General features: G+C 46.3%; 52 protein-coding genes, 7 tRNA genes, 3 rRNA genes and 3 pseudogenes (2 of these 65 running past the window's edge). 21 read left to right on the top strand and 44 right to left on the bottom strand.

Translation table 11 applies throughout. The features are described 5' to 3' along the window. From rpoB to ICN43_RS01435, 17 genes and pseudogenes are all read right to left on the bottom strand, one after another. Positions 1-1,063, bottom strand: the beginning of a protein-coding gene (gene rpoB, locus ICN43_RS01515) for a DNA-directed RNA polymerase subunit beta (protein ID WP_216196893.1). The gene continues 3,038 nt to the left of window position 1, outside the view; the window shows 1,063 of its 4,101 coding nt (coding positions 1-1,063); the start codon lies at positions 1,061-1,063; the stop codon falls past the left edge of the window. Between the two features lie 226 nt (positions 1,064-1,289). After that, complete coding sequence (rplL, locus tag ICN43_RS01510; RefSeq protein WP_173941805.1) at positions 1,290-1,664, bottom strand: 50S ribosomal protein L7/L12; 375 nt, start codon at positions 1,662-1,664, stop codon at positions 1,290-1,292. 156 nt (positions 1,665-1,820) lie between these two features. Then, positions 1,821-2,333: pseudogene (rplJ, locus tag ICN43_RS01505) on the bottom strand (50S ribosomal protein L10); the annotation flags it as partial. 235 nt (positions 2,334-2,568) lie between these two features. Further along, the gene (rplA, locus tag ICN43_RS01500) at positions 2,569-3,270 is read right to left on the bottom strand and encodes a 50S ribosomal protein L1 (protein ID WP_046329371.1); all 702 of its coding nucleotides are present in this window, start codon (positions 3,268-3,270) and stop codon (positions 2,569-2,571) included. A 2-nt stretch (positions 3,271-3,272) separates the two neighbouring features. Continuing rightward, the gene (gene rplK, locus ICN43_RS01495; protein ID WP_011901890.1) at positions 3,273-3,704 is read right to left on the bottom strand and encodes a 50S ribosomal protein L11; all 432 of its coding nucleotides are present in this window, start codon (positions 3,702-3,704) and stop codon (positions 3,273-3,275) included. A 155-nt stretch (positions 3,705-3,859) separates the two neighbouring features. Continuing rightward, a complete protein-coding gene (gene nusG, locus ICN43_RS01490) occupies positions 3,860-4,432 on the bottom strand; it encodes a transcription termination/antitermination protein NusG (protein ID WP_216136730.1) in 573 nt (190 codons plus the stop codon). A gap of 7 nt (positions 4,433-4,439) precedes the next feature. Then, entirely contained in the window at positions 4,440-4,817 is a 378-nt protein-coding gene (gene secE / locus ICN43_RS01485) for a preprotein translocase subunit SecE (protein ID WP_216196891.1), read from the bottom strand. Between the two features lie 20 nt (positions 4,818-4,837). Continuing rightward, a tRNA-Trp gene (locus tag ICN43_RS01480) sits at positions 4,838-4,913 on the bottom strand. A 12-nt stretch (positions 4,914-4,925) separates the two neighbouring features. Beyond that, positions 4,926-6,116: an elongation factor Tu gene (gene tuf / locus ICN43_RS01475; RefSeq protein WP_216196890.1), complete on the bottom strand. Its 1,191-nt coding sequence runs from the start codon at positions 6,114-6,116 to the stop codon at positions 4,926-4,928. A 66-nt stretch (positions 6,117-6,182) separates the two neighbouring features. Beyond that, positions 6,183-6,257, bottom strand: a tRNA-Thr gene (locus tag ICN43_RS01470). Between the two features lie 21 nt (positions 6,258-6,278). Next, positions 6,279-6,352: transfer RNA gene (locus ICN43_RS01465), tRNA-Gly, on the bottom strand. 5 nt (positions 6,353-6,357) lie between these two features. Then, positions 6,358-6,442, bottom strand: a tRNA-Tyr gene (locus ICN43_RS01460). Positions 6,443-6,554: 112 nt separating this feature from the next. After that, a 5S ribosomal RNA gene (rrf, locus tag ICN43_RS01455) occupies positions 6,555-6,668 on the bottom strand. A 108-nt stretch (positions 6,669-6,776) separates the two neighbouring features. Beyond that, a 23S ribosomal RNA gene (locus ICN43_RS01450) occupies positions 6,777-9,650 on the bottom strand. Between the two features lie 267 nt (positions 9,651-9,917). Further along, positions 9,918-9,993, bottom strand: a tRNA-Ala gene (locus ICN43_RS01445). A 30-nt stretch (positions 9,994-10,023) separates the two neighbouring features. Then, a tRNA-Ile gene (locus ICN43_RS01440) sits at positions 10,024-10,100 on the bottom strand. Between the two features lie 58 nt (positions 10,101-10,158). Further along, positions 10,159-11,691, bottom strand: a 16S ribosomal RNA gene (locus ICN43_RS01435). The 16S, 23S and 5S rRNA genes sit together here with 5 tRNA genes alongside, the layout of an rRNA operon. Positions 11,692-12,184: 493 nt before the next feature. Between ICN43_RS01435 and ICN43_RS01430 the strand changes: the two genes are divergently transcribed. Then, the gene (locus ICN43_RS01430) at positions 12,185-12,844 is read left to right on the top strand and encodes a GNAT family N-acetyltransferase (RefSeq protein ID WP_216196889.1); all 660 of its coding nucleotides are present in this window, start codon (positions 12,185-12,187) and stop codon (positions 12,842-12,844) included. Here the strand turns inward: ICN43_RS01430 and ICN43_RS01425 are convergent. The 3 genes from ICN43_RS01425 to ICN43_RS01415 all read right to left on the bottom strand — a co-directional run bounded on the left by ICN43_RS01425 (position 12,841) and on the right by ICN43_RS01415 (position 14,495). Beyond that, positions 12,841-13,095: a c-type cytochrome gene (locus ICN43_RS01425; protein ID WP_255533378.1), complete on the bottom strand. Its 255-nt coding sequence runs from the start codon at positions 13,093-13,095 to the stop codon at positions 12,841-12,843. The genes ICN43_RS01430 and ICN43_RS01425 overlap by 4 nt on opposite strands. A gap of 123 nt (positions 13,096-13,218) precedes the next feature. Continuing rightward, complete coding sequence (locus tag ICN43_RS01420; RefSeq protein ID WP_216196887.1) at positions 13,219-13,866, bottom strand: BON domain-containing protein; 648 nt, start codon at positions 13,864-13,866, stop codon at positions 13,219-13,221. A 26-nt stretch (positions 13,867-13,892) separates the two neighbouring features. Continuing rightward, positions 13,893-14,495 (bottom strand): phosphoheptose isomerase, encoded by a 603-nt coding sequence (locus ICN43_RS01415; protein WP_216199812.1) that lies wholly within the window; start codon positions 14,493-14,495, stop codon positions 13,893-13,895. Between the two features lie 106 nt (positions 14,496-14,601). Between ICN43_RS01415 and rsmI the strand changes: the two genes are divergently transcribed. Beyond that, the gene (rsmI, locus tag ICN43_RS01410) at positions 14,602-15,507 is read left to right on the top strand and encodes a 16S rRNA (cytidine(1402)-2'-O)-methyltransferase (RefSeq protein WP_216196886.1); all 906 of its coding nucleotides are present in this window, start codon (positions 14,602-14,604) and stop codon (positions 15,505-15,507) included. Between the two features lie 2 nt (positions 15,508-15,509). On the opposite strand, the gene ICN43_RS01405 is transcribed toward rsmI, so the two are convergent. Next, positions 15,510-15,737, bottom strand: coding sequence for a hypothetical protein (locus ICN43_RS01405; protein WP_255533377.1), 228 nt, complete (start codon positions 15,735-15,737; stop codon positions 15,510-15,512). A gap of 107 nt (positions 15,738-15,844) precedes the next feature. On the opposite strand from ICN43_RS01405, the gene ICN43_RS01400 reads away from it, so the two are divergent. The 3 genes from ICN43_RS01400 to ICN43_RS01390 all read left to right on the top strand — a co-directional run bounded on the left by ICN43_RS01400 (position 15,845) and on the right by ICN43_RS01390 (position 17,373). Further along, positions 15,845-15,920, top strand: a tRNA-Arg gene (locus tag ICN43_RS01400). 83 nt (positions 15,921-16,003) lie between these two features. Continuing rightward, positions 16,004-17,146: a fatty acid desaturase gene (locus tag ICN43_RS01395; protein WP_255533376.1), complete on the top strand. Its 1,143-nt coding sequence runs from the start codon at positions 16,004-16,006 to the stop codon at positions 17,144-17,146. 41 nt (positions 17,147-17,187) lie between these two features. Beyond that, positions 17,188-17,373, top strand: a complete 186-nt coding sequence (locus tag ICN43_RS01390; protein ID WP_041396810.1) for a hypothetical protein — start codon at positions 17,188-17,190, stop codon at positions 17,371-17,373. A 33-nt stretch (positions 17,374-17,406) separates the two neighbouring features. Here ICN43_RS01390 and ICN43_RS11135 read toward each other — a convergent pair. Then, positions 17,407-17,544, bottom strand: a pseudogene (locus tag ICN43_RS11135) (MBL fold metallo-hydrolase); the annotation flags it as partial. A gap of 25 nt (positions 17,545-17,569) precedes the next feature. Here ICN43_RS11135 and gcvH point away from each other — a divergent pair. Next, positions 17,570-17,962 (top strand): glycine cleavage system protein GcvH, encoded by a 393-nt coding sequence (gene gcvH, locus ICN43_RS01385; protein ID WP_216196885.1) that lies wholly within the window; start codon positions 17,570-17,572, stop codon positions 17,960-17,962. Here the strand turns inward: gcvH and priA are convergent. The 20 genes from priA to dnaA all read right to left on the bottom strand — a co-directional run bounded on the left by priA (position 17,959) and on the right by dnaA (position 39,180). Beyond that, complete coding sequence (priA, locus tag ICN43_RS01380; protein ID WP_216196884.1) at positions 17,959-20,091, bottom strand: primosomal protein N'; 2,133 nt, start codon at positions 20,089-20,091, stop codon at positions 17,959-17,961. The genes gcvH and priA overlap by 4 nt on opposite strands. A gap of 261 nt (positions 20,092-20,352) precedes the next feature. Further along, positions 20,353-21,465 carry a uroporphyrinogen decarboxylase gene (gene hemE, locus ICN43_RS01375; RefSeq protein ID WP_216196883.1) on the bottom strand — a complete coding sequence of 371 codons (1,113 nt, stop codon included), beginning with the start codon at positions 21,463-21,465 and terminating at the stop codon, positions 20,353-20,355. A 15-nt stretch (positions 21,466-21,480) separates the two neighbouring features. Then, a complete protein-coding gene (locus ICN43_RS01370) occupies positions 21,481-21,897 on the bottom strand; it encodes a F0F1 ATP synthase subunit epsilon (RefSeq protein ID WP_173959367.1) in 417 nt (138 codons plus the stop codon). Between the two features lie 21 nt (positions 21,898-21,918). Continuing rightward, the gene (gene atpD, locus ICN43_RS01365; RefSeq protein WP_216196882.1) at positions 21,919-23,319 is read right to left on the bottom strand and encodes a F0F1 ATP synthase subunit beta; all 1,401 of its coding nucleotides are present in this window, start codon (positions 23,317-23,319) and stop codon (positions 21,919-21,921) included. A gap of 55 nt (positions 23,320-23,374) precedes the next feature. After that, complete coding sequence (gene atpG, locus ICN43_RS01360) at positions 23,375-24,244, bottom strand: F0F1 ATP synthase subunit gamma (protein ID WP_216196881.1); 870 nt, start codon at positions 24,242-24,244, stop codon at positions 23,375-23,377. 17 nt (positions 24,245-24,261) lie between these two features. Further along, a complete protein-coding gene (gene atpA, locus ICN43_RS01355) occupies positions 24,262-25,803 on the bottom strand; it encodes a F0F1 ATP synthase subunit alpha (protein WP_216196880.1) in 1,542 nt (513 codons plus the stop codon). Between the two features lie 45 nt (positions 25,804-25,848). Next, entirely contained in the window at positions 25,849-26,385 is a 537-nt protein-coding gene (locus ICN43_RS01350; protein WP_216196879.1) for a F0F1 ATP synthase subunit delta, read from the bottom strand. 1 nt (position 26,386) lies between these two features. Beyond that, entirely contained in the window at positions 26,387-26,857 is a 471-nt protein-coding gene (locus tag ICN43_RS01345) for a F0F1 ATP synthase subunit B (RefSeq protein ID WP_216196878.1), read from the bottom strand. 63 nt (positions 26,858-26,920) lie between these two features. After that, positions 26,921-27,187 carry a F0F1 ATP synthase subunit C gene (gene atpE / locus ICN43_RS01340; RefSeq protein WP_012357116.1) on the bottom strand — a complete coding sequence of 89 codons (267 nt, stop codon included), beginning with the start codon at positions 27,185-27,187 and terminating at the stop codon, positions 26,921-26,923. A 39-nt stretch (positions 27,188-27,226) separates the two neighbouring features. Next, positions 27,227-28,102, bottom strand: coding sequence for a F0F1 ATP synthase subunit A (atpB, locus tag ICN43_RS01335; RefSeq protein WP_216196877.1), 876 nt, complete (start codon positions 28,100-28,102; stop codon positions 27,227-27,229). A 39-nt stretch (positions 28,103-28,141) separates the two neighbouring features. Then, entirely contained in the window at positions 28,142-28,636 is a 495-nt protein-coding gene (locus ICN43_RS01330; protein WP_216196876.1) for an ATP synthase subunit I, read from the bottom strand. Positions 28,637-28,704: 68 nt separating this feature from the next. Beyond that, the gene (locus ICN43_RS01325; protein WP_216196875.1) at positions 28,705-29,592 is read right to left on the bottom strand and encodes a ParB/RepB/Spo0J family partition protein; all 888 of its coding nucleotides are present in this window, start codon (positions 29,590-29,592) and stop codon (positions 28,705-28,707) included. A gap of 22 nt (positions 29,593-29,614) precedes the next feature. After that, entirely contained in the window at positions 29,615-30,385 is a 771-nt protein-coding gene (locus ICN43_RS01320) for a ParA family protein (RefSeq protein WP_216196874.1), read from the bottom strand. A 24-nt stretch (positions 30,386-30,409) separates the two neighbouring features. Beyond that, complete coding sequence (rsmG, locus tag ICN43_RS01315; RefSeq protein WP_216196873.1) at positions 30,410-31,072, bottom strand: 16S rRNA (guanine(527)-N(7))-methyltransferase RsmG; 663 nt, start codon at positions 31,070-31,072, stop codon at positions 30,410-30,412. Then, positions 31,065-32,990: a tRNA uridine-5-carboxymethylaminomethyl(34) synthesis enzyme MnmG gene (gene mnmG / locus ICN43_RS01310; protein WP_216196872.1), complete on the bottom strand. Its 1,926-nt coding sequence runs from the start codon at positions 32,988-32,990 to the stop codon at positions 31,065-31,067. The genes rsmG and mnmG overlap by 8 nt, the downstream gene beginning before the upstream one ends. A gap of 148 nt (positions 32,991-33,138) precedes the next feature. Further along, positions 33,139-33,357: a DUF3717 domain-containing protein gene (locus tag ICN43_RS01305; RefSeq protein ID WP_216196871.1), complete on the bottom strand. Its 219-nt coding sequence runs from the start codon at positions 33,355-33,357 to the stop codon at positions 33,139-33,141. Positions 33,358-33,365: 8 nt separating this feature from the next. Continuing rightward, a complete protein-coding gene (locus ICN43_RS01300) occupies positions 33,366-33,860 on the bottom strand; it encodes an SET domain-containing protein (RefSeq protein ID WP_216196870.1) in 495 nt (164 codons plus the stop codon). A 5-nt stretch (positions 33,861-33,865) separates the two neighbouring features. Further along, a complete protein-coding gene (gene gyrB, locus ICN43_RS01295; RefSeq protein ID WP_216196869.1) occupies positions 33,866-36,364 on the bottom strand; it encodes a DNA topoisomerase (ATP-hydrolyzing) subunit B in 2,499 nt (832 codons plus the stop codon). 11 nt (positions 36,365-36,375) lie between these two features. Further along, positions 36,376-37,491, bottom strand: a complete 1,116-nt coding sequence (gene dnaN / locus ICN43_RS01290; protein WP_216196868.1) for a DNA polymerase III subunit beta — start codon at positions 37,489-37,491, stop codon at positions 36,376-36,378. A 264-nt stretch (positions 37,492-37,755) separates the two neighbouring features. Beyond that, complete coding sequence (gene dnaA / locus ICN43_RS01285) at positions 37,756-39,180, bottom strand: chromosomal replication initiator protein DnaA (RefSeq protein ID WP_216196867.1); 1,425 nt, start codon at positions 39,178-39,180, stop codon at positions 37,756-37,758. A 221-nt stretch (positions 39,181-39,401) separates the two neighbouring features. Between dnaA and rpmH the strand changes: the two genes are divergently transcribed. From rpmH to mnmC, 7 genes and pseudogenes are all read left to right on the top strand, one after another. Next, the gene (gene rpmH / locus ICN43_RS01280; protein ID WP_011903922.1) at positions 39,402-39,536 is read left to right on the top strand and encodes a 50S ribosomal protein L34; all 135 of its coding nucleotides are present in this window, start codon (positions 39,402-39,404) and stop codon (positions 39,534-39,536) included. Between the two features lie 8 nt (positions 39,537-39,544). After that, complete coding sequence (locus ICN43_RS01275) at positions 39,545-39,862, top strand: ribonuclease P protein component (protein WP_216196866.1); 318 nt, start codon at positions 39,545-39,547, stop codon at positions 39,860-39,862. 1 nt (position 39,863) lies between these two features. Then, positions 39,864-40,100: a membrane protein insertion efficiency factor YidD gene (gene yidD / locus ICN43_RS01270; RefSeq protein WP_216196865.1), complete on the top strand. Its 237-nt coding sequence runs from the start codon at positions 39,864-39,866 to the stop codon at positions 40,098-40,100. Positions 40,101-40,110: 10 nt separating this feature from the next. Beyond that, the gene (gene yidC, locus ICN43_RS01265; RefSeq protein ID WP_216196864.1) at positions 40,111-41,823 is read left to right on the top strand and encodes a membrane protein insertase YidC; all 1,713 of its coding nucleotides are present in this window, start codon (positions 40,111-40,113) and stop codon (positions 41,821-41,823) included. A 36-nt stretch (positions 41,824-41,859) separates the two neighbouring features. Then, positions 41,860-43,236 (top strand): tRNA uridine-5-carboxymethylaminomethyl(34) synthesis GTPase MnmE, encoded by a 1,377-nt coding sequence (mnmE, locus tag ICN43_RS01260; protein ID WP_216199810.1) that lies wholly within the window; start codon positions 41,860-41,862, stop codon positions 43,234-43,236. A 91-nt stretch (positions 43,237-43,327) separates the two neighbouring features. After that, entirely contained in the window at positions 43,328-45,175 is a 1,848-nt protein-coding gene (locus ICN43_RS01255) for a phosphoenolpyruvate carboxykinase (GTP) (protein WP_216196863.1), read from the top strand. A gap of 47 nt (positions 45,176-45,222) precedes the next feature. Further along, positions 45,223-46,221 (top strand): annotated as a pseudogene (gene mnmC, locus ICN43_RS11130) (FAD-dependent 5-carboxymethylaminomethyl-2-thiouridine(34) oxidoreductase MnmC); the annotation flags it as partial. Between the two features lie 62 nt (positions 46,222-46,283). On the opposite strand, the gene ICN43_RS01250 reads toward mnmC, so the two are convergent. Both ICN43_RS01250 and dprA read right to left on the bottom strand, forming a co-directional pair. Further along, positions 46,284-48,935, bottom strand: a complete 2,652-nt coding sequence (locus tag ICN43_RS01250; protein WP_216196862.1) for a DNA topoisomerase III — start codon at positions 48,933-48,935, stop codon at positions 46,284-46,286. 185 nt (positions 48,936-49,120) lie between these two features. Further along, positions 49,121-49,831: a DNA-processing protein DprA gene (dprA, locus tag ICN43_RS01245; protein ID WP_216196861.1), complete on the bottom strand. Its 711-nt coding sequence runs from the start codon at positions 49,829-49,831 to the stop codon at positions 49,121-49,123. 71 nt (positions 49,832-49,902) lie between these two features. Here dprA and def point away from each other — a divergent pair, with 71 nt between their 5' ends. The 8 genes from def to ICN43_RS01205 form a co-directional block, all read left to right on the top strand. After that, the gene (def, locus tag ICN43_RS01240) at positions 49,903-50,418 is read left to right on the top strand and encodes a peptide deformylase (protein ID WP_216196860.1); all 516 of its coding nucleotides are present in this window, start codon (positions 49,903-49,905) and stop codon (positions 50,416-50,418) included. A 7-nt stretch (positions 50,419-50,425) separates the two neighbouring features. Beyond that, positions 50,426-51,448, top strand: a complete 1,023-nt coding sequence (gene fmt, locus ICN43_RS01235; RefSeq protein ID WP_216196859.1) for a methionyl-tRNA formyltransferase — start codon at positions 50,426-50,428, stop codon at positions 51,446-51,448. Continuing rightward, a complete protein-coding gene (gene htpX, locus ICN43_RS01230; RefSeq protein ID WP_216196858.1) occupies positions 51,441-52,307 on the top strand; it encodes a zinc metalloprotease HtpX in 867 nt (288 codons plus the stop codon). The genes fmt and htpX overlap by 8 nt, the downstream gene beginning before the upstream one ends. Position 52,308: 1 nt before the next feature. Next, positions 52,309-53,622, top strand: coding sequence for a 16S rRNA (cytosine(967)-C(5))-methyltransferase RsmB (rsmB, locus tag ICN43_RS01225; RefSeq protein ID WP_216196857.1), 1,314 nt, complete (start codon positions 52,309-52,311; stop codon positions 53,620-53,622). Then, entirely contained in the window at positions 53,619-54,200 is a 582-nt protein-coding gene (locus tag ICN43_RS01220) for a DUF4390 domain-containing protein (protein WP_255533374.1), read from the top strand. The genes rsmB and ICN43_RS01220 overlap by 4 nt, the downstream gene beginning before the upstream one ends. Continuing rightward, on the top strand, positions 54,197-56,500 hold the full coding sequence (locus ICN43_RS01215; protein ID WP_216196856.1) for an ATP-binding protein: 2,304 nt from the start codon (positions 54,197-54,199) through the stop codon (positions 56,498-56,500). Before ICN43_RS01220 ends, ICN43_RS01215 begins: the two co-directional genes overlap by 4 nt. A gap of 2 nt (positions 56,501-56,502) precedes the next feature. Further along, positions 56,503-57,183: a response regulator gene (locus ICN43_RS01210; protein WP_216196855.1), complete on the top strand. Its 681-nt coding sequence runs from the start codon at positions 56,503-56,505 to the stop codon at positions 57,181-57,183. Positions 57,184-57,248: 65 nt separating this feature from the next. Beyond that, positions 57,249-57,671: the 5' end (the start) of an OsmC domain/YcaO domain-containing protein gene (locus tag ICN43_RS01205; RefSeq protein ID WP_216196854.1), read on the top strand. It continues 1,782 nt past the right edge of the window; only the first 423 of its 2,205 coding nucleotides appear in the window; the start codon lies at positions 57,249-57,251; its stop codon lies beyond the right edge, outside the window.

Raw genomic sequence — 57,671 nt, 5'->3', positions numbered from 1 at the left:
ATGTCTGTGAAATGTACGCGCCAGAATCCAAATCATTGGTGTAGATGGTTTCCAATTGCTTGATGCCTGCATCGCGCAATGTAGCCAACAACTCTTCAGTGATTTCATCATTAGCGTAAGCCAAGATTTCACCAGAGTCTGGATCGATAATGTTGCGTGCAACTACACGGCCAACTAAGTAGTCATCTGGAACAACGATGTTTTTAGTTTTAGCTGCTTCGAGTTCACGAATATGTTTTGCATTGATACGCTTGTCTTTTTGAATGACAACAACGCCATTCTTATCAAGCACATCAAAGTTAGCCAACTGACCACGCAAACGCTCTGGAACAAATTCCATTGACGCGCCATTTGCGCTCAATGAGAAATGGTCAAAGTTAAAGAAGTTTGCAAGAATCTGTTCGTTGTTTAAGCCAATTGCTTTGAGCAAAATGGTGACAGGCATCTTACGACGACGGTCAACGCGGAAATACAGAATATCTTTTGGATCAAATTCAAAATCAAGCCATGAACCACGGTAAGGAATGATGCGTGCTGAGAACAGCAACTTACCTGAGCTATGTGTCTTGCCCTTATCGTGCTCGAAGAACACGCCTGGGGAACGGTGCAACTGAGAAACGATGACGCGCTCAGTGCCGTTGATCACAAAAGAGCCGTTATCTGTCATGAGTGGAATTTCACCCATGTAGACTTCGCTCTCTTTTACCTCTTTAACCTTAGTTGGTGCTTCGCGATCATAAATAATCAAACGAACTTTTGCACGCAAGGCTGAGTGGTATGTGTAACCACGTTGTTGACATTCTTTAACGTCAAACGGTGGCTGTGACAACTGGTATGACACGTATTCCATACGTGCGTAGCCATTGTTGGACACAATTGGGAATGCTGATGTAAAGGCAGCTTGAAGTCCCTCTGTAAGACGAGACATTGCTGGCTTTTCAGCCTGTAAAAATTTAGCGTAGGATTCCAGCTGCGTTGCGATCAGGTATGGAACCTGATGATTATTTACTCGCTTAGCAAAGCTTTTACGGACTCGCTTGCGTTCGGTGAAGCTGTAGTTCATTTCATCTCCGAATTCAGCGACTGTACAAAGATTTGGCGATTGGCCACTACCAATCACTGGCGGACAACACTAAATCGAAAGATTCAGTGTCCGACCAAACTTGCATTCTGCAGTCGTATCAGAAGGCAAACCCGATTTCAATCACAAATGAAATCGGGTTTGACCTCTAAAGATCAAACCCAACGTAACTAACGACTCCTTTTGGGAGGCGTTAGAAAAGTTTGTATTACTTGATTTCTGACTTAGCGCCTGCTTCGTCAAGCTTCTTCTTAGCTTCTTCAGCTGTCTTCTTATCAACAGCTTCTTTGATTGGCTTTGGTGCGCCATCAACTAAGTCTTTAGCCTCTTTTAAACCAAGACCAGTAATTTCGCGAACAGCTTTAATTACTGAAACTTTATTTGCGCCAGCTTCGAGCAAGTTAACAGTAAATTCTGTCTGCTCTTCAGCAGCAGCGCCGCCAGCTGCACCAGCAGGACCAGCAACAGCCATCGCTGCAGCCGAAACGCCAAACTTCTCTTCAAACGCCTTAACCAAGTCGTTCAAATCCATAACGGACATGCTACCTACTGCATCAATGATTTCTTCTTTAGTAATCGCCATTTTTAGCTCCTAATACTTAAATAGTTAATCTGTCGCTTATTCAGCGGCAGGGGTTTGCGGTGTTTCTGTTCCAGCTTCTGGGGCTGCAGGCTCAGCAGCTGCTTCTGGAGCGGCCGCTTCAGCAACTACTTCTGCTGGTGCTGCTGCTTCAACTACAGGTGCTGCAACTGGAGCAGGTGCTCCGGCTGATTTTTGCGCTGCTACTGCGCCCAATACGCGAGCCATCGCAGATACCGGTGCCAACATCACACCCAACAACTGAGATAACAACTCGTCGCGGCTTGGAATTGTTGCAAGGGCTTTTACGCCTGCAACGTCTAACAACTTGCCGTTATATAAGCCAGCAGTAATGACTAGCTTGTCTTGAGTTTTGGCAAAGTTCTGCAATACTTTTGCCGAAGCAATCGGATCAGCAGAGATGCCATAGATCAAGGGCCCAACCATCGAATCAGCAAGAGGCTCAAACTGTGTGCCTTGTGCAGCACGGCGTGCCAATGTGTTCTTCAAAACGCGAAGATATACACCTTGATCACGTGCGCTAGCACGTAGCTTTGTCAACTGCTCTACTGGAATACCACGGTATTCAGCGAGCACGACTGTTTGAGCTCCAGCCAATTGAGCGCCGACATCAGCAACAATCGCTTTTTTGTCTTGTACATTCAAAGGCACGGTTTAACTCCTTAAAAACCAACTGTTTCCAGTTGGGGTTACACACCAGCGTCTGATCATTTGTCACAAGAAATTCTTGTGAAATCTTTTCAGGGTCGCCATCTGCGCTGGCTATTACTTTCGTAACGATTAAGAATTAGTTCTGAATAAGCAATTAATTCACCAACGGTCTTTGATGTTCGACTCTCGCTCAAAGAGCGGGAATCGACCCAAAGTTCTTTTTGCTACAGGCTAATTACTGAGCAGCCTGTATCGATGCCTGGTCAACACGTACGCCTGCACCCATGGTGCTGCTTACGGCAACCTTCTTTAAATAAATGCCCTTAGATGCAGGTGGCTTAGCTTTGTTCAAAGCCTCAAGCAATGCTAGCAAGTTTGATTTCAAAGCAGCTGGCTCGAATGAACGACGGCCAATGCTTGCGTGCACGATACCGGCTTTGTCCACACGGAATTGCACTTGACCTGCTTTTGCATTCTTAACTGCAGTAGCAACGTCAGGAGTAACAGTTCCCACTTTTGGATTCGGCATCAAACCACGTGGGCCCAATACTTGACCTAAAGTACCAACAATCTTCATTGTGTCAGGGGATGCAATCAAAATATCAAAATCGATTTTGCCGCCTTTAATTTGATCGGCAAGGTCTTCCATGCCAACGATCTCAGCACCAGCAGCTTTAGCTTGTTCAGCTTTTTCGCCTTGTGCAAATACCGCTACACGAACATGCTTACCCGTACCGGCTGGGAGCACAACCGCGCCACGCACAACTTGGTCAGATTTCTTGGCATCAATACCCAACTGAACTGCTACGTCGATAGACTCATCGAACTTCGCAGTTGCACATTCTTTAACAAGATTCAATGCATCTTCTAATGCATAAAACTTGTTGCGGTCTACTTTAGATTCGATCGCTTTTAAACGCTTAGATAACTTAGTCATGATTAGAGACCTTCCACTGTGATGCCCATTGAGCGGGCGCTACCAGCGATTGTTCTTACAGCAGCATCCATATCGGCAGCTGTCAAATCTGGCATTTTTGCTTTAGCAATTTCTTCCGCTTGAGCACGGGTAATTTTTCCTACCTTATCGGTATGGGGGCGTGGTGATCCTTTTTCGATCTTTGCAGCCTTTTTAATCATGATGGTCGCTGGAGGCGTCTTCATGATGAAAGTGAAGCTCTTATCAGCAAACGCTGTAATCACGACTGGAATTGGAAGACCAGGTTCCATGCTCTGAGTTTGAGCATTAAACGCCTTACAGAATTCCATAATATTGAGACCGCGTTGACCCAATGCTGGACCTACGGGAGGCGATGGATTTGCTTTACCTGCAGGAATCTGCAGCTTGATAAAGCCAATGATCTTCTTTGCCATTGATTGCTCCTAAAAGCGCGTCTGACCCTACTAGGAAAGACCGCTGTTGAGTAAACGCTTCACTAGTTTTTGGCTTTCTAGATCCGCTCCTCGGTTATTGCTAACCACTTAAATCCACTACTTTTTTACAAACACCCAAAAAAAACTGGGTGCTTTTACATCTTTTCTACCTGACCGAACTCCAGCTCAACTGGTGTACCGCGGCCAAATATTGTAACAGAAACACGCAGTCTTGACTTCTCATAGTTCACTTCCTCAACGTTTCCGTTAAAGTCTGTAAACGGGCCTTCTTTAACACGAACCATCTCACCCACTTCAAAGAGAGTCTTCGGCTTCGGCTTATCAACGCCAGCCTGCATTTGATCCATGATTTTGGTCACTTCAGCCGTAGAAATTGGGCTTGGTCGATTTCTTACCCCGCCAACAAAACCAGTCACTTTTGGTGTATTTTTCACCAAATGCCAGCTCTCATCGGTCATTTCCATCTCGATTAATACATAGCCTGGGAAAAAACGGCGCTCAGATACTGATTTAGTACCAGACTTGATTTCTACAACCTCTTCGGAGGGAACCAAGATACGGCCAAATTTTTCAGGCATTCCAGAACGTGCAATACGCTCCTCAAGACCTCTTTTAACACTTTTTTCCATGCCTGAATAAGCATGAATCACGTACCAGCGCATGTTGCCAGTAGCTTGTGGATTTGAGACTAATTCAGCATCAATCATTTTTTACTCACTTCCAGCCCAAGAAGACTGAAAAAACTAGCCATTCAATTAATTTGTCTGCAATCCATAAAAACAAGGACATGATCAGAACAAAGCCAAATACGACTAGAGTCATTTGAGTCGTCTCTTTGCGAGTCGGCCAAACAACCTTTTTTACTTCATACCAAGAATCTTTTGCGTAAGCAATGAAACGACGTCCATCTGCCGACATTGCCACAATCAAAACTGCCAGAGCGATGCCGCCTAACAAAACAGCTAAACGAATCAATAAAGATTGATCTGCCAACGTATAGTAAAGAACTAACGCTGCAACGACGATTAAAGCGGCGAGTCCGGAGACCCAGCCACTCTTTTCTTCAGTATTACCTGCTGTATGTTGAGACATATTACTTTCAGTTCAAATCGTGGCAGGGGCGGAGGGCATCGAACCCCCAACCTTTGGTTTTGGAGACCAACGCTCTGCCAATTGAGCTACACCCCTTTATTAAAACTATTAAGCCAAAATCTTTGCAACCACGCCGGCGCCAACAGTACGGCCACCTTCACGGATCGCAAAACGTAAACCTTCTTCCATCGCAATCGGCGCGATGAGTTTGACGGTAATTGTGACGTTATCACCAGGCATCACCATTTCTTTATCTTTTGGCAACTCGATTGAACCAGTTACGTCCGTAGTACGGAAGTAAAACTGTGGACGATAGTTGTTAAAGAATGGAGTATGACGGCCACCTTCATCTTTACCCAAGATGTAAACCTCGGCTGTAAAGTGAGTATGTGGGGTGATTGAACCTGGCTTAGCCAATACTTGGCCGCGCTCAACTTCTTCACGCTTTGTACCGCGTAACAAGATACCAACGTTATCGCCTGCTTGACCTTGATCGAGCAATTTGCGGAACATTTCAACACCAGTACAAGTTGTCTTGAGTGTTGGCTTGATGCCAATAATTTCAATCTCTTCGCCAACTTTAACAATACCGCGCTCAATACGGCCTGTTACAACAGTACCGCGACCAGAGATAGAGAACACGTCCTCTACTGGCATTAAGAACGCACCGTCAACAGCACGCTCTGGAGTCGGGATGTATGAGTCAAGTGCATCAGCTAACTTCATGATGGCTTCTTTACCCAATGGGCCTTCGTCGCCTTCAAGTGCTAACTTAGCAGAACCTTGAACGATTGGTGTGTCATCGCCTGGGAAGTCGTACTTAGATAAAAGCTCACGAACTTCCATTTCTACGAGCTCTAACAACTCAGCGTCATCTACCATGTCGCACTTGTTCAAGAACACGATGATGTATGGAACACCCACTTGGCGTGCCAAGAGGATGTGCTCACGAGTTTGTGGCATTGGGCCGTCAGCTGCAGAGCAAACCAAAATTGCGCCGTCCATCTGAGCAGCACCAGTAATCATGTTCTTAACGTAGTCAGCATGTCCTGGGCAATCCACGTGTGCGTAGTGACGATTCGCTGTCTCATACTCAACGTGTGCTGTATTAATCGTAATACCACGTGCTTTTTCTTCGGGAGCAGCGTCGATCTGATCGTATGCTTTTGCTTCGCCACCGAATGCTTTAGAAAGCACGGTTGCAATTGCTGCTGTCAATGTGGTTTTACCGTGGTCAACGTGACCAATGGTGCCAACGTTTACGTGCGGTTTTGTCCGCTCAAACTTTTCTTTTGCCATTTTTTGTCTGCCTTTAGTTAACTCTTAAACCAACACACGAAATTAAAATTTTTACTTCATAAGCCATGGTGCCCATGGGCAGGATCGAACTGCCGACCTCTCCCTTACCAAGGGAGTGCTCTACCACTGAGCCACATGGGCAAATACAAATACCGTTAAAACTGGAGCGGGATAAGAGAATCGAACTCTTGACCGAAGATTGGAAATCTGCTGTTTTACCATTAAACTAATCCCGCACATCTGGTGGAGGGGGTAGGATTCGAACCTACGTAGGCATAGCCAACAGATTTACAGTCTGCCTCCTTTAGCCGCTCGGACACCCCTCCGCGAACCCAATATTCTGACTCCAAATGGAGTTTCTGTCAATCTCTTAAACCTCAAAACACTTTGCACAAGTAAAAACGCCCAGACCTAAGAGGGTCTGGGCGTCGCATTGGTGCCCGGCAGTTACCTACTTTCACACGGGTAATCCGCACTATCATCGGCGTAAAGTCGTTTCACTGTCCTGTTCGGGATGGGAAGGAGTGGTTCCAACTTGCTATGGTCACCGGGCGTAGAGGGTCGAGTTGTTGATAATTATCAGCAACTCTATTTGAGTAAGCATGTAATTAAGGATGCAGATTAAATCTGGCAAACATCCAACACAATAGTGCTGGTTATAGGATCAAGCCTAACGGGCAATTAGTATCAGTTAGCTTAACGCATTACTGCGCTTCCACACCTGACCTATCAACGTTGTGGTCTTCAACGACCCTTTATGTAGGTTAAACCTACGGGAGATCTCATCTTCAGGCAAGTTTCCCGCTTAGATGCTTTCAGCGGTTATCTCTTCCGTACATAGCTACCCTGCGATGCTTCTGGCGAAACAACAGGTACACCAGCGGTACGTCCACTCCGGTCCTCTCGTACTAGGAGCAGCCCCCGTCAAATCTCCAACGCCCATGGCAGATAGGGACCAAACTGTCTCACGACGTTTTAAACCCAGCTCACGTACCTCTTTAAATGGCGAACAGCCATACCCTTGGGACCGGCTACAGCCCCAGGATGAGATGAGCCGACATCGAGGTGCCAAACACCGCCGTCGATATGAACTCTTGGGCGGTATCAGCCTGTTATCCCCAGAGTACCTTTTATCCGTTGAGCGATGGCCCTTCCATACAGAACCACCGGATCACTATGACCTGCTTTCGCACCTGCTCGACTTGTCGGTCTCGCAGTTAAGCACGCTTTTGCCATTGCACTTTAGGTACGATGTCCGACCGTACCAAGCGTACCTTCGTACTCCTCCGTTACACTTTGGGAGGAGACCGCCCCAGTCAAACTGCCTACCATGCACTGTTCCCGACCCAGATAATGGGCCAAGGTTAGAACCTCAAACAAACCAGGGTGGTATTTCAAGGTTGGCTCCAGCGGAACTAGCATCCCGCTTTCAACGCCTCCCACCTATCCTACACAGACCGGTTCAAAGTCCAATGCAAAGCTACAGTAAAGGTTCATGGGGTCTTTCCGTCTAGCCACGGGTAGATTGCATCATCACAAACATTTCAACTTCGCTGAGTCTCAGGAGGAGACAGTGTGGCCATCGTTACGCCATTCGTGCAGGTCGGAACTTACCCGACAAGGAATTTCGCTACCTTAGGACCGTTATAGTTACGGCCGCCGTTTACTGGGACTTCAATCAAGAGCTTGCACCCCATCATTTAATCTTCCAGCACCGGGCAGGCGTCACACCCTATACGTCCACTTTCGTGTTTGCAGAGTGCTGTGTTTTTATTAAACAGTCGCAGCCACCTTTTTATTGCAACCCTTTCGTCCTCCCCTTGTACAGGGTCAAACTACCAGGGCGTACCTTATCCCGAAGTTACGGTACAAATTTGCCGAGTTCCTTCTCCTGAGTTCTCTCAAGCGCCTTAGAATACTCATCTCGCCCACCTGTGTCGGTTTGCGGTACGGTCTTGTTAGACTGAAGCTTAGAGGCTTTTCTTGGAACCACTTCCAATTGCTTCGCGAATAAATTCGCTCGTCTCACGCCCTTGAATTACGCTACCGGATTTACCTAATAGCCATCTCCAACGCAAGAACCGGGACTTCCAACACCCGGACAACTTTCCGCGATCCGTCCCCCCATCGCATCTAACAATGGTCAAGGAATATTAACCTTGTTCCCATCAGCTACGCATCTCTGCCTCGCCTTAGGGGCCGACTCACCCTGTTCCGATGAACGTTGAACAGGAAACCTTGGGCTTACGGCGAGGGGGCTTTTCACCCCCTTTATCGCTACTCATGTCAGCATTCGCACTTCTGATACCTCCAGCATCCTTTACAAGACACCTTCACAGGCTTACAGAACGCTCTCCTACCATCACATTGCTGTGATCCGCAGCTTCGGTTATATGCTTAGCCCCGTTACATCTTCCGCGCAGGACGACTCGATCAGTGAGCTATTACGCTTTCTTTAAAGGATGGCTGCTTCTAAGCCAACCTCCTGACTGTTTTAGCCTTCCCACTTCGTTTCCCACTTAGCATATATTAGGGACCTTAGCTGGCGGTCTGGGTTGTTTCCCTCTTGACACCGGACGTTAGCACCCGATGTCTGTCTCCCGTGCTTGCACTTGTAGGTATTCGGAGTTTGCTATGGCGCAGTAATCCGCAATGGACCCCACTACCATGACAGTGCTCTACCCCCTACAGTGATACACGAGGCACTACCTAAATAGTTTTCGGAGAGAACCAGCTATTTCCAGTTTTGTTTAGCCTTTCACCCCTATCCACAGCTCATCCCCTAACTTTTCAACGTTAGTGGGTTCGGTCCTCCAGTACGTGTTACCGCACCTTCAACCTGGCCATGGATAGATCAACTGGTTTCGGGTCTACACCCAGCAACTAGCGCCCTATTCGGACTCGCTTTCGCTACGCCTTCCCTATTCGGTTAAGCTTGCTACTGAATGTAAGTCGCTGACCCATTATACAAAAGGTACGCAGTCACCCCTTACGAGGCTCCTACTGTTTGTATGCACACAATTTCAGGATCTATTTCACTCCCCTCCCGGGGTTCTTTTCGCCTTTCCCTCACGGTACTTGTTCACTATCGGTCGATTACGAGTATTTAGCCTTGGAGGATGGTCCCCCCATATTCAGACAGGATTTCACGTGTCCCGCCCTACTTGTCTCTAGCCTAGTACCACCCAATAATTTTCACATACGGGACTATCACCCTTTATTGTCGGACTTTCCATTCCGTTCTGTTAATTACTGAGCTATCACTAGAAGGCTGTTCCCATTTCGCTCGCCACTACTCTGGGAATCTCGGTTGATGTCTTTTCCTCTTGCTACTTAGATGTTTCAGTTCACAAGGTTCGCTTCTCATACCCTATGTATTCAGGTATGGATACCACAAAAGTGGTGGGTTTCCCCATTCAGAAATCCCCGGATCAAAGCTTATTTACCAGCTCCCCGGGGCTTATCGCAGGTTATAACGTCTTTCGTCGCCTGTAATCGCCAAGGCATCCATCATGTGCACTTATTCACTTGATCCTATAACGAGCACCATTGCTAGTACCTGTTACAGGTTTACTTCTACTTCTGACATGTTTGCCGTAATCCAAACTGTAAGTACTTTGTTAAGAACTTGGTAAAACTCGTTTGTATTACTGATTGATGATTCAATCTTTACCCTTATTACATTGTCAAATGTTCTCTCAAAGAAACATTTGACACTTTGCTTACTCAAATTTTTAAAGAACAGCCATAAATGGCAAAAATAAACGATTAAATGTTCGCTTAGTTTTGACATTTAGATGATGGTGGAGGATGACGGGATCGAACCGACGACCCCCTGCTTGCAAAGCAGGTGCTCTCCCAGCTGAGCTAATCCCCCAACGTCCCACTAAGTCTTGTTTCTGGCTGGTGGTGGGTCTGGTAGGACTTGAACCTACGACCCCTGCGTTATCAACACAGTGCTCTAACCAGCTGAGCTACAGACCCGTGGCTTTTATTGTCAACCGATAAGTGTGGGCACTAGAGCTCCAGCATCTTTCTCTAGAAAGGAGGTGATCCAGCCGCACCTTCCGATACGGCTACCTTGTTACGACTTTACCCCAGTCATGAACCCTGCCGTGGCAGTCGCCCTCCTTGCGGTTAGGCTAACGGCTTCTGGCAAAACCCACTCCCATGGTATGACGGGCGGTGTGTACAAGACCCGGGAACGTATTCACCGCGACATTCTGATCCGCGATTACTAGCGATTCCAGCTTCACGTAGTCGAGTTGCAGACTACGATCCGGACTACGATGCATTTTCTGAGATTAGCTCCCCCTCGCGGGTTGGCAACCCTCTGTATGCACCATTGTATGACGTGTGAAGCCCTACCCATAAGGGCCATGAGGACTTGACGTCATCCCCACCTTCCTCCGGTTTGTCACCGGCAGTCTCTTTAGAGTGCTCTTGCGTAGCAACTAAAGACAAGGGTTGCGCTCGTTGCGGGACTTAACCCAACATCTCACGACACGAGCTGACGACAGCCATGCAGCACCTGTGTTCACTTTCCCTTACGGGCACCTAATGTATCTCTACTTCGTTAGTGACATGTCAAGGGTAGGTAAGGTTTTTCGCGTTGCATCGAATTAATCCACATCATCCACCGCTTGTGCGGGTCCCCGTCAATTCCTTTGAGTTTTAATCTTGCGACCGTACTCCCCAGGCGGCTGACTTCACGCGTTAGCTACGTTACTCAGGATGTAAATCCCGAACAACTAGTCAGCATCGTTTAGGGCGTGGACTACCAGGGTATCTAATCCTGTTTGCTCCCCACGCTTTCGTGCATGAGCGTCAGTGTTATCCCAGGGGGCTGCCTTCGCCATTGGTATTCCTCCACATATCTACGCATTTCACTGCTACACGTGGAATTCTACCCCCCTCTGACACACTCTAGCTATACAGTCACAGGCGCCATTCCCAGGTTAAGCCCGGGGATTTCACGCCTGTCTTGTATAACCGCCTGCGCACGCTTTACGCCCAGTAATTCCGATTAACGCTCGCACCCTACGTATTACCGCGGCTGCTGGCACGTAGTTAGCCGGTGCTTATTCTTCAGGTACCGTCATTCCCGGACTGTGTTAGAGCCGGTGTTTCTTCCCTGACAAAAGAGCTTTACAACCCGAAGGCCTTCTTCACTCACGCGGCATTGCTGGATCAGGGTTTCCCCCATTGTCCAAAATTCCCCACTGCTGCCTCCCGTAGGAGTCTGGGCCGTGTCTCAGTCCCAGTGTGGCTGATCGTCCTCTCAGACCAGCTACTGATCGTCGCCTTGGTGGGCTTTTACCCCACCAACAAGCTAATCAGGCATCGGCCGCTCTAATCGCGCGAGGTCTTTCGATCCCCCGCTTTCCCCCTCAGGGCGTATGCGGTATTAGCACAGCTTTCGCTGCGTTATCCCCCACGATAAGGTACGTTCCGATGTATTACTCACCCGTTCGCCACTCGCCACCAGGTGCAAGCACCCGTGCTGCCGTTCGACTTGCATGTGTAAGGCATGCCGCCAGCGTTCAATCTGAGCCAGGATCAAACTCTTCAGTTCAATTCCTGTGATCCTTGCGGATCGTCGCACTCATTCAAGAAATTGACTTGGTAATAAAACCAAATCTTTTTACTGTCTATGAGTACTATTTATTTACATCTGTCCCGAAGGACTTGATGCTTTCACTTAGTACCCACAATTATCGGTTGACTAATTTTTAAAGAGGGGCTGATTTGTTTCGTATTTCTAAAAACATCCAGCAGAGAGATGAGACTTTATCCTACTCATTTGGATCTGTCAACACCTTTCGTAGTCTTTTTCTATTAAAAACCGAGGTTTTTTCTTATCTTTGAAATAAATCGTATAAAAAACAGCAGGATAGGCATTAAAAAATATTTTATTTTTTTTGAAAATATACGATTTTCATGGGTGTAGCTGAAAAATAACTGTGTACTGGGGGTTGTTTTTCCTGCTTTGTCGCTTTTTTCTGCACCAAGCCATATGCCTAAGGGAAAACCCTGAATATTCTGATCATTTCTGCTAAGATGTTGCTATGCACAAAAAATTAGCAAACAGTCACTCGCCCAGCAAGCCATATGCAGCAAGCCCGGTTGTTCCTGTTCGCGAATTGCATGCCGGCCATAGGGCTGAGATATTGCATCACTTATTAATCCTAAATGAAGAAGATCGACGCTTGCGTTTTGGCACTCAAACACCTGATGAAGTAATTCATCACTATGTTGAGGGCTTAGATTTCAATAAAGATACGGTGTTTGGTAGCTTTAACTCCCAACTCAGCCTCGTTGGTATGGCGCATTTAGCGTATTTGCCCAAAACTAAAGGCCAGCCACAGGCTGCTGAGTTTGGGGTTTCTGTTCTTCCTGATGGGCGCGGACAGGGTATAGGCACCGCCTTATTGGCGCGCGCTTCTGTTCATTCACGCAATGCTCGTATCGAAACTTTGTTTGTGCATTGCCTGACAAACAATAGGGCCATGATGCATCTGGCTCAAAAAGCCGGAATGAAAGTTGAATATGCTTATGGTGATGCAGATGCTTACTTGAAGTTGCCACCTGCGAATCCAGGCACGATTGTTGAAGAAGCTGCCAATGAGCAATGGGCTGACTTTGACTATGCGCTAAAGGAAAATCTTAAACGATCGAATGATGCGTGGTCTTGGTTTTTAGGTAAGCCCATCATTCGCCCGACTTAATTTGCGCTAGGTGCTCCGCGCAAAATCCAGCTCGCCAATAGGGATACATCGGCATCATTTAATTTCGCATTTGCCGGCATTGGCACAACGCCCCAAGATCCCGAGCCGCCTTTAATAATTTTGTTTTTTAAAAATACTATTGCGCCAGGATCGTTCGCATATTTTTTCGCGACGGCCTGAAAGCCAGGGCCAACAATTTTTTTATCTACAGCGTGACATCCCATGCAAGCATTTTGTTTTGCAACTGTCATCGCTCTCGCGTCATACGTTGATGAATACACACTCAGCGAACACAATGAAAGGAGAGTGGCAAGCAAAAAAAGTTTCACGTCTGATCTGAAAAAATAATTTTGCTAATATGCCACCAAAACAACTTACTGAACCGGGGCTGAGTTAGGCTGAGACTCATCTGCCTTGCCTTGTTTTTCTAAACGTGTTTTTTCTGCGTCAGAAATAATATCGAAGTAGGCGTAAACGTCTTTCACGCCGCTAACATTGCTCGTTAATTTTTTAGCAATCGCCGCTTCATTCTGCGTCAGAATTCCCATCAAATACACACTACTACCTTCAGCAACAATCGCCATCGAATTAGATGGAAGCTTATCCGTGAAAATCATTTGGGTTTTAATTTTAGATTCAAGGTAAGCGTCATTCGCACGAGCTGTAAAGGTGCTGTTTGGTCCAATAACTAATTCATTAAAAACGGAGCGAGCGTTCTTCATCTCCTTCACGTAGGCACCGGCCTGGCCCTTAATATCGGCGTCTTTAACCTCACCCGTCAACAACACTTTTTGATTAAATGAAGTGATGTTGATATGCGCATCATCGCCATAACGCTTAGCCAATGCATTCCCAGCCTCCAGCTCTATTCCCTTATCGATTGCCTGTACAGCTGGTGAGCGACGATCAGCTAAAACACTTGTACCCGCAACAACGCCGCCAACAGCCAGAACCCCACAGCCCGATAAGAATGATGAAATCAAAATCGCAATAAATAATTTGATGGTGAGTGTATTTCTCATATATGACTTTCTGATTGGTGATGCTGTTAATCGAGCAATAGATGATCTACGCCATCACATAGGGCATGGAGTAAAACTAAATGTGTTTCTTGAATACGGGCAGTGCGAGTAGAGGGTGCACATAGGTGAATATCATCCGCATCCAATAGGTTTGCAATTTTTCCACCGCCATTACCCGTCAGGGCAATAATTTTTATACCCATCTTTTTTGCAGCCTCGATTGCCTTCACCACATTTTTTGAATTTCCTGAAGTAGAAATACCCATCAAGATGTCGCTTTTTTTTCCAAGACCGCGCACTTGCTTTGCAAAGATCTCATCATAGCTATAGTCGTTTCCTACCGCAGTCAAAATTGAAGTGTCGGTTGTCAATGCAATCGCGGCCAACTCTTGTCGCTCTCTCTCAAAGCGGCCAATTAGCTCGGCAGCAAAATGCTGCGCATCAGCAGCAGATCCGCCATTACCGCAAGCCATTACTTTTCCACCAGCACGCAAACAGTCTGTCATAGCGACTATGCCGCGAGCAACCTGTTCAGGAAGTATTTTTTCAGCCGCTTGCTTTACAGCAATGCTGTCTAAGAAATGTTGGGATGCGCGAGCGCGCAAACGTTCGAGGGTATCTTTATCCATCATATTATTATGCGCCAAAATTTAGCTAGGATGTCTGTGCTGCCCCTGAATACAAAAGGGACGTATGCTCTTACTTATTAATATCTCTTTTACAAAAGATTGCGCCATGGAATTAAGCTCCTTTGACTTTTTAAAACAGCAGGATCTGCCAGCCGGGGCTTTATATATGATTGCCACCCCCATTGGCAATTTGGGAGACATCACCTTGCGCGCGCTTCATGTGCTCAATTCAGTGGATGGCATTGCCTGTGAAGATACCAGGCATAGCGCGCCTCTGCTTCAACATTTCGGCATTCATAAGAAATGTGTCGCTCTGCATGAGCACAATGAGATCGCTGGCGCTCAAAATATTATTCAGCATCTCTCGCAAAACGAACGCTGGGCCTACATCTCAGACGCAGGTACACCCGGCGTTTCTGATCCAGGCGCAAGACTGGTAAATGCCGTTCAAAAATCAGGCTTTCGAGTGATTCCTATTCCTGGTGCTAGCGCAGTGTCATCGGCCATTTCTGCGAGCGGCTCAGTCATGCTGCCATCAGAAGGTCGATTTCAGTTTCTTGGCTTTTGGCCGAATAAAGCCAAAGAGCGTGGCGTACTCATCCAAGATATTCGAACTAGCTCAAAGGCGAGCATCTTTTTTGAATCGCCACATCAAATACGCGACACACTAATTACACTGAGCAAAGAGCTCGAGCCAGGCCGACAAGTGCTGGTTGGCAGGGAGCTCACCAAAAAATTTGAGCAGCTAGTTACTCTAACTGCTGCAGCTATTCCAGAGTGGCTTGAGAAGGCAGAGAGCCTTAGGGGTGAGTTTATTATTTTGGTAGCAGGTCGCCAGGCTAGCGTAGACGAGGTGCCAGAACATCCGGCTCTATTACTGTGGGCAAATGCATTAAGTCCTTATTTAGGCAGCAAAGAAATTGCCGCCGTACTCGCTCAAGCGCTTGGACTCAGCAAAAAAGAAGCTTACCAGGTGGCGTTAGATGCAAAAGCTAAGAGTGAAGGGCAATAAAACTATTTAGCGGCAGCGGCAGACTCAGCTGGTGCGCTAGCATCTTTGAAATTCAATTGCGCCACAGGCTTAATGAGTTGCTCGGCAGACGCTTCTGTATCTACTCGCTTGCCATTGTTTACAAACACCATCAACAAAAGAATGATGATGAGTGGTACAAAAAAGCTGGCAAACACCATGATGATCAATTGTTTGGGTGACTTAATTAGACTTCCGTGTGCTTCGCTCATAGTACTTTTATTGTTAGACGGGTTGTAAGGTTAAATTTGTCCCAATTATAACGAGACTGTATGGGATCTAGACACTTACAATAGCGTTGTTAGCAAATTCCTCACTAGCGCCCGTAGCTCAGTGGATAGAGTATTGGCCTCCGAAGCCAAGGGTCGCAGGTTCGATTCCTGCCGGGCGCACCAAAACAGAGGGGGTTTTTTGACCTACATCATGCGTAAATTCGTGAAAAAGGCTATCATTTGCACCTAACTTATTGATTTTTATCATGTCAAACCATTTAAATCCTGCACTCTCTGAGCCATCTATAGCTAATCCCTTAGCTCCTGATCTTCCATTGCCGCACCGAAAAGTAATTCGTAGCTGGTTGATCCCAATGGCTCAAGGACAAACCGTGAAAGCGATCGCACTTCTAGCATTTGATGCTGTTTTGTGGCTTGCCTGTATCGCTGGAACGATTTTTGTTGAAAGCATCCTCATCAAGATCATCTTGGGATTGGTTGCTGGTTTTGTTACTGGTCGCATCTTCATCTTAGGTCACGATGCTTGCCATCAAAGTTATACACCACATCGCGAACTAAATAAAGTATTGGGTCGCATAGCGTTTTTGCCGTCCCTGACCCCTTACAGCTTATGGGATGTAGGCCATAACGTAGTTCACCACGGCCAAACTAATCTAAAGGGCTTTGACTTTGTGTGGGCGCCGCTTTCAAAAGCGGAATTTGATGCTCTTCCTTCGTGGCGCAAGGGTTTAGAGCGCCTCTACCGTAGCGGCTGGGGTCCAGTTTTCTACTACCTTATTGAAATCTGGTGGAGACGCGAGTATTTCCCTAACGCCAAGAACAAGCCGGGTGATCGCCCGATTTTCTTAAAAGATAATTTACTGGTAACTGGTTTTGCCATCATCTGGATTAGCTGCCTTATTGCTGGCGCTTTGGCTACAGGCCAATCAATTTGGCTGGGGCTGATTACAGGCTTTGCCATTCCTTTCCTGTTCTGGAATGGAATGATCGGTTTTGTAGTCTATGTTCACCATACCCACCCAAAGGTTTCTTGGTATGACAAAAAATCTGAGTGGTTACGCGCCCAACCTTTCGTATCCACCACAGTGCATTTAACGTTTAACTGGATTTGGGGCTCTTTAATGCACCATATCATGGAGCATACAGCTCACCACGTGGATATGAGCGTCCCCCTTTATCGCCTCCAAGAGGCGCAAAATACCCTGGAAACTATCCTTCCCGAGCGTATTTTTGTCCAAAAGTTCTCTTGGGCCTGGTACTTTGATACCGCTCGCAAGTGCAAGCTGTATGACTTCGAAAACAAGGCCTGGCTTGATTTTGAGGGCAATAAAACGGCCGATTCGGTCAGGGTCGTTCTAAGCCCAGCCCCAGCGGGACAAAACGGGTAAAATAGATCCTCTGTACAAGATTTGGCTTACCCGGATTGCCCATGACTACCTCGACTCCAGCTGCTACCCAAGAAACCTCACAGAGCCTTAAGTTTTGCTCTTCGTGCAGTCGCGAAAAGCGCCTAGAAGGCGGCACTTGGATTCCAACAAGTAACCGCAAGCAACGTTGGATTTGTGCAAGCTGTTTATATAATCGCACACATCGTACCGGTTCAGCAAAAACTTAATCTTTCAATTTAGTTTTACCAATTCAGTTTTGATTAGCCCCCAATATAAGGGTTAGTTTGACGCTCCTTCCCAAATGTTGACGTTGGCCCATGACCCGGAGCAAAGTGGGCATCATCACCCAATAGCCATAATTTCGTTTTAATCGCATTAATTAAATCTGCGTGAATACCAAGAATATATCTCACAGGATAAACAATGAAAACTCAAGATACCTTTAAATTTGCAGAAACGCATGAGTGGGCTAGCATCGAAGATGATGGTCTGGCGTGGATTGGTATTAGCAATCATGCGCAAGAAGCTTTGGGTGATGTCATGTTTTTTCAAGCGCCGATAATTGGCCAGCAAGTGAAGCAGGGCGAAGCCATCGCTGCAATAGAGTCTGTTAAGGCCGCTAGTGATATTCATGCGCCTATTAGCGGTGAAATCGTCGCTATCAATGAAGCGATGGATTCCAGCCCTGAACTTGTAAATGAAAAGCCTTATGGGACATGGCTCTTTAAGATCAAACCTTCGTCATCAGAATCTTTAAGTACTAATCTTGCTGGTTTGATATCTCTTGCGGAATATGAAACTGGCCCTGGTGCTTAAATCGCAATAGGATCACGCTCTACTAACCAACGAATTCGAGATGTTTTGCTGATTCTTCCTGCTGAATCCTGGCGCAATTCTTGATCAATTATTTCAAGAGCCTCTTGTAGAGCCTTGCGACTACCTGATTCAATTAATAATTGGGCACGCTCTGAACCAGCAATCCTCATGACAGGCTTGGGTACGGGGTCATAAACCTTTAGTTCCTTTGTAATCATGCCCCTGCTTTTCATGCCCGCTTTCAGTTCATGTAAAAACTGAATTGCTTTATCTAAACTTTTACCTTCTGCGTGAATAAGCGCTTGGTAAGCGTAGGGTGGTAGTTTTGCCTCCTCTCGCTCACTAGCAGTAAATGCTAAAAAACCATCTACATCATGTCTTAACAAATACTGAAACACGGGTGACTCTGGGTACCGTGTCTCGATATAAATATCGCCGCCAGTTTCACCGCTAGCCCCAGACCTTCCTGCACGTCCAGCAACTTGAACTAACTGTGCAAACAATCTTTCAGCAGCTCTGAAGTCGGCTGAATAGAGTCTACTATCTGCATCCAACACTGCCACCAACCCGATGTTCTGATAGTCATGCCCCTTAGCAATCATTTGGGTACCAACAACTATATCTACATTGCCATCATGTATTTCCTGAAAGAGGACCTCAGCACCCTTGCTCTTTCGACTTGCGTCTGTATCTACGCGAAGCACTCTTGCTTGCGGCCACATTTCCTCGATGGCATCCTCTAACTTTTGCGTTCCATGGCCAAGTGTTTTTAAATCGGCGTTGCCGCAATCTGGGCAAAACTGTGGAATTGATTTCACCAAGCCACAGTGGTGACAACTTAATACCGACCTTTTCCCCAGCGCTCCCGCCTTATGCAGAACGGTATAAGTTGAGCATTGTGTGCACTTTGACAGCCAACTACATGCCGAGCAACTGAGAACAGGGGCATATCCGCGACGATTAATCAAAATTAAGCACTGTTTTTTTTCAGCCAAAGACCTAGTAATAGCATTTGCAAGCGTTTTGGTAATAAGGCTTTTTTCCTTAGGCGCACCTATATCACCTGGACTAAATTGATTTTGTGGATCACGCGTATTGATTAAGTGCACGCTGGGTAGGCTTGCGCCCTTGGCGCGCTGATCGAGCCGAATGTATTCATACCGGCCCGATTGAGCAGCCAGCCAGGTTTCTAATGACGGTGTTGCAGATGATAGAAGGATGGGAATTTTTTGATCATGCGCTCGCCATATTGCCAAATCTCTTGCGGAGTAACGTGTACCATCTTGTTGTTTATAGGATGGGTCATGCTCTTCGTCAACCACAATTGCTCGTAAATTTGGTATTGGCGTTAAAGCTGCCAACCTGGTCCCTAAAATAATTTGTGCTTTTCCAGTCATTGCTTCATACCAAGCAATACCTCTTTTCTTTTCACTAACGCCACTATGCAATACCGCCATCCTTTTATTTGGAAAATATGCTCTTATGCGCCTCTCCAATTGTGGCGTTAAATTAATTTCAGGGACCAACAAAAGTACTTGGGCACTTTCTTCATTGAGGATACTTGCCAGCCAATTGAGGAAGACGGCAGTCTTGCCGCTCCCTGTTTGACCCTGCAATAGGATTGCTCTGTATTGATTTTCTTTTTCACCGGCTGCCAATAAGTCTTGCAAGGCAATCTTTTGGTTGGGATTCAATTGATTTTGGGTGATCAGCCCTTCCACTACCGTATCAACTTTCTTTTTGATTTTCTTTTCGGCTGACACTAGTTTTTCTGGGATTTTTTCCCAGTTATCGGCCTTTTTCCACATCTGTGGGATTGCTGGCAAGATGGTCTCTCCAAGCGCATGGATGTAATACTGGCTTGCAAAATTCATCAATCGCAAGAGGGCAGGATCGAACTCTGGAAGAGGGGCAAGGCGCTCTACAGATTTAAGTTTTTGAACTTCATATTCAGAGTGGTCGCTCACTTTTATTACCAGCCCTATTTCTTTTGTTCTGGCAAATGACACCTCAACTACATTACCAATTTCCGGTAATTGACCCAATGTATCCACATTCCATAGGTAGTCAAAGCTCTGGGCAAGGGGCTTATCTATCACTACCTGAACAACTATGGGTTTAAGCGTCATTTACTTAGATTTTCCACCCCATCCTGTGGATAAGTCTGTGGATATCATTCTTTCTTTACTGTTTCTATGCAAATTTTATAGGGCTGTGGTCTTTTGTAGAAAATTAATATTTTATTTATTTTCTATATAAATCAATAATTTATATTGATTACTAAAGGTGAAAGTTCAGAATTCCCCCGAATCTCACTGTATTTATTATTTTGCACATTTCTGTGCATAACTTTTAGCGGATTATTGCCTAAAGTTAGCAATTACTCGTGCTTATTGGGCTGCCCGCAGGGCTTTTGACCTGGAGATTACAGTCTCGGAGAGTGCCGTAACGCTTTCGGGTGGAGTAAATTGATTGATACCATGACCCAAGTTAAAGACATGGCCATCAAGTGCATTTAAGCCTGACTTCAAAACTGGGGCGGCGGCTAAGTCATCCAAAAGCGCGGTAACCGCTGCTGCAATCTGCTTTGGCTCAGAGAACAAAATTAATGGGTCTAAATTTCCCTGCAGGGCTAAAGGCTTATTTATGTCCAAGAGCTGTTTGCGTGCATGACTTAAGCGAACGGTCCAATCAAGGGCAATGACATCTGCTCCAACTTGAGCCATATCATTTAACCAAATTCCGCCACCCTTAGTAAACATGATGATTGGGATCTTGCGGCCTTCGTGTTCACGCGGGAGTAGTGCAATCACTTTTTGCATTGCTGCCAAAGACATACGCTGATACCAGCCATCAGGAAGCAGTCCTCCCCAGGTATCAAAAATCATGAGTGCTTGCGCTCCAGCTTTAACCTGCTCAATCAAATAGGCTGCAACTGACTGCACATTAATTTCAAGAATATGCTCAAGCAAATCAGGACGACTAAACATCATAGTCTTGGCATGACGGAAATCGTCGGAACCCGAACCATCAATCATGTAGCAAGCTAATGTCCATGGGCTTCCAGAGAAACCAATTAAAGGAACGCGCTGCTTTCCATCCTGAATCAATGCTTTACGAATTTCAGATACAGCATCAAAAACATATTTGAGCTGATCCATGTCGGCAACACGTAACTTTTTAACAGCCTCTTCGGTGCGAAGGGGATGATCAAAGCTGGGGCCTTCGCCTGCAGTAAATTTCAAGCCCAGACCCATTGCATCAGGAATGGTCAGAATATCGGAGAACAAAATTGCTGCGTCTAATGGGTAACGGTCTAATGGTTGAAGCGTTACTTCAGTAGCATAGGCTGGATTTTTAGCAAGGCCGAGAAAGCTGCCGGCTTTTGCACGGGTGGCGTTGTACTCCGGTAAGTAGCGGCCAGCCTGACGCATCAGCCAGAGCGGCGTTTGATCAACCGCTTCGCCCAAACAGGCTTTTAAAAACCGATCATTTAATAGCAAGGGGGTAACCGAATCTTATTTTTTGCGGCGGAAACGTGCAATCGCGGCGAGCTGAGCTGCTGCCATTGCAAATTCCGACTGAGCCAATGCCAGATCAAATTCAGTGCCACGATTTTGCATTGCTTCTTCAGCGCGCTTCTTAGCTTCATTAGCTTTGGCTTCATCTAAATCATGACCACGAATAGCGGTATCTGCCAATACTGTGACACGATCAGGCTGAACTTCTAAATAGCCGCCCGCAACGAATACAAACTCTTCATCACCGTCAGCTTTTTCAATACGAACTGAGCCTGGACGAATGCGTGTAATCAAAGGAGTGTGACCGCGCAAAATACCAAGCTCACCATTCTCACCAGGAAGCGCAACAAATTTGGCTTCGCCGCTGAAAATAGATTGCTCAGCACTTACTACATCGACGCGTATGGTTGACATAATTTCCTTAGATGAGTTCGATTAAAGCTTCTTAGCTTTCTCGATGGCTTCATCAATTGAACCCACCATGTAGAACGCTTGCTCTGGCAAATGATCCAATTCACCGCTACAAATCATTTTGAAACCACGGATAGTTTCTTTCAATGGAACGTATTTGCCTGGTGAACCAGTAAATACTTCAGCAACGTGGAAAGGCTGGGACAGGAAGCGCTGAATTTTACGTGCGCGTGATACGGCCTGCTTGTCTTCTGGTGACAACTCATCCATACCCAAAATTGCAATAATGTCGCGTAGCTCTTTGTAACGCTGCAAAGTCATCTGAACTTCGCGAGCAACCTCATAGTGCTCTTGACCAACTACTTGTGGGTCAAGCTGACGGCTGGTTGAATCCAAAGGATCAACCGCTGGGTAGATACCCAATGCAGCAATATCACGTGACAACACAACCGTGGAGTCTAGGTGTAAAAAGGTTGTGGCTGGTGATGGATCGGTCAAGTCATCTGCAGGAACGTAAACGGCCTGAATAGATGTTACAGAACCAGTCTTTGTTGAAGTAATGCGCTCTTGCAGCTTACCCATCTCTTCAGCCAGCGTTGGCTGGTAACCTACAGCAGACGGCATACGACCGAGCAACGCTGATACTTCAGTGCCGGCGAGTGTGTAACGATAAATATTGTCAACGAAGAATAAAATGTCGCGGCCTTCGTCACGGAATGCTTCAGCCATTGTCAAACCAGTTAACGCAACGCGCAAACGGTTACCAGGAGGTTCATTCATCTGGCCAAACACCATCGCCACTTTGTCTACAACATTAGATTCTTTCATCTCGTGGTAGAAGTCATTACCTTCACGAGTACGCTCACCAACACCAGCAAACACGGATAAGCCTGAGTGCTGCTTGGCGATGTTGTTAATCAATTCCATCATGTTCACGGTCTTGCCAACACCCGCACCACCGAACAAGCCGACCTTACCGCCTTTAGCAAACGGGCAAACTAAGTCGATAACCTTAATGCCGGTTTCCAACAGGTCAACGGATGGTGATAGTTCATCAAACTTTGGTGCTGGCTGGTGAATAGCGCGACGGTCTTCAGTAGCAATAGGACCTGCATCGTCAATTGGGCGACCTAAAACATCCATAATGCGGCCCAATGTTGCTGGACCAACCGGAACAGAAATTGGAGCACCAGTCGATTTTACTTCCATGCCACGACGCAATCCATCACTAGCACCCATAGCAATTGCGCGAACAACGCCATCACCAATTTGTTGCTGAACTTCAAAGGTCAAACCTTTTTCAGCAAATGATTTTTCTCCGCTCTCAACCAATGTCAAGGCATCATAAATGTTTGGCATGTTGTCACGTGGGAACTGGATGTCCACCACTGGACCAATACACTGCACGATATTTCCGTTACTCATCGCATTTCTCCGCTTTTGATTCCTGAATTCTTTCGTATTCCTAAACGCTGACCGCTTAAACCGCGGCCGCTCCACCAACAATCTCTGACAGCTCTTTAGTAATAGCAGCCTGTCGTGTTTTGTTGTATTCCAATTGCAATTCGCCAATCACATTCTTCGCATTATCTGAAGCGGCCTTCATTGAGACCATTCGTGCAGATTGTTCTGAAGCCATATTTTCAGCAACAGCTTGATAAATCATTGCTTCGACATAACGCTTGAGCAAACCATTCAAGATAGACTCTGCATCTGGCTCGTAGATGTAGTCCCAAGAATTTCCTGACTTTTCTTCTGGAGACAATGCAGCCGGCTCTAATGGCAAGAGTTTTTCTAAAACAGGCTCTTGCTTCATTGCATTTACAAAGCGGGTATATGCCAAATAAACAGCATCAATTTCACCGCGCTCAAATGCTTCCAGCTGGGCCGTAATTGCGCCAATCAAAACATCCATATGTGGCGTATCACCAATCTGAATTGTTTGAGAAATTAGTTTTGCTTTAGAGCGATTTAAAAACTGGAGGCCTTTTGAACCGATGGCAGTGTATTCAATGCCAATGTTGCTACCTTGCATATCGCGCACTTGGTTTGCAATCAGGCGCAATACGTTGGTGTTTAGACCGCCGCATAAACCCTTGTCTGTTGTTACCAAGATTGTGCCAATTTTCTTTTCATCACGAGTTGCCATATAAGCAGGGCGGAACTCGGGATTTGCCTTGGAAAGGTTGGCAACAATCTCGCGAATTTTTTCAGCATATGGACGTGCATTGCGCATGCGCTCTTGGGCGCGACGCATCTTAGATGCGGCGACCATTTCCATTGCCTTCGTGATCTTGCGCGTGTTTTGCACGCTCTTGATCTTAGATCGTATCTCTTTTGTGCTTGCCATGATTTATGCGGGCCCTCTTAGAAAGAGGCTGAACGCTTGTAGTCCTCAATTGCAGCACGCAAGGCAGCTTCATCATCCTTGCTCAAGTCTTTAGTCTCTTCAATGCGACCGACCAAGTCAGCGTATTTTGATTTCAGATGATCTTGCAAGCCTTTTTCAAATGCTAATACGTGCTTTACTTCAAGATCATCAAAGTAGCCGTTATTCATCGCATAAAGTGAAGCAGCCATTTCCCAAACCTGCAAAGGCTTGTACTGGGCCTGCTTGCACAACTCGGTAACGCGCTTACCACGCTCGAGCTGCTTACGAGTTGCATCATCAAGGTCAGATGCGAACTGTGCAAATGCTGCTAATTCACGATACTGCGCCAAGTCGGTACGGATGCCGCCAGACAATTTCTTAATAACTTTAGTTTGAGCCGCGCCACCAACACGAGAAACAGAAATACCGGCGTTAATCGCAGGACGCACGCCAGCGTTAAACAAGTCAGTTTCCAAGAAGATCTGGCCGTCGGTAATCGAAATCACGTTGGTTGGAACGAATGCAGAAACGTCACCGGCTTGAGTTTCAATAATCGGCAATGCAGTTAATGAGCCTGTCTTACCTTTAACTGAACCGTTTGTAAATTTCTCAACATAGTCAGCGCTTACACGAGCAGCGCGCTCTAACAAACGTGAGTGAAGGTAGAACACATCGCCAGGGTAAGCTTCGCGGCCTGGTGGGCGACGCAAAAGCAATGAAATCTGACGGTATGCAACAGCTTGTTTTGTTAAATCGTCATAAACGATCAATGCATCTTCACCGCGATCGCGGAAATATTCGCCCATTGTGCAACCAGCATATGCTGAGAGGTACTGCATTGCTGCAGACTCAGACGCACTTGCTGCTACAACGACGGTGTATTCCATTGCGCCTAGCTCTGTGAGCTTACGAACAACGTTAGCAATAGTAGAAGCTTTTTGACCAATCGCAACGTAAACGCAATAAACGCCTTTACCTTTTTGGTTAATGATTGCGTCAACCGCAACAGCTGTCTTACCTGTTTGGCGGTCACCAATGATCAACTCGCGCTGACCTCGACCGATTGGAACCATTGCATCAATCGCCTTCAAACCAGTTTGAACTGGCTGGCTAACGGATTGACGAGCGATAACGCCTGGAGCAACTTTTTCAATAAAGTCAGTCAATTTAGTATTGATTGGGCCTTTGCCATCAATCGGTTGACCGAGTGCGTTTACAACGCGGCCGAGCAACTCTGGACCAACAGGGACTTCCAAAATGCGGCCAGTACATTTAACTGGATCGCCTTCTTTAATGTGGGTGTATTCACCCAACACCACAGCACCAACTGAATCACGCTCAAGGTTCAACGCAAGGCCAATTGTGTTGTTAGGGAACTCCAACATTTCGCCCTGCATAACACCAGACAAGCCATGTACGCGGCAAATACCGTCGGTCACTGAAATTACAGTGCCTTCGTTGCGAAGTTGGGAATCAACACCCATTTCGCTAATTCGGCTTTTGATCAGCTCACTGATCTCGGAAGGGTTGAGTTGCATTACTTACTCCTGGGTCTTATTTCGTATGTTCTTAATAGGGATAACTTATGCGCCAAGACTTGTTTGCATGTGAGCTAACTGCGCCTTAACAGAACTATCCATCACTTCATCTCCGACTTGAATGCGAACTCCGCCAATCAATGCAGGATCTACTTGAATAGTTGGGCGTAATTCTTTACCCCCAAAGCGCTTCTTCAAACTTGACAACAAATCATTCAACGCAGAACCCTCTAATGGGAATGCGCTAGTAATCATTACTTCTGCTGCACCTTCGCCCTGATTTTTCATAGCCTCAAATTGACGAGCAATTTCAGGCATAGCAAGCAAGCGATGGTTTTGATTTACAAGACTTAAAAAACTTGCAATTTTGCCGTCCAGCTTTGTCTTCACCATGCCGGAAAGCAATTTACTTAAATCATCTGCAGATACTTTTGGATTGTTTGATAAAGCAGCAACCTCTGGCAATGCAGCAAGCTGCGCCAATTCATTTAACTGCTCTAAACAAGTAGCGAGCTCAGCGGGCCTGGCGCTTTGAAAAAGCGCTTCGGCGTAAGGGCGTGCAATCGTGGCTAATTCAGCCATATCAAAGTTCTGCCTTTAGTTGATCAAGCAATGCGCTATGTGTTTTTGCATCTACTTCACGACGCAAAATTTGCTCTGCACCTTTAACAGCCAACACCGCAACCTCAGCGCGCAAGACTTCACGGGCACGAGTAACTTGTTGATCTGCATCTTGCTTAGCTTGAGAAATGATGCGGGCTGCTTCAGCTTGTGCGTTGACGCGAATTTCTTCTGCGGACATTTGTGCACGTTTTTCTGCTTCTGCAACACGCTGCACACCTTCTTGGCGTGCTTTATTTAATTCTTGCTCTGCTTCATTGCTTGCTAGTGCGAGTGCTTCTTTACCGCGCTCGGCAGCTGCTAAGCCGTCAGCAATTTTGCTTGAACGCTCATCTAACGCCTTAACTAGCGGTGGCCACACAAAGCGTGCAACAACCCACCATAAGACGAAGAAAACGATCATTTGCGCGAATAGGGTCGCGTTCAGATTCACGATATTCCTTTCAGTATTGTTGAGAACGGTTGGATGACCCGATAGTCATCCACGCCAAAACAATTACTTAATAACTGCAAGCAGTGGGTTTGCGAAAGCAAACAACATTGCAACACCAACGCCGATCAAAAACGCAGCGTCGATCAAACCAGCCAAAAGGAACATCTTAGTTTGGAGTGGCTCCATCAATTCTGGTTGACGTGCACAAGCTTCGATGTACTTGCCGCCCATCAAAGCAATGCCTAAACAAGCGCCGATCGCGCCGAGGCCGATGATGATGCCGATGGCGATTGCTGTGAAACCTTGAATGTTTGCGAGAAATTGTTGCATGTTGCTGACTCCTGAAGTTAAAGAGATAAGTTAAAAATCTTAGTGGTGGCTATGTGCTTGCCCGATGTAAACCAGGGTCAACATCATGAAAATAAAGGCTTGCAACAAAATAACCAAAATGTGGAAGATGGCCCAAGCCGATCCAGCAATAACATGGCCCACCAATCCGAACAGGGATAAATCTAAATTAAATGTCCACACACTGCCTAGTAATGCGATCAACAAGAAAACCAGCTCGCCGGCATACATATTGCCGAAAAGTCGCATTCCTAGTGAAACGCCTTTAGCAAGATATTCGATGATGTTCAAAGCAAGGTTAAATGGGGCTAGGTACCACTTCGCACCAAACGGGGCAGAAATGAGTTCATGCAAAAAGCCGCCGAAACCTTTAACTTTAAAGCTGTAAAAGAAAACTAAAAGCAGAACGGACATAGACATACCCATCGTTGCATTTAGGTCGGTTGTAGGAACCACTTTGTGGTGAGGCACATGCACACCAAAGCTTTCGATGAAATGATTAACACCTAAAACCCAATCCACCGGGATCAAGTCGAGGGTATTTAAAAGGATGATCCAAAAAAACACAAACAAGGCAAGCGGCGCAATGTAAGAGCGGTCGCCATGCACAATACTTTTCGATTGTGTCTCAGCCATCTCCACAATCATTTCAACAAAACACTGGAAGCGGCCCGGCACACCTGGAGTTGCTCGGCGCGCTGCAATCAACAAAATAAATACGGCGAGCAAGCCCATGGCTGATGCCCAAAAAATCGTATCTAAATTGATTATGCTGAAATCAATGATGGACGTCTGTGGCCCACCCGTATTGTTAAGGTTTTGTAAGTGCTCAGAAATGTACGCTGTTGGCGTCATTTGTTCAGCTGCCGCGTGGGCTTGGTTTACTTCGCTAGACATCTCTTAACTAGTCCTTTGTTTCAATCTCATTTATTGCTCTTAGCGCCACAACCACGCTAGCCACACACACTTAAGGGCAAGCACATAAGTCACCAACAACGGGACCCAAAATACGCCCGGAAGCCAATATGCAACCCCTAAAAACAACATCAAAGTCACGACGATTTTGATAAATTCGCCCGAAACTAATGCTGCTAAATAATTCCCTGGATTTAATACTTGCGCTTTTTTTGCTAACTCCAGCCTGATTAAAAACAGGGCTGACGGCAAGACGCTGATTAAACCACCTAAAAAGGCCGACTGAGTATAAAGGCTTACACCCGCCGGCTCCCCAAAAATTGACCAAATCGCCATACTGAGCGCAGTAAGCACAACTTGCGCAGCCAAAATTCTCCAGGGCGACAGTGGGGGGTGTTTAACAGCGTTGCTAGCTTGCAGCGCCGTCATCTCCTCTTTACTTAAAACCCGATACACCTCTTCTTCGGGCTCATCCCAATCCTTTGCCTCGGAAAATCGATTTTTTTGAGGAATCAATTTAGCCCCGTGAGTTTAATGTGTGCACTGCAATAGGTCAAATGTTTTAGGGTCATTTTTGAAGACTTTTACGTCTCAATGCCAAGCTTTTTCAATAAAGAGTCCAACTCATCAAATTGGCTAAAGCGGATTCTGAGCTCGCCGCCCTTGCCCTTAAACTTAAATTCTGCATTTAAGCCTATTAAATCAGCGATTTCTTGAGTTAAACGGCGCATATCTGGGTCACGGCTTGGTGAGCCAACCCCAGGCTGCGTTTTAGCTTGTTTATCCCCAATCTGACCGCCAGCAAGCGCAAGGGCAGCAGACATTCTCTCCGCCTCTCTGACAGAAAGGCCTTGGGCCGCAATTCTTTGTGCCAAAGCAACTTGGCTGGCTCCGGGCAAGGGCAATAGAGCGCGGGCATGCCCCATATCAATCTCGCCCGCCAAAAGCATCGCTTGGACTGGTTTTGCTAACTGGTTCAAGCGCAATAAATTGGTTACGGCACTACGTGACTTGCCGATCGCTTTTGCTGCCTGTTCGTGCGTAAAACCAAACTCCTGGATCAATCTTGCAAGACCTTGGGATTCTTCCAGCGGATTCAGATCTTCACGCTGCATGTTCTCAACCAAAGCCATTGCCGCGGCAGCCTGATCGTTTGCTACAGAAACCAAAACGGGCACCTCTTTTAAGCCAGCTAAAGTTGCTGCACGAAAGCGGCGCTCACCGGCAATAATTTCATATTTTCCCGGGGCAACCAAGCGCACCAACAATGGTTGCATCACACCTTGCTCGCGAATACTTTCAGCTAACTCTTGTAATGCGCCTGCTTCCATTTTTTGACGTGGCTGGTATTTACCGGCCTGCAATGCCGTTAATGGCAGGCGATTAATTTCTGCCGTGCTTTCCTTTTGCGCTTTGTCGCCGAGCAAGGCCTCTAAGCCACGACCCAAGCCTTTTTTCTTTGTTGCAACCATAATATTTTATTGTTCCAAGGTTTTACATTTGCTTAATGCGCTCAATCATCTCGGCGCCAAACTCTAAGTAGGCCTTAGCGCCGCGGGATGACCTATCAAAAGCCACCCCCGGAAGCCCATATGACGGGGCTTCGGCGAGGCGGACATTGCGGGGAATAATGCTCTTAAATACTTTGTCGCCGAAGTGCTCAAGCAATTGATCGGAAACTTGTTGTTGAAGGGTCATGCGCGCATCAAACATCACTCGCAACAAACCAATGATTACCAAATCGGGATTTAAATTTGCATGCACTTGTTTGATTGTGTTTACTAAATCTGACAACCCCTCTAATGCAAAATATTCACACTGCATTGGCACAATCACGCCGTTTGCTGCACACAATCCATTCAACGTTAACAAAGATAGTGCAGGGGGGCAATCAATCAAAATAAAGTCATAGTCTTTTGCAACGAGCGCAAGCGCATCTTTCAATCGTTGCTCACGGGAATCTAAATCTACCAGCTCAATTTCCGCACCGGCTAAATCGCGATTTGCTGGCAACACATCATAGCCAGAACTATCACAACGTACCGAAGATTCTTTCACTGATGACAAGCCAATTAACACTTGATACACAGTGCTATTGAGATCTGCTTTTTCAATTCCAGATCCCATTGTGGCGTTACCCTGTGGATCCAAATCTACCAACAAAACACGTTGCTGGTGCCCGGCTAAACCTGCGGCCAAATTAACGGCAGTGGTAGTTTTTCCAACCCCGCCTTTTTGATTCGCAATACAAAATATTTTAGCCATAGTTTTTCTTAAAAATGTCGAGCTTTAAAGGGGTAATTTTCTCATGGGGGATAAGACTAAAAGCCGGCGATCCACCTCTAAATTGGGGATTCGCAGAGGCTCGTCAGCCACCAATCGCCAGTCATCCATGCAAACATCCCGCAACTCCTCATCTGCGCGCTTAGACTTCATCGCAAATACCAAACCATCGGACTTCAGAAGGGGAAAGGAAAGCTCTAGAAAGTGGGCAAGGTTAGTAAATGCCCTAGAAATTACCGCATCAAAGCGTCCTGCTTGCGACTGCGCCACCACTTCAGCGCGCTCAGTCATAACTTGGATGTTCTGCAAGCCCAACTTACCGCGTACATGTTGCAAGAATGCTGTTTTTTTACGGATCGCCTCAATTAATGTCAGGTGCCACTCTGGCTGCAATATGGCAATGGGGATTGCAGGTAGGCCGCCGCCTGAACCAAGGTCTGCGATTTTAGGGTTTTTTAATGTCAGAAATTGGCGCATTATTGGTAAAACTGTAATGGAATCAATTAGATGCAAACGAACAGAGTTCTTTTCACCCTCAATTGCAGTCAAATTATGCACCCGGTTCCACCGGCCCATTTCCTGCAAAAAGAGCTCTAAATCTCCAATATTCGCGGGACTGAGATTGAGACCCAATTCCTCAATCCCCAAAGAAACCAAGTCATTACTCATGGGTTTCTTCTTGGGTCCGGCCTAAGCCTTTTTTTAGATGAACCAGTAATAAAGAGAGGGCTGCCGGCGTAACACCGGAAATCCTACCGGCCTGACCTAAAGTGCTAGGCTTATGAAGGTTCAGTTTTTGCTGCACCTCTTTAGACAAGCCAAGAACCTGGGTATAGTCCAAAGCCTCGGACAAGGGGAAGCTCTCGTTATGCTCTTGTCGGGCAATCTCAACTGCTTGCCTGTCTATATAACCTTGATATTTAATAGAAATTTCAACTTGGTCGCTAATTTGCTGCGCTAAACCCAAGTCATCATCCAGGGCGCCCGGCGACCAAAGGCCCTCGGCCAAACTCGTGACCGCCTCATAAGTGATGCCGGGGCGGCGCAAAAGATCGACCAAACTACACTCGTGTGATAGGTCTTGGCCTAAAAGCTCAGAAACCGCCTTTGCGGACCCATGCTTTGGCCCAATCCAAATATCTTGCAAGCGGGATGTTTCACGTGAAACAGCCTCTTGTTTTCTGCGGAACGCATTCCAGCGGTTGTCGTCTACCAAGCCAAGCTCACGGCCAATGGTGGTTAGGCGCAGATCAGCATTATCTTCGCGCAAGCTCAGGCGATATTCTGCTCGACTAGTAAACATGCGATAGGGTTCCTGGACCCCCAGGGTAATAAGGTCGTCTACTAAGACGCCAATATAGGACTCACTCCGTTTGGGGAGCCATGGCTCTTTTCCCTGCGCTGCCAAGCTAGCATTAATGCCGGCTAACATCCCTTGAGCGGCGGCCTCTTCGTAGCCTGTTGTACCATTAATTTGACCGGCAAAGTAAAGCCCAGCTATCGCCTTAGTCTCTAAGCTATGTCGTAAATGGCGCGGATCAAAGAAGTCATATTCAATTGCATAACCGGGGCGCACAATCACAGCAGATTCTAGGCCCCGAATGCTTCGCACCAAACTCCATTGAATATCGAAGGGGAGGCTAGTAGAAATGCCGTTGGGGTAAAACTCGTTGGTTGTTAGTCCTTCTGGCTCTAAAAAGATTTGGTGGCTATTTCTAGATGCAAAACGATGGATCTTGTCCTCGATAGAGGGGCAGTAGCGCGGGCCAACCCCCTCAATAACTCCGGTATACATTGGGGAGCGATCTAGGCCACCCCGAATAATGTCATGTGTTTGCTCATTTGTATGAGAAATCCAACAAGGAACTTGCCTGGGGTGTTGCTCTGGTCGACCTAGATAGGAGAAAACAGGTACCGGGTCTAAATCCCCCGGCTGCTCCATCATCACCGAAAAATCAATAGTTCTTCCATCAATCCGGGGTGGGGTGCCAGTCTTTAATCTCCCCTGGGGAAGTTTCAACTCTTTTAGTCTGGCCGACAAAGAAACGGCGGCAGGATCGCCAGCTCGGCCGCCGGCGTGATTATTTAAACCAACGTGAATCTTGCCATCCAAAAAAGTGCCTGCAGTGAGCACCACCTTTTTGGCCATAAACTTCAACCCCATTTGCGTAACCACACCCTGAACTTCATCACCCACAACCAGAAGATCATCTACCGCAGCCTGGAAGAGGGTTAGATTTACTTGGTTTTCGAGGCGACGACGGATGGCCGCCTTATATAAAACACGATCGCCTTGTGCACGGGTGGCTCGGACAGCGGGGCCCTTGCTCGAATTTAAGATCCGAAATTGAATTCCAGCCTCGTCAGTGGCGGCCGCCATGGCACCACCCATTGCATCAATCTCCTTAACTAGGTGGCCCTTACCAATACCACCAATTGAGGGGTTACAGCTCATAGCGCCCAAACTCTCAATACTGTGGGTAATCAGAAGGGTTTCGGATCCCATGCGCGCAGCCGCGAGAGCGGCCTCAGTTCCGGCGTGACCACCACCAACCACAATGACATCGAAGTTCTTTGAATAATGCATGATTTGCCTCAGATAGGGCGATGATCATAGCATTTTGTTGGTTTCACGTGAAACAAATATGACCGGAGATCAGATGAATTAATTTTTAATATTGTAAGTTATTGATTTAATTGTAAATTTACAAAAAGCTGAAGGCTTATGGGCTGGCTCACCCATTTATTTTGAGGTAGCCTTGGATAGCTAATTTTGCCGGTTCATCCAATACATCCATGGGAACCCTTTGGGCGCCCTGAACAATCATCAGGGCGTAAGGTTTTGCAAGCGCTGCAGCCTCGGGGCACAAGCGCAACTCCTCACCAACCGCAGGTGATTGGCTGCGCCAATAGTTAATGGCGGCCTCCAAATCCTGAATGCTGAGAAACAACATTTTTTGGATTACTTAAGGTCGAGAGCCAACATCGTCCCGCGGCATTTTTTTGCACCACAGCGACACTCATAATCTTTCTTCATTTGTTTAGTAACAGGGCCTTCGATGTCAAGCGAGTAATCATAAAAAAGCTCTTCGCCCAACTTAAGATCACGTTTCGCATAAATAAATACGCGGGGCTTACCATTAAAACTATCTTCACGAGTTTCACAGCTGGGTTTACAGGAATGATTAATCCAGCGAGCCGCATTCCCGCCATACTTAGCATCAATACAGCGCCCATCCTCTAAAGAAAAATAAAAAGTATGGTTTGGATCTTTTGGGTCGTGCGGATGCCGCTTTTCCGCCAGCTTCCAGCTGATACGTTGCCCTTTGTACTCAATAATGGCATCGCCTTTTTTAATAGGCTTTACAACAAACACGCCCTTGCCATGAATCGGGGAAGATCTCACAACAATACGTGAACGATCAATTTTTGGAACCGCTAATTTCTTTTTACTCATTTAAGTTAAACATCCAGGTTGCGAGCAATCAAAGCATTTTTCTCAATGAACGCGCGGCGCGGCTCAACCTCATCACCCATTAGGGTAGTAAAGACTTGGTCTGCGGCAATAGCATCCTCAATTTTGACTTGAAGTAGTGTGCGCGAACCTGCATCCATTGTGGTTTCCCATAACTGGGATGGATTCATTTCACCAAGACCCTTATATCGCTGGCGACTGAGTACACGCTCAGCCTCGGAAAGCAACCAAGAAAATGCTGCCCTGAAGTTTTGGATGGCTTGTTCTTTTTGGTTTTTATCTGGATCTCCTCGACGGACCTTCGAACCAGGCAACACTTTACCGGACAGAACAGCCGCAGCATTTGCCAGACTTTGATAGTCGTCGCCATGAACAAAGTCGGAATTAATTGCCGACAACTTCAGGTTGCCATGAATGCGACGAGACAGTAGAAGCTTAAACCTGTCGGTACGCTCTTCTTTTTGAACAATAATTTCTGGTGGAAGAGCCAAGGGGTTTAAGGACTCAGCAAGCGCAACACGAAGACGCTCGGCGGACTCTTGTGCAGACTTCTCGGTATCGAGGTTTAACTGAGTACCAGACGCAATCGCACGTAAGGCATCCTCATCAATGGTGCGTGACAATCGATCCACAACAGACTGAATAACTTGATAGTGTTTGGCTAACTCCCCCAAAGCAGCACCCTCAATAATTTCACCGCTTGGGGTTTGAAGAGATGCTGACTCTAAGGCAATTTTTAATAAAAGTTGGTTTAATTCGGCATCATCCTTGATGTATTGCTCATTTTTACCAAACTTCACCTTGTAGAGTGGGGGTTGGGCAATATAAATGTGTCCGCGCTCAATCAACTCAGGCATCTGTCTATAGAAGAAGGTGAGCAAGAGTGTACGAATGTGGCTACCATCGACGTCCGCATCGGTCATGATGATGATGCGGTGATAGCGCAGCTTATCAGCCTTGTATTCCTCAACACCAATGCCGGTTCCAAGAACGGTAATTAAAGTAACCACCTCTTGGCTGGCCAACATCTTATCGAATCGGGCTTTCTCAACGTTAAGGATTTTTCCTTTAAGGGGAAGAATTGCCTGAAAGCGTCGATCACGGCCCTGCTTTGCAGAGCCGCCTGCAGAGTCTCCCTCGACAATAAATAATTCAGATTTTGTGGGGTCTTTTTCTTGGCAATCAGCCAGTTTTCCTGGGAGACCCAGGCCGTCCAAAACACCTTTGCGGCGAGTCATATCACGGGCTTTTCGTGCTGCTTCGCGAGCACGTGCAGCATCCACAATTTTTCCGCACAAAATCTTGGCATCTGCTGGGCGCTCTTGTAAATAAGCACTCAAAGCTTCGGCAACAATCTCCTCTACCGGGCCACGAACCTCACTAGAAACCAGCTTGTCTTTTGTTTGACTTGAGAACTTTGGTTCAGGTACTTTCACAGATAAAACGCAAGCAAGCCCCTCGCGCATATCGTCACCTGAAATTTCCACCTTCGCTTTTTTAGCAACCTCATGCTCATCAATATATTTATTGATGACGCGTGTCATGGCTGCGCGTAGGCCTGTTAGATGAGTACCACCGTCACGTTGTGGAATGTTATTGGTAAAACAAAGAACTTGTTCGCTGAAACTATCATTCCACTGCATTGAAACTTCTGCAGTAATGTTGCCACCCAAATCCGAAGGACGAATCCCTTCTGCATAAAAAATATTAGGGTGTAAAACATTCTTTGTTTGATTGATGTATTCAACAAACCCTTTTACACCTCCAGAGAAAGCAAAGTCCTCTTCTTGACCTGAGCGCTGGTCAATTAATTTAATGTGAACACCATTATTTAAGAATGAGAGTTCACGTATACGTTTAACCAGTATCTCGTAGTGAAACTCAACATTTCCAAAGATATCTTCATCCGCCAAGAAATGAACTTCTGTGCCTGATAGGGTTGTGTCACCAGTAATAGTAATTGGCGATACGGCAACACCATTCTCTTCTTGAATGTTGCGATTTTGAATAACGCCGCGGGCAAACTCCATGTAATGTGCTTTACCATCGCGACGAATGGTGAGTTTTAACCATTTAGAGAGTGCATTTACACAACTAACACCCACTCCATGTAAACCACCAGAAACTTTATAGCTATTTTGATCAAACTTACCACCAGCGTGTAACTCCGTCATCACAATCTCAGCCGCACTTCTTTTCGGCTCATACTTGTCGTCGTACTTGATACCTGTTGGTACACCGCGGCCATTATCAACAATAGAGATTGAGTTGTCTGTTTGAATAACAACGGTAATCTCAGAGCAATAACCTGCTAACGCCTCATCGATAGAGTTATCTAAAACCTCAAATACTAAATGGTGTAGACCTGTCCCATCAGAAGTATCTCCGATGTACATACCCGGACGTTTACGAACAGCCTCAAGACCTTCTAAGATTTGGATTGACGATGCACCATACTGCTCTACTACTTTTTTTTCTTCGGTCATTTTTTTCTAAATTAAATACGCATTGGCATCACAACATACTTGAAGTCTTCAGAGCCCGGTAAAGTAATTACCGCACTACTGTTTGCATCACCCAAACTAATTTGAATTTTTTCATTCTTTAGGTTTGATAGAACATCTAGTAAATAACTTACATTAAAACCTATCTCAACTGCATCACCACCATATTCAGTCTCTATCTCTTCTTGCGCCTCCTCCTGCTCGGCATTCGTAGATTGAACAGTAATTCGATTTGATGATAAAGAAAAGCGTACGCCTTTGAACTTATCGGTTGTCAAGATCGCAGCACGCTGAAGTGCAGATTGAAGAACATCACGCCCCACTACTAAAGAATTTTTATGGCCCTTAGGAATAACTCGCTGAAAATCAGGAAACTTACCCTCAACCAATTTAGATATCAACTCAATATCACCAAATGTAAATTTCACCTGGTTTGATGTGAGACTCATCTCAAGCAACTCATCTGAGTCCTCAAGTAAGTGTTGGCACTCAAGAATAGTTTTGCGAGGAATAATAATTTCTTGTCTCTCACCAGACCCTACCGGAGCCTCAGCTAATTCAACTTGAGAATAAGCTAAACGATGGCCATCTGTAGCGACAGCAATAACTTGCTTACCCTCTACAACCAATAACATGCCATTAAGGTAGTAACGAATATCTTGTTGTGCCATTGCAAAATGTACTTGACCAACCAGTTGCCGAAAACTCTTCTGAGTCATCTTCCAACTAGCAGTCACCTCACCAACACTTTGCATTACGGGAAACTCTGTTGCAGAAAGGGTTTGTAAAGAAAAGCGGCTCTTACCACTCTGCACAACCATTTTGTTATCTTTAAGATTCAGCGCTACCGGACCCTCTGGAAGTGCACGCAGAATATCTAACAACTTTCTTGCTGCAACCGTAGTAGTTACATCCTCTACACCAACACCAAAATTCGCATTGGTTGTTATTTGAATCTCTATATCCGTTGATATAAAAGATACTCTATCCCCCTGCTTTTTAAATAACAGATTCGCTAAGATTGGCAAAGTATGTCGACGTTCAACAATGCCACTAACAACCTGGAGTGGTTTTAACAAACTATCACGTGAAGTGTTTACGAGTTGCATTGCTTTTAAATCCTTGTATATATCTTATTAGTAGTAGTAATAAGGCTCGTTATTTCGGTGGATAAGTCAAAAATCGTATGTAAATCAACCCATTAAAAACAGCAAAACCTGTGGAAAACTTTTGTATAAGCACTGCATAAATAGTGGACAACTTTTTCTCAACACCCTATTTTTGCATGAAGCGCGAGCTTTCCACAATTTATCAACACCTTATCCCCAAAGTTATCCATTAAGCTGTCCACAGCCTTATCCACAACTAAAAACCTATGATTTTAGGGTTTGCTCAATAACGTGGATTTCATGGTTGAGTTGACCATCACGCGAGCGCTCTTCACCAATCTTTCTAACAGCATGTAAAACGGTGGTGTGGTCTCGCCCACCAAACAGCTCGCCAATCTCGGGTAGACTTTTTTGGGTTAACTCTTTAGCCATAAACATCGCAATTTGCCTTGGCCGTGCAATGTTTGCAGGCCTCTTCTTAGAGTACATGTCTGCAACCTTAATGCTGTAAAAGTCCGCCACCGCTTTTTGGATGTTTTCAACTGAAATCTGCCGATTTTGTATTGAAAGCAGGTCTTTTAAGGCCACGCGAGCTACATCAATAGTGACTTCTTTCCCATGAAAGCGTACAAATGCCAAAATTTTTCTCAATGCACCCTCTAACTCACGCACATTTGACCTAAGGTGTTTGGCCACAAAGAAGGCGACGTCTTCACTCATGGGGATGCCTTCACTTAATGCTTTTTTCATCAAAATGGCGACACGCATCTCTAGCTCCGGCGGCTCTATAGCCACCGTTAGGCCGGAGTCAAAACGAGAAATCAGGCGATCATCAATTCCTGCCATCTCCTTGGGGTATGTGTCACTCGTGATAATGACTTGGGCTTTATTGCTTAAGAGCGCCTCAAAGGCGTAGAAAAACTCTTCCTGAGTCCTTGATTTCCCGCTAAAAAACTGAATATCGTCAATTAACAGTAGGTCGAGCGAGTGGTAGTAGCGTTTAAAGCGGTCAAAAGCCTTTTGTTGATATGCCCTAACGACGTCCGAAACATATTGCTCAGCGTGGATGTATCGAATTCGAGCGTTAGGCTTTTCTTTTAGAAGGTGGTTTCCAATGGCGTGGATCAGATGGGTTTTACCTAAACCTACCCCACCATATAGAAACATTGGGTTATAGGAAGTGCCTGGGTTATGTGCAACTTGGATGGAAGCGGCCCTCGCAAGTTGGTTGGCTTTTCCTGTTACAAAAGTCTCAAAAGTAAGGTTGGGGTTAAGTTTGGAGTGGTCTTCAATTTCAAAAGCCTGCTCTTCTGTAGAGGCCGAATCTGAATTAACCACAAGCCCTTGCGGCTCGGGTTTTTCCTGAGACACACTAAGTTCTTCCGTTTGACCGCCCGAACCTTCAACACTGAGAACAAAGTGCAAGGCAACTTGCCGGCCAAAATATTGATCCGCCATAACTTGAAAGCGCTCATTAAATGTCTTTTTGATCCAGTCAAGCTTGAACCTGTTTGGGGCGCCTACAATGAGTGAGCCCTCACTTTTATCATAAGAAATTAGGCTTAACGGCTGAATCCAGGTTTTAAATTGTTGGGGGGAAAGCTCCTTAGCAAGTGTGCCAAGTGCGTCATCCCAAAACCCCAGGGGGCTAGGTGAGTTCAATGTGGGGGGGTTCTGTAGGTTGCTCATACTTTTGGAGGAATCATTGTAGCCACCCTCCAAAGTTATCCACAAGCAAGAAAATCGTGGAAAACCTGTGGATAACTTGTTAATAAACCCATAAAAACCATATAAATCAATATTTTAGAAAAAATAATTAAATAAATAGAGAAAAATACCTATATATTCTTCATGAGCGGTTGACCTTTTGTCATCCAACAAGGAAAATACTGGGTTTTGCAGGATGAAACATGAAAAGAACATACCAACCCTCAGTAACACGTCGCAAACGCACCCACGGATTTCGTATTCGTATGAAAACCAAAAGTGGGCGTGCAGTATTAAACGCGCGTCGCGCTAAGGGCCGCAAACGTTTAGCGGTTTAATTTAGCATTTGAATAGCGCTAGGATTTCTGAATTACTAAAAACACGCCCCAAGACAAGTTTGCATTGGGGTTTGTATTTGGCATGCATTAATCAGGGCGAAAAACCAGATTTAGGTATTGCGGTAGCTAAAAAACTAGCTAAGCGTGCGGTGGATCGCAACCAATTAAAGCGCATGATTCGTGAATTGGTCAGAGGCGCTCAAACAACAAGCCTTAATAGCGATGTTGTAGTGAAGCTGAAAAAACCAATTGGTCGCGAAACTCGCGGTAGATTAAGGGGCAAAGAAAAGGCGGCCTTGCGTACTCAAATCGCAGGATTAATTTAACGTGCATCTATTCAATAAATTAGCCATTAAATTTGTTAGGCTCTATCAAATTGTGCTCAGCCCATTTGTGGGTATGCACTGTAAGTTTGTACCTAGCTGTTCTCAATACGCATGCGACTGTTTTGCCAATTACGGATTTTTTAAAAGCTTTAGGCTGATGGTTTGGCGCATTTTGCGTTGCAACCCTTGGTCACAAGGTGGACATGACCCTGCAGTAAAACCAAGATCTCATCATTAAGTGAATGCAAATGGACTTTAAAAAAACAATTCTTTGGGCAGTCTTTTCGATGTCAGGTTTGATGTTGTACAACAACTGGCAGGTTAGTGAAGGTAAGCCATCAATGTTTGGTGGAAGCCCAGCAAACACGACTGTTGCGGCCGACAAGGCGCCGGCAGCCCGAATAGATGTTCCATCCCCGATTCAAGCCCCAAGCGATATTGCACCAAAGCAAGCCCCCATAGCCATCGTTGGCGCAATTGAAACATCAGAAAAATTTGTTTTGCAAAACGATGTATTAGTTTTAGAAATTAGTGCCAATGGCGGTAATATTATTGCGGCGAAGTTGCCGAAGCAACTTACTGCGGAGCAAAAACCCGTTGAATTATTTCAATACACGCCAAGTCATAAGTATTTTGCACGTTCCGGACTAATTGCCTTAGGTAATACAGACCTGCCAAATCACACCAGCACTTTTAAATTACTTCAGTCTGGTAAAGATGAGTCTGGCAAACCCTTTGTTGTTTTGGTTGGCGAGCGAAATGGTGTAAAGCTAGAAAAGACGTTTATTTTGAGTCCTGGAAGTTATGTTGTTGATGTGGGGCACCGTGTTACACAAAGCAACTCAAATACAGCAGCATTGGTTTTGTACACGGAACTTGTCCGAGACGCCTCCCAAGAACAAAAAATTGGGCCATTCGATGGCGCATTCTCTGCGACCACTTTTACTGGGCCAGCCGCATACACAGAAAAGGAAAAATTCAATAAGCTTGAATTCACAGAGATCGATAAAAACAAAATCACCATTCCAACCCAAGTAGCTGCTGGTGACCCCGCTTGGGTTGCCATGGTTCAACATTACTTTGCCAGCGCTTGGATTCCTGGCGACAAGACGGTGCGCGATATTTATGCTGGAAAAATTGATAACAATCTTTACCGTATTGGCATACAAACCCCTTTGGGTGTAGTTGCGCCAGGCACTGTGTTTGTTGAGAAGGCAAGGCTGTTTGTGGGTCCCCAAGAAGAAAGTGTTTTAGAAACTATTGCCCCTGGATTTGCTTTATTAAAAGACTATGGCTACCTCACCATTCTTGCTAAACCCATTTTTTGGTTGCTAGAAAATATTCATGCCTATGTGGGTAACTGGGGTTGGTCCATTATCTTGCTGACCATTTTGATTAAGTTGGTTTTCTTCCCACTGTCTGCCGCAAGCTATAAATCAATGGCGCGCATGAAAGAGGTGCAACCACGCCTTATGGTGATGAAGGAGCAGTTCAAGGGTGAGCCACAAAAACTCAACCAAGCCATGATGGAAATGTATCGTAAGGAAAAAATTAATCCTCTGGGTGGATGTTTGCCTGTATTAATTCAGATACCAGTATTTATTGCACTTTACTGGGTGTTGTTATCTTCTGTAGAGTTGCGCGGTGCCCCTTGGATATTGTGGGTTCACGATTTGTCTTTGCCCGATACCTCAATTAGTGATTTGATTGGTTTAACGTCAATCCCAATCGGAATTTTGCCAATCATCATGGCCGCATCCATGTTTGTACAAACCAAGCTGAACCCAACGCCACCAGACCCGATTCAGGCGAAGGTAATGATGTATATGCCGCTTGTATTCTCTGTGATGTTCTTCTTCTTCCCGGCGGGCTTGGTCTTGTACTGGGTTGTAAATAACCTACTGTCGATTGCACAACAATGGCAGATCAATCAAATGTTTGCAAAGAAGCCAGCCAAATAAAGCTTGCTTAAAGATAAATAAGGTGTGCCCGCAATGATGACGAGAAAATTACCCATCATTGCGGTTGCTACTGCGCCTGGCAAAGCAGGTGTTGGCGTCATTCGGATTAGTGGACCCCAGCTTTTGCCGATTGCCGAGGCTTTATTTCATAGGGTGCTGGTCCCACGTCAGGCCAACCTTCTCACCCTCCGAGATGCTCAAGGTGAGTTAATCGACCAACTTATCGCCATTTACTTTGCTGCCCCTGCATCTTTTACGGGGGAAGATGTTTTAGAGTTGCAATGCCATGGTGGCCCACAGCTTTTAGAGTTGGTCATGAAGCGTTGTCTGGAACTAGGGAAAGCTTGGGGCTTGGTGCTTGCAGAGCCAGGCGAGTTTTCTTTGCGGGCATACCTCAATGACAAAATCGATTTAGCTCAAGCAGAAGCGATTGCTGACTTAATCGACGCTCAAAGTGAGGCTGCTGTTCGTGGGGCAGCTCGTTCGCTGCAGGGTGCTTTTTCAAACGACATTAATTCTTTAGTTGAAGAGATTACCCAGCTACGAATTTTGGTAGAGTCAACACTGGACTTCCCTGAAGAAGAAATTGAGTTTTTGGAAAACGCTCAGGCTCGTCAACGCTTAAGTGGGGTGATGGAAAAGCTTTATGCGCTCAGGGAAGGCGCAAAACAGGGAAAGATTTTGCGTGATGGCATCCAACTAGTTTTGGCTGGCGCTCCCAATGTTGGAAAAAGCTCGCTCCTTAACCGTCTAGCTGGTGAGGAGGTCGCTATTGTGACACCCATTGCCGGAACCACAAGAGACCGCATTAAAGAGAGCATCACTATTGGCGGTGTGCCCATGCACATCATTGATACCGCTGGCTTGCGCCAAACTGGTGATCTAGTTGAGGCAAAAGGCATTGAAAGATCTTGGGAGGCTCTTCGGGCCGCAGACTTAGTGATCTTCCTGCAGGATCCAGGCTCTACAGGCGCAGTAGATTCCGCCACCTTGACGCTGAAAGCCCAAATATTGGAGGCAATCCCACCCAAATGCCCTGTTTTGGAGGTCATCAACAAATCAGATTTATTGGGTACACCCACTGCCAACCAGAATAAGATGCGCGCATTGCTCATTTCAGCCAAGACTGGCGCTGGGCTTGAGGTGCTAAAGCAAAAAATCCTTGAGTCTGTGGGTTGGGGCGGCCCTCAAGAGGGTGCTATTGTTGCTCGTAGACGCCACCTAGATTGCTTAGATAGGGCAAGCACTCATTTAGAAAAATCTCAACAATTTGCAGCAGATGGCAACATATCGCTGGAGTTATTTGCAGAAGAGCTCCGTTTAGCACAAGATCAGCTTGGGCAAATTACCGGAAAACTCCTGCCGGATGACCTTTTGGGCAAGATATTTAGCCAATTTTGTATTGGCAAGTAAGGATCCTGGTCCCCGATGAGGCTGTGCCCTAAAAATTTACCCAAAATGTTAAAATAGTGCGATTAAAAATATTACATTTCATAGGATTCCCATGACAATCAACACCAATGCACCTGAGTACGTAAAAAATCAAAAATTGATTCAATGGGTGGCAGACATTGCCGCCCTTACCAAGCCAGACAAGATTCGCTGGTGTGACGGCTCCCAGGCTGAATACGATGAGTTCTGTGACTTGCTGGTAGATGCAGGTGTATTCAAGCGCCTTAACCCAGCTAAGCGCAAAAACTCTTTCTTGGCCTTGTCTGACCCAGATGATGTTGCCCGCGTTGAAGACCGTACCTTTATCTGCTCTGAAAAAAAAGAAGATGCTGGACCAACCAACAATTGGGTTGAGCCAAGCGAAATGCGCGCTACTCTTCAGCCACTGTTTGATGGCTGCATGCGCGGCAGAACAATGTATGTAGTTCCATTCTCCATGGGCCCAATCGGCTCACCTATCGCCCACATTGGTGTTGAGCTATCTGACAGCCCTTATGTTGCAATCAATATGCGCTTGATGACCCGTATGGGCAAAGCGGTGATTGATCAGCTTGGAGCTTCTGGCGAATTTGTTCCTTGCATCCACACTGTTGGCAAGCCTTTGGCTGCTGGCGAAAAAGATGTTGCTTGGCCGAACAACAAAGCTAAGTACATCGTTCACTATCCAGAAACGCGCGAGATCTGGTCTTTTGGTTCTGGGTACGGCGGCAACGCATTGTTGGGCAAGAAGTGTTTTGCATTGCGTATCGCATCTAATATGGGGCGCGATCAAGGTTGGTTAGCTGAGCATATGTTGATCTTGGGAGTTACATCTCCCGAAGGCAAGAAATACCATATTGCTGCTGCATTCCCATCTGCCTGTGGAAAAACGAACTTCTCTATGATGATTCCCCCAAAGGGATTTGAGGGTTGGAAAGTGACTACTGTTGGTGACGATATTGCATGGATCAAGCCACGCAAAGACGCCATTACTGGCAAGACGCGCTTGTTCGCAATTAATCCGGAGTCTGGTTACTTCGGAGTTGCGCCAGGCACAAATCGTCAGACCAATCCAAACTGCCTGGATTCATTGAACCAGGATGTGATTTTCACTAACGTTGGTTTAACTGATGATGGTGATGTTTGGTGGGAGGGCTTAACGGATACACCCCCAGCACACTTAATCGATTGGCAGGGTAAGGATTGGACTCCTGCAGATGGCGCAGCTGGCCGAAATGCCGCGCATGCAAATTCACGCTTTACTGTTGCTGCAACAAACAACCCTGCTGTTGATCCTAGCTGGGATGATCCAGAGGGCGTTGCAATTGATGCGTTCCTGTTTGGCGGCCGCCGTTCAGATACCGTGCCATTGGTCAGCGAAGCGCGTGACTGGGTAGAAGGTGTTTACATGGCCGCAACAATGGGCTCTGAAACTACTGCGGCGATTACTGGTCAAGTTGGTGTTGTGCGTCGTGATCCATTTGCGATGATTGCATTTGCTGGTTACAACATGAGCGACTATTTCCAACACTGGTTAAATATCGGCAACAAGTTGGCTGCTGAGGGCGCAGTGTTGCCAAAGATCTATTGTGTGAATTGGTTCCGCAAAGATGAAAATGGTAAGTTTGTGTGGCCCGGCTTTGGCGAAAACATGCGCGTACTTTCTTGGATCTTAGGCCGCGCTGAAGGCACAGCTAAAGGCAAGGAAACTGTCTTTGGTATTTGCCCAGAGCATGCCGACATGCATTGGAGTGGTCTCGATTACTCAGTAGAAAAATTTGAGAAAGCCATTACTGTTGGTCTCGATGATTGGAAGAATGAACTCAAGCTCCATTCAGAATTGTTTGAGCATTTGGGTGAGCGTTTGCCTAAAGAGTTAATCGAAGTGCGTAGCAAAATTGAGAATCGCTTAAGCGCCTAGGCATCCCCTAGAAGTTTAAAAAGCCTTCCCAAAAATATTTTTACTGAATGACCTTACCCCAACACCATGAGATCGTGGTGATTGGGGCGGGCATAGCAGGCGCATGCATTGCCAATGAGTTGCTCAACCGTGGTCAAGCAGTTTGTATTGTCGATTCTGCATCTCACCCCGCTTCAGCATGTTCTAGCCATGCTTATGCCATAGCGCACCCTCATGTTGGTCGTGGCGCCCCCCGCTTATTGCGATTAACCCGCATTGCATTTTTGATGGCAGAAGCGCGTTGGGGCCAGGTTTGGAAACAACACGGTATTTTTCAGCCAAGCAAGAAAGATAAATCTTTTAATCGCGATGATGTCGCGGGCTACCTACAATCACTTAATCTAGATGAAGAGATGGCTCGAGCGCTCTCTGCAAAAGAGGCGCTGGAAGTCTGTGGGATTCATCAAGATGGCATTTGGCTTCCGCGGGGTGCATCACTCAATTTGTTTGAGGCAACACAAGATGCGTTAAAGCCACACCCAAAACTGATTTGCTGTTGGAATACCTCAGTAGCTCGACTGGAAAAAGTCGGCGGAGCTTGGGGCTTGTTTAATCTCCAAGATGATTTAATCATGACTGCCGATAAAGTCATTATTGCGGCAGCGCTAGAAACTAAAAAGTTAGTTGCGAGTATTGATGTCCGACTTCCCTTGAGGCCAGTGCGAGGACAGCTGAGTATTTTTTCTATTACCGCGAAAAATTCTTGGGCGGCGCGACTGCCACCTACGGCTATATCAGGCGATGGCTATTGTTTACCGGCCGAGAAACTGCCCGATGGAAATTATCGGTGGATAGTAGGCTCCAGTTTTGATGAGGGAGAATCCAACCTTCAAGATTGGGATTCAAGCGATGACTTTAATCGCAGTCAAGCAAAAGGCTTATTGAATTATGTAGAGGGTGATGTTAGCCAACTTCAAAAGATGGGAAGTTTCGTTGGCATACGCTGTGTTGCTGGCGATCGCCTACCGATCATTGGCGAGCTTACTCAACGCCCAGGGATATTTTTGGCAACAGCCTTGGGGTCGAGGGGCGCGCTTTGGTCAGCCTTGGCAGCCAAACTCATTAGCTCTCAAGTGCTAGAAGACGACTTAGCCTTGCTGACGCGCTTAGGCTTTGCTGCAGACTTGGTGGCCGCGCTAGCGCCCGCCCGCTTCTTTGCTGGCGCTTTTGCTTCAAATTCAAAACCAATTTTGCCATCTGGGCCCAAAGCAAGATAAGCCTTAAAGCCACGCCCTGTTCGGTTAGATTTAAAGTTGGTTAGCAAATCTGTTTTGCCTTCGGTAAGCAATTTCTGTACTTGCTCAGCAGAGATCTCTTGTTGCAAAACGACCTTGCCCGTCTTGAAATCACAAGACTTATCGGGGCCGGTATTTCTTTCGCACAAGTAACGCATGCCATCTTCGTATACTGCGCCTGAGCATTTAGGGCAAACCCCCAAAGCCTGGCGGCCAGTAAAGTCGATAGCTTCAGATTCATCTTCTTGAGTATTGCCAAAATCAAACTCAAGCTTAAAGCCTGCATTTGGATAATCTGCATCATCTTCAGGAATTTCACTTAACTTAATAATGGCGGCGAATGGCCTTCCCATCTTGCTGCGGAAACCTTGGAGTGGCCCAATCGTTTTTTCGCGAAGCAGTTCTTCTACTTCTGGATATTCAAACGCCCGCCCGCCCGGAGTTTTGCTGATGGTAAATCCACACTTCTCACAAGCAAAGCGACGATAGTTTTCTTTTACCGGACCCTTGCAGTGAGGACATGGTGTAGACATGGTGGCATAGTCACCAGGAATGGTATCACTGTCATATTCTTTTGCACGCTTGACGATGCGCTGGGTCATCTGAGCAATTTCTTGCATAAATGTATCGCGGTTCATCTCGCCACGCTCAATCAGAGAAAGCTTATTTTCCCAACTACCCGTAAGATCTGGTCGGGTTAATTCTTCAACATCCAGGCCGCGCAAGAGCGTCATTAATTGGAATGCCTTGGCAGTAGGAATGAGCTCACGAGCCTCTCTAACCATATATTTTTCTGCCAGCAGGCCTTCAATGATGGCTGCACGTGTTGCAGGTGTGCCCAAACCCTTTTCAGCCATCGCCTCACGCATCTCATCATCGTCCACCCATTTGCCCGCACTTTCCATGGCTGACAGCAATGTTGCTTCTGTATAGCGCGCTGGTGGTTTGGTTTTTAATGGGATGGCTGCAATAGTTTCATTTTGGACGGTTTCACCTTCTTGCACCGCTACCAATTCATCATCTGCTTGATTGGATCTACCATATACCGTTAGCCAACCTGGAGTGACCAGCACCCGACCTTCAGTTTTAAAGTGGTGCCCAGATACTTCGGTAATGCGGGTGGTGACTCGGAATTCAGCAGCGGGATAAAAAACCGCTAAGAAGCGACGAACCACTAAATCATAAAGTTTTTGTTCCGGCTCGCTCAGACTTTTTGGAGACTCTAATGTGGGGATGATCGCAAAGTGATCCGATATTTTTGAGTTATCAAAAATACGTTTGTTAGGTTTGATCCAACCAAAACCGGCCTTAGCTTTTGGATCCTTAGGGTCGCCCTGCAAAATTTGTTTAGCAAATAGTCGATATTCTTGTGAGTTCGCAGCCAGGTTTTCCATGGTTTGCTTTACGGTATCTAGATAATCTTCAGGCAGTGCCTTAGCATCCGTACGCGGATAGGTCAGCACTTTATGGCGCTCGTAAAGCGCCTGAGCTAGACCCAAAGTATTTTTAGCAGAAAAGCCGAAGCGTGCATTAGCCTCACGTTGCAAGCTGGTTAGATCAAATAGTTGAGGTGCGAGTTGAGTTGCAGGCTTGGCTTCTTCCTTTACGCTCGCTTTTTTATCACGACATGCAGCCACAATGCTTTGAGCAGCAGCTTCACTCCACAGGCGATTCTCACGAGCATCTGGGGCTGCGGTATCTTTCTTAAACTTAGGATCAAACCAGCGGCCTTCATATATGCCAGCCGCAGCAATAAATTCCGCCTTAACCTCCCAATAGTCTTTGGAGATAAATTTGCGAATCAGCTCTTCGCGCTCGACAACAATTGACAGTGTTGGTGTTTGTACTCGACCAACTGTTGTTAGGAAGAAGCCACCACTCTTGCTATTGAATGCTGTCATAGCGCGCGTGCCATTGATGCCAACGAGCCAGTCAGCTTCAGAGCGGCAACGCGCTGCGTCTGCCAGGGGTTGCATATCGCTATCACTGCGTAGAGAAGCAAACCCGTCTCTGATTGCTGCGGGGGTCATAGATTGCAGCCAGAGACGCTTAATCGCTTGCGGCGCTTTCGCATGCTGTGCAATCAAGCGAAAGATCAACTCACCTTCGCGTCCCGCGTCACATGCATTGATGAGCTCATTAATATCTTTACGTTTAATGAGTTTTTGTAATACCTTAAGCCGCGATTCAGTTTTAGCTATCGGACGTAAATCAAAATAGGGCGGCACAACTGGAAGATTCGCAAATGACCATTTTCCGCGTTTGACATCAAATTCTTCCGGGGCAGCAATTTCTAATAGATGGCCAACCGCAGAAGAGATAACAAAGTCATCGCTCTCGAAATACTCCTCATATTTAGTGAAGCCCCCCAAAGCTTTTGCAATGTCATTGGCTACAGAAGGTTTCTCCGCAATGATCAGCGCCTTGGGGTGATCAGTGGCCGAAGTCTTTGGGCTGCTTTTTTTGGTAGATACTTTAGTTGCCACGCTTTTTGCCTAAATTTGAGCTTCAAATGATGTTTTTAATGGGTGAAAACGGGTGACCAATTTAAACCAGATCTTGATCAGACCTTCCCCACATCCCTTTTTTATTATTAACCGATAAATTAACAAAAGTCCAAAAGCCTTATTTTTTAGTATTTAGAAAGACCCCACTAAAGGCCTAAATTATCTTAAAACAATGCTTTAAATGGCTTTAAATGCGGTTTTGACCATTTTGGCAGTTCTTCAAGAACATCTTTCGGCGATTGAACGAGTTTGGCTCCCTGCTGAATTAATTGGTGGCAGCCCCTAGAAAGGGGGTGGTGTATTGACCCAGGAATTGCAAAAATCTCGCGCCCAAGCTCGCTCCCTAGTCTGGCTGTAATCAGCGAGCCAGAGCGTTCCGCAGCCTCAATTACGAGAATTCCGAGGGCCAGGGCTGCAATGATGCGGTTTCTGCGAGGGAAATGACAGGCCTTTGGCCCCATTCCTGGCGCTAGCTCAGATACCAAGAGTCCAGTGCCACCAATCGACTGAGCCAGGGCAAGATGCTCTCTGGGGTAGACGATATCGAGCCCTGTTCCGCAGACTGCTAGGGTTGGATGGCTTTGATTTGGGCCAAGCGCTCCGAGGTGAGCTGCCCCATCTATGCCCCGTGCCAACCCAGAAATGACGAGATACCCCTCCGCAGATAGGGCTTGAGCAAAATCACTCGCATTCTTGATTCCTTCTGGGCTGGCAGCGCGTGAACCCACAATGGCAATCATGGGTAAGTTCAGCAGGCCAATATCTCCATATACATAGAGTGGATTTGGTGGGTCAAACAAATCCAATAGACGAACTGGGTAGCCAGGGGCGCTACGGCGTAGTTGAATAATATGAGGGCTTTTGAGGGTGTCCATAAAGTGATTGTCGGCATCGGGCGTGAGAGAACTATCGGGACAGTCTCATTACTCTGTTGGATAATTCCCATATGGCTTTACTAACCGTCCTTTGTTACCCAGATCCACGCCTACACAAAGTTGCTGAACCTGTGGCGCAGGTAGATGCACGCATCAAAAAAATTGTGGCGGACATGGCTGAGACTATGTACGACGCTCCTGGCGTTGGTTTAGCTGCAACTCAGGTGGACATTCATGAGCGAATCGTTGTGATTGATGTTTCAGACGACCAAGATCAGTTGATGGTGTTTATCAATCCTGAATTAGTTTGGGCAAGCCCAGAAAAAAAATCATGGCGTGAAGGCTGTCTTTCCGTGCCAGAGTATTACGATGAGGTTGACCGCCCGGCAGTGGTACGAGTTAAGGCGCTCGATATCAACGGGAAAGCGTTTGAAGTGGAGGCAGATGGCTTGCTATCAGTTTGTTTGCAGCATGAGATGGATCACCTACAGGGCAAGGTATTTGTTGAATACCTCTCGATGTTGAAGCGCGGTCGGATTTCTCTCAAAATGAAAAAGCGTGCAAAAGAATTAGTAGGCAAGCGCTAAGCGCCCAATGAAAATTGTCTTTGCTGGAACCCCGGAGTTTGCTGCACAGGCAATGCGTGCAATAGAAAAAGCTGGGCATCAAATTGTTCTAGCGCTTACTCAGCCAGATCGTCGTGCGGGTCGAGGTATGCATCTTCAGGCGAGTCCCGTAAAAGCGTTTGCGCAAGAGAAAGGCATTCCGGTACTACAGCCTGAAACGCTGAAGTTGGACCATACTGATTTACAGAAAAGAGATGCTGCGCAAGAAGCGCATCAATACTTATCTGCCATTGATTTTGATGCCATGGTAGTAGTTGCCTATGGACTAATCCTTCCCCAAGATATTCTTGATCTTGCCTCTCGAAATGATGGGCACGGTTGTTTTAATATTCACGCTTCCTTGCTGCCAAGATGGCGCGGCGCTGCACCGATACAGCGCGCTATAGAGAGCGGCGATGACAGGACTGGTGTCAGCATTATGCAGATGGATGTTGGCTTGGATACCGGCGATACCGTGCTGGTGGAGGATCTAACAATATCGGCAGATGAAACTAGTGCATCACTTCACGATCGTTTGGCTGTCTTGGGTGCAGAGCTAATGGTGAAGACCCTTAACGATTTGGACCGCGGCATTGTTATTACAAGAACCCCTCAGCCCAACCTAGGGCTTACCTATGCAGAGAAAATACTAAAGAATGAAGCGGAGATTGATTGGTATTTGAGTGCCGTCGAGATCGATCGACGTATTCGCGCTTTCAATCCATTTCCTGGATCTACCAGCAGCCTGCATGGTGAGCAATTCAAGTTTTGGAATTCTTGTTTGCCCAGTAAGATACAAACACCCCAAGATGCTCTCCCTGGGCAGGTGTTGGGCTTAAGTGACAATGGGCTTTATGTTCAGTGTGGCAAGGGTGTGATTGAGATCTTAGAAATGCAAAAGCCGGGTGGAAAAAAGATTTCTGCAGTTCAATGTATCTCTGGCAGCCTAAGTACACAATTTTCAATGAGGTTTGAAAAGCTCACAAACAAGCAAGGAGGCACCAATGTTTAATTTGGCGAAGACAGCGATTTTAATGGCGGCAATTACTGCATTGTTTATTGTGGTCGGCGGTATGTTAGGCGGTGAGCAGGGAATGTTTTTAGCTTTATTGATTGCAGTTGGAATGAACTTTTTTAGCTATTGGTTTTCAGATACGATGGTTTTGAAGATGACCAATGCGCAACAGGTAGATGAGCGCTCTGCCCCTCAGTTCTACGCCATGGTTAAAGAATTGGCCAATAAAGCGGGGCTACCTATGCCCAAAGTATTTTTGATTGAAGAGGATGCCCCAAATGCGTTTGCAACTGGTCGAAATCCTGAACATGCTTCCGTTGCAGCAACTACTGGCATTCTCAAAATCCTTTCGGCCCGTGAATTACGGGGCGTCATGGCACATGAGCTTGCACACGTTAGGCACCGAGATATCCTTATTTCTACCTTGGCCGCAACCATGGCCGGCGCTATTTCTGCATTAGCCAATCTCGCGATGTTTGCTGGCGGTCGAAATTCGGATGGCCGACAGGGCAATCCCCTGGCTTCATTGCTGGTAATGATTTTGGCCCCGCTGGCAGCTAGCCTAATTCAGATGAGCATATCCCGCGCCCGTGAATATGAGGCTGATCGTGGAGGCGCTGAAATTAGCGCCGATCCCGAGGCGCTTGCACAGGCACTCCAAAAAATTCATACCTATTCTCAAGGAACACCATTTCAAGCAATAGAGCGACATCCTGAAACAGCACAAATGATGATCATTAATCCGCTGACCGCAGGTGGGCTTTCACAGCTTTTCTCTACTCACCCTCCGATGGAGGAGCGGGTAGCTCGTTTAAACAGTATGGCTAAAAACGGGGTTTATCCCGGAGCGGAATAATTTGACTGACCAAAAAATAATACACAGTCTTCCGCTATCAGAGGCAATCACTATTTCCGCGCAAGCAATCGGCGAGGTGATGGTCGGCCGATCACTTACGGAGGTTTTGGATCAGCTAGACAATCATGAGCGGCCCATTGTTCAAAGTCTTACATTTGATGCTTTGCGAAAGTGGGTCAGATCACATGAGTTCATTCAGCAATTCATTCCAAAGACGCCACCCCCAGAGGTCGAGTATTTACTCAGCGTAGCGATTGCTTTATTTTTACACCGCGTTGCTGATGGCAAAGGCTATGCAGCGCATACGATTGTCGATCAGGCGGTAAAGGCTTGCAGTGAATATGAACCCACAATATATGCGAAGGGCTTGGTAAATGCTGTACTGCGCAAGGTTAGTCTCGCGGTTCAGGCAGAGATTGAAAAGCCTTATCCACCAGATCCTATTCCAATGTTCTTTCCGCCATGGTGGCGGGCTATTCTGAAGCGTAATTATTCGAAGTCTTGGCAAGCCATGTTGATTCAACAGGCCCAACGCGCGCCCTTGATTTTGCGAGTCAATAGTAAACAAAATACACGTAAGGAATACCAAGAATTACTGCATCAAGCGGGCATCGAAGCCGAACCTATAGACAGTGTTGCTGGGATCACGCTGGACTCCGCATTATTGTTGCGTCAACCAGTACCAGTATCAGATTTGCCGGGCTTTTATAGTGGGGCAGTTTCCGTTCAGGATGCGGGTGCACAAATTGCAGCAGTATTGCTTGATCCAAAACCGGGTGAGCGAATATTGGATGCTTGCGCAGCGCCTGGAGGAAAAACTGCTCATATATTGGAGTTGGCGCAATGCGAAATGATTGCCCTAGAGCTAGATGGCGAGCGCCTTGGAAAAATTGGTGGCAATCTAGATCGTTTACGACTTCATTCTGATGATGTCAATGTTGTCCGAGGTGATGCCTCAAAGGCAGCTTGGTGGGATAACAGGCCTTTCGACAAAATCCTTTTGGACGCCCCTTGTTCGGCTTCTGGCATTGTTGCGAGACATCCCGACATTCCTTTCTTACGTCGTGAAGCAGATATTAAGGCCTTACAACTCAGGCAGCGTGCTATTTTGGAGCAGGCCTGGAAGATGCTTAAGCTTGGCGGCACGCTTTTGTACGTAACTTGCTCAGTATTTCCGGAGGAGGGTGAGGAGCAGGCTATTTGGTTTGCTGCAGGGCATACGGATGCGTTACGATTAAGCGCCCCTGGACAAATTTTGCCCGCGGAACTAAATGATGGTTTTTACTACGCCTTGTTTAAGAAAAATGGTCTATGACCCAATGCATTAAACAATTCACGCTTTGTATTTTGATGCTGCTGAGCCTATTTTCAGCCTCAGTAAGTGCCGAGGGAATCAAGCTTAAATCTGCCGATCTTGAGCGGGCGGATAGTGATTGGCTTTTAAATGCCACATTTCAAATCGAATTAACCCCAGGGCTAGAGGATGCAGTTCAAAAAGGCGTGGTTTTATTTTTTCAAACCGAATTCGATTTAACGCGCTCGCGATGGTACTGGTTTGATGAGAAGCCTGTACTTGCTCAGCGATTAACGCGCTTGTCTTATCAGCCAATGACACAGCAGTATCGAATCGCCTCTGAAGGCTTCACCTTTTCTGCCAAGACAATGTTTGAAGCTTTACAGGCCGTAGGCAGTATTGGTGGCTGGAAAGTAATTGATAGCAACCAAGTTGATCAAAGCAAGTCTTACACAGCAGCATTAAGAATGACGCTAGATTTAAGCAAACTGCCAAAACCATTTCAAGTAAATGCATTAAATAATCGCGACTGGAATGTCACAAGTGATTGGGTGCGCATTACTTTTTTACCAAACGGTCCCAACCTGATTAAGCGATGAAAATATCTTTAGACTTCATTGGGTCGAATGCATTTGAGAAAGATGCCTGGAAAAGGCGCGCACTACCTACGGCGATGGCCGCGATTGGAGCATTTGCGCTTTTGCTCTTATTGCTGCTGTCTGTTGCAACATCAAACACCGAGTTTTTTGACAACTATTTTATTTGGCTCTATGCAGCAAATGTAATCGTTGGCATTTGCTTGACATTAGTCATTCTGACCTTGGTAGTTGTGATTGCCATCCGCTGGCGTAAAGGCCGATTTGGTACGCGCCTAGTTGCAAAACTAGCCATGATTTTTGCTTTGGTTGGCGTTGTCCCAGGGTTAATTCTGTATGGTGTTTCCTTGCAGTTTGTATCCCGAAGTATTGAAACCTGGTTTGATGTCCAAGTTGAATCAGCGCTAGATGCCGGCCTTGAGTTGGGGCGCGTTACCTTGCGTATCGCACAAGAAGAAATTTTGGCCGAGGGTAATTACATTGCGGAGCAAATCGTGCAAGTTCCTTCGGGCACCAACTCTGAGCAGGTTGCTGCCATGGTGATGAAGATCCGCAATCAGTTTGGTATTCAAGAGGTTAGCCTATTTAATGCACGAAATAATTTAATCTTTACTAGTGAAGCCCGACCCAAAAAATATTTACCTGCGCCTAGCGCAGATGTAGTTGCTGATGCCTTTAAAAATAAGGGCCTTACCTTTGTTGATCAAGTCGAAATGGATGATGGGAGTCGCGGCTATCGAGTCAGGGCAATTGTGCCAATTTCGCGCAAAAAACAGACCTCGAGCAAAGTCGATTTTGGCAAAGATATTGACGATAAATATTCTTTGCAGTTGGTGCGATTCATCCCCGGCCCTCTGGCTAAAAATATTATTGCGGTTGAGTCGGCCTATAGAGATTATCAAGAGAAGTCATTGGGTCGAACTGGCTTAAGAAAAATGTTTGTGGGCACGCTTACATTAACGCTATTTTTTGCATTATTTGTGGCAGTTACCTTAGCCTTAATTCTGGGGCGTCAGTTAGCCAGGCCCTTACTAATGTTGCTAAAGGGTACACAGGCTGTCGCCCAAGGAGATTTATCACCCAAGCCAGAGTTAGATACTGGTGACGAGCTGGGAATGTTGACACGTCAATTTAATGTAATGACGCGGCAGCTTGCTGATACACGCACATCCCTGCAAGAGTCCAAATCATTTTTAGAGACAGTTCTGGGCAACCTAACTGCCGGTGTTTGTATCTTTGATAAAAATTTCATCATGGTTTCTAGCAATGCTGGTGCTGATCGTATATTCGGGCAGGACTTAACGCAAATGGATGGCCACCCCCTCAGCAATAACCCAAGTCTGCTTGAGTTTGACGAGGCCATTAAAGAGGGTTTTGCAACTATGAAGCTAGCGGTTGGGGCAGATGGAAGTCAGGCGGATATAAATAAAGCGGCACCAGTTTGGCAAAAGCAGATTCAGCTGCATACTACGAATGAGTTTGAGAACGAGCCTGGCATTACCTTATTTATTCGTGGCACTGAGCTGACTCCAGACCTCCGTATGGTGGTTTTTGATGACATTACCGATGTCGTGAGCGCTCAACGCTCAATTGCTTGGAGTGAGGTGGCTAGGCGCTTAGCTCATGAGATTAAGAATCCGCTAACTCCCATTCAGCTCTCTGCTGAGAGATTACAGCATAAGTTGGCAGGTAAATTAAGTCCTGAGCATGAAGAAATGATGAATCGTAGTACCGAAACCATCATTGGGCAAGTGCAGGCCATGAAAGAAATGGTGAATGATTTTAGGGATTTCGCAAAGACGCCAAGCCCACAACTTAAATCGGTTTCTATTAATACTTTAATACAAGAGATCTTAGGTCTATATGAAGGAAGCCCCCTTAAAACCCAGCTTGATTTGAATTGCCCAAACATCATGGGTGATCCAACGCAAATTAGGCAAATTATTCATAATCTTTTGCAAAATGCGCAAGATGCTACCCTTGAGGGCAAGCATCAGTCTGATCCTGTTGAGGTAAAAACAGAATTAGTGCCCTATGGACAGCTCAACGGTATGTCACAAAATGCAGTGCGCTTGACAATAAGGGATAGCGGTTCGGGTTTTCCAGCTAAGATATTGGCAAGGGCTTTCGAGCCTTATGTGACAACTAAGACCAAGGGTACTGGTTTGGGCTTGGCAGTTGTGAAGAAAATAGTAGATGATCATGGTGCCAAAATTGAGGTTCGGAATCGCATGCATGGCGATGAAGTGATCGGCGCACAAGTATCAATTTTGTTTATGAATCTGGCAAAAGAGGCAGCATAAGAATGGCAAGTATTTTGGTGGTCGACGATGAGATGGGAATTCGTGAGCTTCTCAATGAGATTCTGACGGATGAAGGCCACACTGTTTATGCGGCTGAAAGCGCCATGCAGGCACGCACAATCCGTGAGCAGATGCGGCCCGATCTCGTCTTGCTCGATATCTGGATGCCAGACGTTGATGGTATTGCCTTATTAAAGGAGTGGTCCAAGTCTGGGCAGCTCACAATGCCAGTAGTCATGATGTCAGGCCACGCAACAATTGATACCGCAGTTGAAGCTACGCGTATTGGCGCTCTCAATTTTTTAGAAAAACCTATTGCGCTCCAAAAGTTACTAAAGACGGTTAACAAAGCCCTTGAGAGCTCTCCTAAATATGTAGAGCCGATTGAAGAGAAGGTTTCGTCAGCCGCACCTTCAAGCCAAAGCCCTAAATCGACAGTTAGCGAGCAAACTACGCAAGCTCAGGATGGCGAGTACATCAGCGGGATTGCAAAAACCTATTTTGATTTACCGCTGCGTGAGGCAAGGGACTTATTTGAAAAGGCCTACTTTGAGCACCAAATGATCATCATGGGCGGTAGCATGACCAAGATTTCTGAATATACTGGCCTTGAACGAACCCATTTGTACCGTAAGCTAAAAGCTTTGGGAATTGACACTTCGCGCAATAAGCCTGAGCAATAAATTAGTTCATTAAATGCCGTCTTTGCGACGGATATTGGCGCCAACATCATTTCGAAAATATTCCCATGGAAATAAAGGTTAACTTTCTCGACAAGTTGCGCCTTGAGGCTAAGTTTGATGACTTTACAGTGATCGCTGATCAGCCCATTCGATATAAGGGAGATGGCTCGGCACCAGGACCTTTCGATTATTTTTTGGCCTCATCAGCTTTATGCGCAGCATATTTTGTGAAGCTGTACTGCGACACCCGAAATCTTTCTACCGAGAACATCAGGCTCTCTCAAAATAATATTGTTGATCCAGAAAACCGCTACCAACAAATTTTCAAAATTCAGGTTGAGCTACCCGAAGATATTTCAGCCAGTGATCGTCAGGGAATTTTGCGCTCGATAGAGCGTTGTACAGTTAAAAAAGTAGTGCAAGCTGGACCAGAATTTGTTATTGAGGAGGTAAAGAGTTTGGATGCGGATGCCCAGACCTTATTAACC

It is taken from the genome of Polynucleobacter sp. UK-Mo-2m-Kol15, assembly GCF_018881505.1.
GTDB lineage: Bacteria > Pseudomonadota > Gammaproteobacteria > Burkholderiales > Burkholderiaceae > Polynucleobacter.
Note: the sequence above shows the minus strand (reverse complement) of the source record. Positions and strands in the feature narration are given on the sequence as shown.

Coding starts and splice junctions, on each gene's coding strand:
- dprA (WP_216196861.1), bottom strand. CDS start 49,831: ATGGACACCCTCAAAAGCCCTCATATTATTCAACTACGCCGTAGCGCC.
- rplK (WP_011901890.1), bottom strand. CDS start 3,704: ATGGCAAAGAAGATCATTGGCTTTATCAAGCTGCAGATTCCTGCAGGT.
- mnmG (WP_216196872.1), bottom strand. CDS start 32,990: ATGCATTATTCAAAGAACTTCGATGTCATTGTGGTTGGTGGTGGTCAC.
- ICN43_RS01215 (WP_216196856.1), top strand. CDS start 54,197: ATGAAAATATCTTTAGACTTCATTGGGTCGAATGCATTTGAGAAAGAT.
- nusG (WP_216136730.1), bottom strand. CDS start 4,432: ATGATTGATGCTGAATTAGTCTCAAATCCACAAGCTACTGGCAACATG.
- ICN43_RS01210 (WP_216196855.1), top strand. CDS start 56,503: ATGGCAAGTATTTTGGTGGTCGACGATGAGATGGGAATTCGTGAGCTT.
- secE (WP_216196891.1), bottom strand. CDS start 4,817: ATGTCTCAACATACAGCAGGTAATACTGAAGAAAAGAGTGGCTGGGTC.
- rsmG (WP_216196873.1), bottom strand. CDS start 31,072: ATGAGTAATGACTTGGTTTCTTTGGGGATTGAGGAATTGGGTCTCAAT.
- gyrB (WP_216196869.1), bottom strand. CDS start 36,364: ATGACCGAAGAAAAAAAAGTAGTAGAGCAGTATGGTGCATCGTCAATC.
- gcvH (WP_216196885.1), top strand. CDS start 17,570: ATGAAAACTCAAGATACCTTTAAATTTGCAGAAACGCATGAGTGGGCT.
- rplA (WP_046329371.1), bottom strand. CDS start 3,270: ATGACTAAGTTATCTAAGCGTTTAAAAGCGATCGAATCTAAAGTAGAC.
- atpA (WP_216196880.1), bottom strand. CDS start 25,803: ATGCAACTCAACCCTTCCGAGATCAGTGAGCTGATCAAAAGCCGAATT.
- ICN43_RS01420 (WP_216196887.1), bottom strand. CDS start 13,866: ATGAGAAATACACTCACCATCAAATTATTTATTGCGATTTTGATTTCA.
- ICN43_RS01300 (WP_216196870.1), bottom strand. CDS start 33,860: ATGAGTAAAAAGAAATTAGCGGTTCCAAAAATTGATCGTTCACGTATT.
- dnaA (WP_216196867.1), bottom strand. CDS start 39,180: ATGAGCAACCTACAGAACCCCCCCACATTGAACTCACCTAGCCCCCTG.
- def (WP_216196860.1), top strand. CDS start 49,903: ATGGCTTTACTAACCGTCCTTTGTTACCCAGATCCACGCCTACACAAA.
- atpD (WP_216196882.1), bottom strand. CDS start 23,319: ATGAGTAACGGAAATATCGTGCAGTGTATTGGTCCAGTGGTGGACATC.
- ICN43_RS01430 (WP_216196889.1), top strand. CDS start 12,185: ATGCACAAAAAATTAGCAAACAGTCACTCGCCCAGCAAGCCATATGCA.
- ICN43_RS01415 (WP_216199812.1), bottom strand. CDS start 14,495: ATGGATAAAGATACCCTCGAACGTTTGCGCGCTCGCGCATCCCAACAT.
- yidC (WP_216196864.1), top strand. CDS start 40,111: ATGGACTTTAAAAAAACAATTCTTTGGGCAGTCTTTTCGATGTCAGGT.
- dnaN (WP_216196868.1), bottom strand. CDS start 37,491: ATGCAACTCGTAAACACTTCACGTGATAGTTTGTTAAAACCACTCCAG.
- rplL (WP_173941805.1), bottom strand. CDS start 1,664: ATGGCGATTACTAAAGAAGAAATCATTGATGCAGTAGGTAGCATGTCC.
- ICN43_RS01395 (WP_255533376.1), top strand. CDS start 16,004: ATGTCAAACCATTTAAATCCTGCACTCTCTGAGCCATCTATAGCTAAT.
- priA (WP_216196884.1), bottom strand. CDS start 20,091: ATGACGCTTAAACCCATAGTTGTTCAGGTAGTGATAGATAAGCCCCTT.
- rpmH (WP_011903922.1), top strand. CDS start 39,402: ATGAAAAGAACATACCAACCCTCAGTAACACGTCGCAAACGCACCCAC.
- htpX (WP_216196858.1), top strand. CDS start 51,441: ATGTTTAATTTGGCGAAGACAGCGATTTTAATGGCGGCAATTACTGCA.
- ICN43_RS01305 (WP_216196871.1), bottom strand. CDS start 33,357: ATGTTGTTTCTCAGCATTCAGGATTTGGAGGCCGCCATTAACTATTGG.
- ICN43_RS01425 (WP_255533378.1), bottom strand. CDS start 13,095: ATGACAGTTGCAAAACAAAATGCTTGCATGGGATGTCACGCTGTAGAT.
- ICN43_RS01405 (WP_255533377.1), bottom strand. CDS start 15,737: ATGAGCGAAGCACACGGAAGTCTAATTAAGTCACCCAAACAATTGATC.
- ICN43_RS01370 (WP_173959367.1), bottom strand. CDS start 21,897: ATGTCAACCATACGCGTCGATGTAGTAAGTGCTGAGCAATCTATTTTC.
- ICN43_RS01350 (WP_216196879.1), bottom strand. CDS start 26,385: ATGGCTGAATTAGCCACGATTGCACGCCCTTACGCCGAAGCGCTTTTT.
- ICN43_RS01320 (WP_216196874.1), bottom strand. CDS start 30,385: ATGGCTAAAATATTTTGTATTGCGAATCAAAAAGGCGGGGTTGGAAAA.
- atpB (WP_216196877.1), bottom strand. CDS start 28,102: ATGTCTAGCGAAGTAAACCAAGCCCACGCGGCAGCTGAACAAATGACG.
- tuf (WP_216196890.1), bottom strand. CDS start 6,116: ATGGCAAAAGAAAAGTTTGAGCGGACAAAACCGCACGTAAACGTTGGC.
- rsmI (WP_216196886.1), top strand. CDS start 14,602: ATGGAATTAAGCTCCTTTGACTTTTTAAAACAGCAGGATCTGCCAGCC.
- ICN43_RS01325 (WP_216196875.1), bottom strand. CDS start 29,592: ATGGTTGCAACAAAGAAAAAAGGCTTGGGTCGTGGCTTAGAGGCCTTG.
- atpE (WP_012357116.1), bottom strand. CDS start 27,187: ATGCAACAATTTCTCGCAAACATTCAAGGTTTCACAGCAATCGCCATC.
- ICN43_RS01390 (WP_041396810.1), top strand. CDS start 17,188: ATGACTACCTCGACTCCAGCTGCTACCCAAGAAACCTCACAGAGCCTT.
- mnmE (WP_216199810.1), top strand. CDS start 41,860: ATGACGAGAAAATTACCCATCATTGCGGTTGCTACTGCGCCTGGCAAA.
- ICN43_RS01255 (WP_216196863.1), top strand. CDS start 43,328: ATGACAATCAACACCAATGCACCTGAGTACGTAAAAAATCAAAAATTG.
- ICN43_RS01220 (WP_255533374.1), top strand. CDS start 53,619: ATGACCCAATGCATTAAACAATTCACGCTTTGTATTTTGATGCTGCTG.
- fmt (WP_216196859.1), top strand. CDS start 50,426: ATGAAAATTGTCTTTGCTGGAACCCCGGAGTTTGCTGCACAGGCAATG.
- atpG (WP_216196881.1), bottom strand. CDS start 24,244: ATGGCAAGCACAAAAGAGATACGATCTAAGATCAAGAGCGTGCAAAAC.